General features: G+C 62.9%; 61 protein-coding genes, 1 tRNA gene, 1 pseudogene and 1 riboswitch (2 of these 64 cut by a window edge). Of the genes and pseudogenes, 17 read left to right on the top strand and 46 right to left on the bottom strand.

Annotated elements, in window-relative coordinates; translation table 11 throughout:
- The 5 genes from prfA to AC3WLT_RS13575 all read left to right on the top strand — a co-directional run.
- Window positions 1–959 carry the 3' portion of a peptide chain release factor 1 gene (gene prfA / locus AC3WLT_RS13595; protein ID WP_492592229.1) on the top strand. It extends 124 nt beyond the left edge of the window, so only the last 959 of its 1,083 coding nucleotides appear in the window; its start codon lies beyond the left edge, outside the window; the stop codon is at window positions 957–959.
- A 6-nt stretch (window positions 960–965) separates the two neighbouring features.
- Complete coding sequence (gene prmC, locus AC3WLT_RS13590; protein ID WP_492592228.1) at window positions 966–1,808, top strand: peptide chain release factor N(5)-glutamine methyltransferase; 843 nt, start codon at window positions 966–968, stop codon at window positions 1,806–1,808.
- Between the two features lie 124 nt (window positions 1,809–1,932).
- Entirely contained in the window at window positions 1,933–2,244 is a 312-nt protein-coding gene (grxD, locus tag AC3WLT_RS13585; protein ID WP_175151192.1) for a Grx4 family monothiol glutaredoxin, read from the top strand.
- 58 nt (window positions 2,245–2,302) lie between these two features.
- Window positions 2,303–2,902: a UbiX family flavin prenyltransferase gene (locus AC3WLT_RS13580; RefSeq protein WP_492592227.1), complete on the top strand. Its 600-nt coding sequence runs from the start codon at window positions 2,303–2,305 to the stop codon at window positions 2,900–2,902.
- A 174-nt stretch (window positions 2,903–3,076) separates the two neighbouring features.
- Window positions 3,077–3,862, top strand: coding sequence for a DODA-type extradiol aromatic ring-opening family dioxygenase (locus AC3WLT_RS13575; RefSeq protein ID WP_492592226.1), 786 nt, complete (start codon window positions 3,077–3,079; stop codon window positions 3,860–3,862).
- Window positions 3,863–3,993: 131 nt separating this feature from the next.
- Here the strand turns inward: AC3WLT_RS13575 and AC3WLT_RS13570 are convergent, their stop codons facing one another.
- Window positions 3,994–5,589 (bottom strand): APC family permease, encoded by a 1,596-nt coding sequence (locus AC3WLT_RS13570; RefSeq protein WP_492592225.1) that lies wholly within the window; start codon window positions 5,587–5,589, stop codon window positions 3,994–3,996.
- 469 nt (window positions 5,590–6,058) lie between these two features.
- Between AC3WLT_RS13570 and AC3WLT_RS13565 the strand changes: the two genes are divergently transcribed.
- The gene (locus AC3WLT_RS13565; RefSeq protein WP_007180251.1) at window positions 6,059–6,262 is read left to right on the top strand and encodes a cold-shock protein; all 204 of its coding nucleotides are present in this window, start codon (window positions 6,059–6,061) and stop codon (window positions 6,260–6,262) included.
- Between the two features lie 102 nt (window positions 6,263–6,364).
- On the opposite strand, the gene AC3WLT_RS13560 is transcribed toward AC3WLT_RS13565, so the two are convergent.
- Window positions 6,365–7,615, bottom strand: a complete 1,251-nt coding sequence (locus tag AC3WLT_RS13560) for an Hsp70 family protein (protein ID WP_492592224.1) — start codon at window positions 7,613–7,615, stop codon at window positions 6,365–6,367.
- 188 nt (window positions 7,616–7,803) lie between these two features.
- Between AC3WLT_RS13560 and AC3WLT_RS13555 the strand changes: the two genes are divergently transcribed.
- Window positions 7,804–9,279: an MFS transporter gene (locus tag AC3WLT_RS13555; protein WP_492592223.1), complete on the top strand. Its 1,476-nt coding sequence runs from the start codon at window positions 7,804–7,806 to the stop codon at window positions 9,277–9,279.
- A gap of 52 nt (window positions 9,280–9,331) precedes the next feature.
- On the opposite strand, the gene AC3WLT_RS13550 is transcribed toward AC3WLT_RS13555, so the two are convergent.
- Together AC3WLT_RS13550 and AC3WLT_RS13545 are read right to left on the bottom strand one after the other, a co-directional pair.
- Entirely contained in the window at window positions 9,332–9,925 is a 594-nt protein-coding gene (locus tag AC3WLT_RS13550) for a nitroreductase family protein (protein WP_492592222.1), read from the bottom strand.
- A 177-nt stretch (window positions 9,926–10,102) separates the two neighbouring features.
- Window positions 10,103–11,386 (bottom strand): MFS transporter, encoded by a 1,284-nt coding sequence (locus tag AC3WLT_RS13545; protein ID WP_492592221.1) that lies wholly within the window; start codon window positions 11,384–11,386, stop codon window positions 10,103–10,105.
- Window positions 11,387–11,542: 156 nt separating this feature from the next.
- Between AC3WLT_RS13545 and AC3WLT_RS13540 the strand changes: the two genes are divergently transcribed.
- Both AC3WLT_RS13540 and AC3WLT_RS13535 read left to right on the top strand, forming a co-directional pair.
- Window positions 11,543–12,184: a TetR/AcrR family transcriptional regulator gene (locus AC3WLT_RS13540; protein ID WP_492592220.1), complete on the top strand. Its 642-nt coding sequence runs from the start codon at window positions 11,543–11,545 to the stop codon at window positions 12,182–12,184.
- A 113-nt stretch (window positions 12,185–12,297) separates the two neighbouring features.
- On the top strand, window positions 12,298–12,861 hold the full coding sequence (locus AC3WLT_RS13535; RefSeq protein WP_492592219.1) for a DUF1415 domain-containing protein: 564 nt from the start codon (window positions 12,298–12,300) through the stop codon (window positions 12,859–12,861).
- Window positions 12,862–12,940: 79 nt separating this feature from the next.
- On the opposite strand, the gene AC3WLT_RS13530 is transcribed toward AC3WLT_RS13535, so the two are convergent.
- The gene (locus AC3WLT_RS13530) at window positions 12,941–13,777 is read right to left on the bottom strand and encodes a class I SAM-dependent methyltransferase (RefSeq protein ID WP_492592268.1); all 837 of its coding nucleotides are present in this window, start codon (window positions 13,775–13,777) and stop codon (window positions 12,941–12,943) included.
- A 381-nt stretch (window positions 13,778–14,158) separates the two neighbouring features.
- Between AC3WLT_RS13530 and AC3WLT_RS13525 the strand changes: the two genes are divergently transcribed.
- Window positions 14,159–14,479, top strand: coding sequence for a DNA-binding protein (locus AC3WLT_RS13525; RefSeq protein ID WP_492592218.1), 321 nt, complete (start codon window positions 14,159–14,161; stop codon window positions 14,477–14,479).
- Window positions 14,480–14,573: 94 nt separating this feature from the next.
- Here the strand turns inward: AC3WLT_RS13525 and AC3WLT_RS13520 are convergent, their stop codons facing one another.
- A complete protein-coding gene (locus AC3WLT_RS13520; RefSeq protein WP_492592217.1) occupies window positions 14,574–14,783 on the bottom strand; it encodes a DUF1059 domain-containing protein in 210 nt (69 codons plus the stop codon).
- A gap of 350 nt (window positions 14,784–15,133) precedes the next feature.
- Between AC3WLT_RS13520 and AC3WLT_RS13515 the strand changes: the two genes are divergently transcribed.
- Window positions 15,134–16,417 (top strand): TIGR03862 family flavoprotein, encoded by a 1,284-nt coding sequence (locus tag AC3WLT_RS13515; RefSeq protein WP_492592216.1) that lies wholly within the window; start codon window positions 15,134–15,136, stop codon window positions 16,415–16,417.
- 111 nt (window positions 16,418–16,528) lie between these two features.
- Here AC3WLT_RS13515 and AC3WLT_RS13510 read toward each other — a convergent pair whose 3' ends face one another.
- The 9 genes from AC3WLT_RS13510 to AC3WLT_RS13470 all read right to left on the bottom strand — a co-directional run bounded on the left by AC3WLT_RS13510 (window position 16,529) and on the right by AC3WLT_RS13470 (window position 24,379).
- A complete protein-coding gene (locus AC3WLT_RS13510) occupies window positions 16,529–17,653 on the bottom strand; it encodes a methyltransferase (RefSeq protein WP_492592215.1) in 1,125 nt (374 codons plus the stop codon).
- A gap of 300 nt (window positions 17,654–17,953) precedes the next feature.
- Window positions 17,954–18,523, bottom strand: coding sequence for a TetR/AcrR family transcriptional regulator (locus tag AC3WLT_RS13505; RefSeq protein WP_492592214.1), 570 nt, complete (start codon window positions 18,521–18,523; stop codon window positions 17,954–17,956).
- Window positions 18,524–19,234: 711 nt separating this feature from the next.
- Window positions 19,235–19,310: transfer RNA gene (locus AC3WLT_RS13500), tRNA-Thr, on the bottom strand.
- 19 nt (window positions 19,311–19,329) lie between these two features.
- Window positions 19,330–19,857 carry a ClpXP protease specificity-enhancing factor gene (locus AC3WLT_RS13495; RefSeq protein ID WP_492592213.1) on the bottom strand — a complete coding sequence of 176 codons (528 nt, stop codon included), beginning with the start codon at window positions 19,855–19,857 and terminating at the stop codon, window positions 19,330–19,332.
- Between the two features lie 69 nt (window positions 19,858–19,926).
- On the bottom strand, window positions 19,927–20,538 hold the full coding sequence (locus AC3WLT_RS13490; RefSeq protein WP_006052302.1) for a glutathione S-transferase N-terminal domain-containing protein: 612 nt from the start codon (window positions 20,536–20,538) through the stop codon (window positions 19,927–19,929).
- 94 nt (window positions 20,539–20,632) lie between these two features.
- Complete coding sequence (locus AC3WLT_RS13485) at window positions 20,633–21,388, bottom strand: cytochrome c1 (RefSeq protein ID WP_492592212.1); 756 nt, start codon at window positions 21,386–21,388, stop codon at window positions 20,633–20,635.
- A gap of 22 nt (window positions 21,389–21,410) precedes the next feature.
- Window positions 21,411–22,790: a cytochrome b gene (locus tag AC3WLT_RS13480; RefSeq protein WP_492592211.1), complete on the bottom strand. Its 1,380-nt coding sequence runs from the start codon at window positions 22,788–22,790 to the stop codon at window positions 21,411–21,413.
- Entirely contained in the window at window positions 22,791–23,411 is a 621-nt protein-coding gene (petA, locus tag AC3WLT_RS13475; protein WP_492592267.1) for a ubiquinol-cytochrome c reductase iron-sulfur subunit, read from the bottom strand.
- Between the two features lie 221 nt (window positions 23,412–23,632).
- Window positions 23,633–24,379: a Nif3-like dinuclear metal center hexameric protein gene (locus AC3WLT_RS13470; protein ID WP_492592210.1), complete on the bottom strand. Its 747-nt coding sequence runs from the start codon at window positions 24,377–24,379 to the stop codon at window positions 23,633–23,635.
- Window positions 24,380–24,398: 19 nt separating this feature from the next.
- Here AC3WLT_RS13470 and AC3WLT_RS13465 point away from each other — a divergent pair, with 19 nt between their 5' ends.
- Window positions 24,399–25,619: a Do family serine endopeptidase gene (locus AC3WLT_RS13465; RefSeq protein WP_492592209.1), complete on the top strand. Its 1,221-nt coding sequence runs from the start codon at window positions 24,399–24,401 to the stop codon at window positions 25,617–25,619.
- A gap of 170 nt (window positions 25,620–25,789) precedes the next feature.
- Here the strand turns inward: AC3WLT_RS13465 and tatC are convergent, their stop codons facing one another.
- The 29 genes from tatC to AC3WLT_RS13320 form a co-directional block, all read right to left on the bottom strand.
- Entirely contained in the window at window positions 25,790–26,569 is a 780-nt protein-coding gene (gene tatC, locus AC3WLT_RS13460) for a twin-arginine translocase subunit TatC (RefSeq protein WP_492592208.1), read from the bottom strand.
- 34 nt (window positions 26,570–26,603) lie between these two features.
- Window positions 26,604–27,125: a Sec-independent protein translocase protein TatB gene (tatB, locus tag AC3WLT_RS13455; protein ID WP_492592207.1), complete on the bottom strand. Its 522-nt coding sequence runs from the start codon at window positions 27,123–27,125 to the stop codon at window positions 26,604–26,606.
- A 39-nt stretch (window positions 27,126–27,164) separates the two neighbouring features.
- Complete coding sequence (gene tatA / locus AC3WLT_RS13450) at window positions 27,165–27,404, bottom strand: Sec-independent protein translocase subunit TatA (protein ID WP_341314152.1); 240 nt, start codon at window positions 27,402–27,404, stop codon at window positions 27,165–27,167.
- A gap of 245 nt (window positions 27,405–27,649) precedes the next feature.
- Window positions 27,650–28,015 (bottom strand): histidine triad nucleotide-binding protein, encoded by a 366-nt coding sequence (locus AC3WLT_RS13445; RefSeq protein ID WP_115106621.1) that lies wholly within the window; start codon window positions 28,013–28,015, stop codon window positions 27,650–27,652.
- Window positions 28,016–28,104: 89 nt separating this feature from the next.
- On the bottom strand, window positions 28,105–28,500 hold the full coding sequence (locus tag AC3WLT_RS13440) for a DUF4870 family protein (protein ID WP_492592206.1): 396 nt from the start codon (window positions 28,498–28,500) through the stop codon (window positions 28,105–28,107).
- A 97-nt stretch (window positions 28,501–28,597) separates the two neighbouring features.
- Window positions 28,598–28,972 (bottom strand): phosphoribosyl-ATP diphosphatase, encoded by a 375-nt coding sequence (locus AC3WLT_RS13435; protein ID WP_492592205.1) that lies wholly within the window; start codon window positions 28,970–28,972, stop codon window positions 28,598–28,600.
- Window positions 28,969–29,379 carry a phosphoribosyl-AMP cyclohydrolase gene (hisI, locus tag AC3WLT_RS13430; protein ID WP_492592204.1) on the bottom strand — a complete coding sequence of 137 codons (411 nt, stop codon included), beginning with the start codon at window positions 29,377–29,379 and terminating at the stop codon, window positions 28,969–28,971. Before hisI ends, AC3WLT_RS13435 begins: the two co-directional genes overlap by 4 nt.
- Window position 29,380: 1 nt before the next feature.
- Window positions 29,381–30,154 carry an imidazole glycerol phosphate synthase subunit HisF gene (gene hisF / locus AC3WLT_RS13425; RefSeq protein WP_492592203.1) on the bottom strand — a complete coding sequence of 258 codons (774 nt, stop codon included), beginning with the start codon at window positions 30,152–30,154 and terminating at the stop codon, window positions 29,381–29,383.
- 169 nt (window positions 30,155–30,323) lie between these two features.
- The gene (gene hisA, locus AC3WLT_RS13420) at window positions 30,324–31,076 is read right to left on the bottom strand and encodes a 1-(5-phosphoribosyl)-5-[(5-phosphoribosylamino)methylideneamino]imidazole-4-carboxamide isomerase (RefSeq protein WP_042329166.1); all 753 of its coding nucleotides are present in this window, start codon (window positions 31,074–31,076) and stop codon (window positions 30,324–30,326) included.
- A 214-nt stretch (window positions 31,077–31,290) separates the two neighbouring features.
- Complete coding sequence (hisH, locus tag AC3WLT_RS13415) at window positions 31,291–31,932, bottom strand: imidazole glycerol phosphate synthase subunit HisH (protein WP_492592202.1); 642 nt, start codon at window positions 31,930–31,932, stop codon at window positions 31,291–31,293.
- A complete protein-coding gene (locus tag AC3WLT_RS13410) occupies window positions 31,929–32,549 on the bottom strand; it encodes a MarC family protein (RefSeq protein ID WP_492592201.1) in 621 nt (206 codons plus the stop codon). Before AC3WLT_RS13410 ends, hisH begins: the two co-directional genes overlap by 4 nt.
- Window positions 32,550–32,608: 59 nt before the next feature.
- Window positions 32,609–33,196: an imidazoleglycerol-phosphate dehydratase HisB gene (hisB, locus tag AC3WLT_RS13405; RefSeq protein WP_115106637.1), complete on the bottom strand. Its 588-nt coding sequence runs from the start codon at window positions 33,194–33,196 to the stop codon at window positions 32,609–32,611.
- A 103-nt stretch (window positions 33,197–33,299) separates the two neighbouring features.
- Complete coding sequence (gene hisC, locus AC3WLT_RS13400) at window positions 33,300–34,370, bottom strand: histidinol-phosphate transaminase (protein ID WP_492592200.1); 1,071 nt, start codon at window positions 34,368–34,370, stop codon at window positions 33,300–33,302.
- Window positions 34,371–34,564: 194 nt separating this feature from the next.
- Window positions 34,565–35,887: a histidinol dehydrogenase gene (hisD, locus tag AC3WLT_RS13395; protein ID WP_492592199.1), complete on the bottom strand. Its 1,323-nt coding sequence runs from the start codon at window positions 35,885–35,887 to the stop codon at window positions 34,565–34,567.
- 48 nt (window positions 35,888–35,935) lie between these two features.
- The gene (gene hisG / locus AC3WLT_RS13390) at window positions 35,936–36,631 is read right to left on the bottom strand and encodes an ATP phosphoribosyltransferase (RefSeq protein ID WP_492592198.1); all 696 of its coding nucleotides are present in this window, start codon (window positions 36,629–36,631) and stop codon (window positions 35,936–35,938) included.
- A complete protein-coding gene (gene murA / locus AC3WLT_RS13385) occupies window positions 36,628–37,890 on the bottom strand; it encodes a UDP-N-acetylglucosamine 1-carboxyvinyltransferase (RefSeq protein WP_492592197.1) in 1,263 nt (420 codons plus the stop codon). The genes hisG and murA overlap by 4 nt, the downstream gene beginning before the upstream one ends.
- A 111-nt stretch (window positions 37,891–38,001) precedes the next feature.
- Entirely contained in the window at window positions 38,002–38,241 is a 240-nt protein-coding gene (locus AC3WLT_RS13380; RefSeq protein ID WP_028199637.1) for a BolA family protein, read from the bottom strand.
- 15 nt (window positions 38,242–38,256) lie between these two features.
- Window positions 38,257–39,021, bottom strand: coding sequence for an ABC transporter permease (locus tag AC3WLT_RS13375; protein ID WP_492592196.1), 765 nt, complete (start codon window positions 39,019–39,021; stop codon window positions 38,257–38,259).
- Entirely contained in the window at window positions 39,018–39,950 is a 933-nt protein-coding gene (locus tag AC3WLT_RS13370; protein ID WP_492592195.1) for an ABC transporter ATP-binding protein, read from the bottom strand. Before AC3WLT_RS13370 ends, AC3WLT_RS13375 begins: the two co-directional genes overlap by 4 nt.
- Window positions 39,951–40,201: 251 nt before the next feature.
- Window positions 40,202–40,504, bottom strand: a complete 303-nt coding sequence (locus AC3WLT_RS13365; protein ID WP_492592194.1) for an STAS domain-containing protein — start codon at window positions 40,502–40,504, stop codon at window positions 40,202–40,204.
- A complete protein-coding gene (locus tag AC3WLT_RS13360) occupies window positions 40,501–41,133 on the bottom strand; it encodes an MlaC/ttg2D family ABC transporter substrate-binding protein (protein ID WP_492592193.1) in 633 nt (210 codons plus the stop codon). The genes AC3WLT_RS13365 and AC3WLT_RS13360 overlap by 4 nt, the downstream gene beginning before the upstream one ends.
- Window positions 41,134–41,246: 113 nt before the next feature.
- Window positions 41,247–42,266: an MlaA family lipoprotein gene (locus AC3WLT_RS13355; RefSeq protein ID WP_492592192.1), complete on the bottom strand. Its 1,020-nt coding sequence runs from the start codon at window positions 42,264–42,266 to the stop codon at window positions 41,247–41,249.
- A gap of 14 nt (window positions 42,267–42,280) precedes the next feature.
- Window positions 42,281–42,835, bottom strand: a complete 555-nt coding sequence (gene mlaD / locus AC3WLT_RS13350) for an outer membrane lipid asymmetry maintenance protein MlaD (RefSeq protein ID WP_492592191.1) — start codon at window positions 42,833–42,835, stop codon at window positions 42,281–42,283.
- Between the two features lie 91 nt (window positions 42,836–42,926).
- A complete protein-coding gene (mlaE, locus tag AC3WLT_RS13345; RefSeq protein ID WP_492592190.1) occupies window positions 42,927–43,694 on the bottom strand; it encodes a lipid asymmetry maintenance ABC transporter permease subunit MlaE in 768 nt (255 codons plus the stop codon).
- Window positions 43,691–44,512 (bottom strand): ABC transporter ATP-binding protein, encoded by an 822-nt coding sequence (locus AC3WLT_RS13340; protein ID WP_492592189.1) that lies wholly within the window; start codon window positions 44,510–44,512, stop codon window positions 43,691–43,693. Before AC3WLT_RS13340 ends, mlaE begins: the two co-directional genes overlap by 4 nt.
- Window positions 44,513–44,606: 94 nt before the next feature.
- Window positions 44,607–45,710: a thiamine phosphate synthase gene (gene thiE, locus AC3WLT_RS13335; protein WP_492592188.1), complete on the bottom strand. Its 1,104-nt coding sequence runs from the start codon at window positions 45,708–45,710 to the stop codon at window positions 44,607–44,609.
- Window positions 45,707–46,522 carry a thiazole synthase gene (locus tag AC3WLT_RS13330; protein WP_492592187.1) on the bottom strand — a complete coding sequence of 272 codons (816 nt, stop codon included), beginning with the start codon at window positions 46,520–46,522 and terminating at the stop codon, window positions 45,707–45,709. Before AC3WLT_RS13330 ends, thiE begins: the two co-directional genes overlap by 4 nt.
- 37 nt (window positions 46,523–46,559) lie before the next feature.
- Window positions 46,560–46,757, bottom strand: a complete 198-nt coding sequence (gene thiS, locus AC3WLT_RS13325) for a sulfur carrier protein ThiS (protein WP_492592186.1) — start codon at window positions 46,755–46,757, stop codon at window positions 46,560–46,562.
- 69 nt (window positions 46,758–46,826) lie between these two features.
- Window positions 46,827–47,957, bottom strand: a complete 1,131-nt coding sequence (locus AC3WLT_RS13320) for an FAD-dependent oxidoreductase (RefSeq protein ID WP_492592185.1) — start codon at window positions 47,955–47,957, stop codon at window positions 46,827–46,829.
- 223 nt (window positions 47,958–48,180) lie between these two features.
- A riboswitch (TPP riboswitch) is annotated at window positions 48,181–48,305 on the bottom strand.
- Between the two features lie 466 nt (window positions 48,306–48,771).
- Here AC3WLT_RS13320 and AC3WLT_RS13315 point away from each other — a divergent pair.
- The 5 genes and pseudogenes from AC3WLT_RS13315 (at window position 48,772) to AC3WLT_RS13295 (ending at window position 53,012) form a co-directional block, all read left to right on the top strand.
- A complete protein-coding gene (locus tag AC3WLT_RS13315) occupies window positions 48,772–50,523 on the top strand; it encodes an ABC transporter ATP-binding protein/permease (RefSeq protein WP_492592184.1) in 1,752 nt (583 codons plus the stop codon).
- Window positions 50,520–50,849 (top strand): annotated as a pseudogene (locus AC3WLT_RS13310) (SDR family NAD(P)-dependent oxidoreductase); the annotation flags it as partial. The gene AC3WLT_RS13315 and the pseudogene AC3WLT_RS13310, both read left to right, overlap by 4 nt.
- Window positions 50,850–51,007: 158 nt before the next feature.
- Window positions 51,008–51,469, top strand: a complete 462-nt coding sequence (locus tag AC3WLT_RS13305; RefSeq protein WP_492592183.1) for a hypothetical protein — start codon at window positions 51,008–51,010, stop codon at window positions 51,467–51,469.
- A 59-nt stretch (window positions 51,470–51,528) separates the two neighbouring features.
- Window positions 51,529–52,170 (top strand): hypothetical protein, encoded by a 642-nt coding sequence (locus tag AC3WLT_RS13300; RefSeq protein ID WP_492592266.1) that lies wholly within the window; start codon window positions 51,529–51,531, stop codon window positions 52,168–52,170.
- 101 nt (window positions 52,171–52,271) lie between these two features.
- Window positions 52,272–53,012, top strand: coding sequence for a response regulator (locus tag AC3WLT_RS13295; protein ID WP_492592182.1), 741 nt, complete (start codon window positions 52,272–52,274; stop codon window positions 53,010–53,012).
- Between the two features lie 51 nt (window positions 53,013–53,063).
- Here the strand turns inward: AC3WLT_RS13295 and AC3WLT_RS13290 are convergent, their stop codons facing one another.
- A complete protein-coding gene (locus AC3WLT_RS13290) occupies window positions 53,064–53,735 on the bottom strand; it encodes a flagellar basal body L-ring protein FlgH (protein ID WP_492592181.1) in 672 nt (223 codons plus the stop codon).
- Window positions 53,736–53,853: 118 nt separating this feature from the next.
- A protein-coding gene (locus AC3WLT_RS13285) for a hypothetical protein (protein ID WP_492592180.1) crosses the window boundary here: on the bottom strand, window positions 53,854–54,097 show its 3' portion. The gene runs 467 nt beyond the window's last position; only the last 244 of its 711 coding nucleotides appear in the window; its start codon lies off the right edge, out of view; it ends in the stop codon at window positions 53,854–53,856.

The following is a 54,097-nucleotide window of genomic DNA, read 5'->3' as shown; positions in this document are numbered from 1 at the left end:
ACGCTGAGCTCGGGCCGGTCGTCGAACACTACGCGCTGTGGCGCCAGGCAATGAACGACGCGGCGACCGCGCAGGACCTGCTGGCGGACACGTCGATGCGCGACTTCGCCGAAGATGAAATCCGCGCGGCGCGCGAGCGGATGGACAGGCTCGGCGCGGAATTGCAAAAAATGCTGCTGCCGAAAGACCCGAACGACGACCGCAACATCTTCCTCGAAATCCGCGCCGGCACCGGCGGCGACGAATCCGCGCTGTTCGCGGGCGACTTGCTGCGCATGTATCTGCGCTTTGCCGAACGCAATCGCTGGCAGGTGGAGCTGATGTCGGCGAGCGAATCGGATCTCGGCGGCTATAAGGAAGTGATCGTGCGGATCGCCGGCGAAGCGGCCTATTCGAAACTCAAGTTCGAGTCCGGCGGCCATCGCGTGCAACGCGTACCGGCGACCGAAACGCAGGGCCGCATTCATACCTCGGCGTGCACCGTCGCGGTGATGCCGGAAGCGGACGAAATCGGCGAAGTCGAGATCAATCCGGCTGATCTGCGGATCGACACATTCCGCGCGTCCGGCGCGGGCGGGCAGCACATCAACAAGACCGATTCGGCCGTGCGCGTCACGCACTTGCCGACCGGGATCGTCGTCGAATGTCAGGACGACCGTTCGCAGCACAAGAACAAGGATCGCGCGCTGAAGGTGCTGGCCGCGCGCATCAAGGACAAGCAGGCGCATGAGCAGCAGGCGAAGGAAGCGGCCACGCGCAAGAACCTGATCGGCTCGGGCGATCGCTCGGAACGGATTCGCACGTACAACTTCCCGCAAGGGCGTCTGACGGATCACCGGATCAACCTCACGCTGTATCGGCTCGACGCGATCATGGACGGCGATCTCGACGAATTGATCGCGGCGCTCGTCAGCGAACATCAGGCGGAGTTGCTGGCTTCGCTGGGCGACGCGGACTAAGCGCGGATGAGTCCGGATACGCCCGCCGCGCTGTTGCGCGCCTCGCCCCTGCCGCCGCTCGAAGCGCGCATTCTGCTGACGCACGTGCTTGGCTGGCGGCGCACCGAATTGATTACGCGCAGCGACGATGCACTGGACGCGGCTGCGGTCGCCCTCTACCAGGCGCTGGAAGCGCGGCGCGTAGCCGGCGAGCCGGTGGCGCAACTGGTCGGAGCGCGGGAGTTTTTCGGGCTCGACTTCGACGTCACGCCGGACGTGCTGATACCGCGCCCCGAAACCGAACTGCTGGTCGAAACCGCATTGGCGGCGATGGAAGGGATCTCGCGGCCGCGTGTGCTCGATCTCGGCACCGGTACCGGCGCGATCGCAGTGGCGATTGCGTCGACGCGGCCGGACGCGCGGGTCTGGGCACTGGACCGTTCCGCCGAAGCGCTAGGGGTCGCCACACGCAATGCCGCGCGTCTGCTCGACGCCCGGCGCCCGGGCAGCGCTTTGGTGCTCACGCAAAGCAATTGGTACGAGGCGCTCGACGCCACGCTGCGCTTCGAAGTCATCGTCAGTAATCCGCCTTATATAGCGAGCGGCGACCCGCACTTGTCCGAAGGCGATCTGCGCTTCGAACCGCGCGGCGCGCTCACCGACGAAGCCGACGGTCTCAGCGCGATCCGCGCGATCGTAGCCGGCGCGCCAACACGTTTGAGCGCCGGCGGCGTATTGTGGATCGAACACGGTTACGATCAGGCAGAAGCCGTCCGCGCGCTGCTTTCGGCACAAGGATTCGCAGAAGTACGCTCGGAGCAGGATCTCGCCGGCATCGAACGGATCAGCGGCGGGCGGTTGCCCGGTTGAGCTTGCCGGCCTCATAGACACGAAGACGAAGGCCGTGAAGCCAACGCAGCCCTCGGCCGGTCTTACCGAAATCCGCTATCATTTCAGCCTATCCCCTACACATACCGGAACCGCAAGGTCAGTCATGGATACGCAACAACGCATCAAGCAAATCGTCGACGAAAACAATGTCGTGCTCTTCATGAAGGGCACCGCCCAGTTCCCGATGTGCGGCTTTTCCGGCCGCGCCATCCAGATCCTGAAGGCGTGCGGCGTCGGTGAAATCAAAACCGTCAACGTTCTCGAAGACGACGAAGTCCGCCAGGGCATCAAGCAGTTCTCGAACTGGCCGACCATTCCGCAGCTCTACGTGAAGGGCGAGTTCATCGGCGGTTCGGACATCATGATGGAGATGTACGAATCGGGCGAACTGCAGCAGCTGTTTGCCGCGGCCTGAACGGCCGCCGTCCGAACGTCTGCTTCACGCACCTCCACGCGATAAGGCGCCGCAAGCCATGGAAACACACGCTGCGGCGCCACGTCGGCTGATCGTCGCGATCACCGGCGCGACCGGCGCCATCTACGGCATCCGGTTGCTCGAGACGTTGCGCAAACTGGGCGGCGTCGAGAGCCACCTGCTGATTTCGAGCGCCGGCTGGCTCAATATCCAGCACGAACTCCAGCTGAGCAAAGAAGACGTGCATCCGCTCGCGGATGTCGTCCATTCGGTCCGCGACGTCGGCGCGAGCATCGCGTCCGGTTCGTTTGCGACCGACGGCATGGTGGTCGCCCCTTGCTCGATGAAAACGCTGGCCAGCGTCGCGCACGGCCTTTCCGACAATCTGATCACCCGCGCTGCCGATGTCACGCTGAAAGAACGCCGCCGCCTCGTACTTCTGGTACGCGAAACGCCGTTCAACCTTGCGCATCTGCGTAACATGACTGCGGTCACCGAAATGGGCGGCGTGATCTTTCCGCCGTTGCCTGCCTTCTACAACCAGCCGGCTTCGATCGACGAAATGGTCGATCACACAGTGGCTCGCGTGCTGGATCTGTTCGCGCTCGGCCCGGCGCTGTCGCCGGCGTGGCGGGGATTGCGCGGCGCTCAGGAATAGTTGCCGCCTCCCATGCGCTGGCGCCATACGGTGTCGCGTCATGCCGCGTTGCGTCGATTAATAACAGTCACGACGCAATCAATTCTCTTTTCACCCGTTTATCAAACGCCGGTGCGGACCTATATTGGTAGCAATCCAACCTCTGCGCCGCGCTCACGCGGCGGCGTTGCTGCTATGAACCGATTACCGTCGCTTTTCCTCTCCCACGGCGCGCCCACGCTGCCGATCGACCCGTCGCTGCCGTCCGCCGAATTCGGCGCGCTGTCGGCGCAATTGCCGCGTCCGGAGGCCGTACTCATGCTGTCGGCCCACTGGGGGACGGCGCAGCCGGTGGCGAGCACGTCCACCGCGCCTGAGACCATCCACGATTTCTACGGTTTTCCGCGTCAGCTGTACGAGATCCAGTACCCGGCTCCGGGCGCGCCCGACGTGGCGCGCCGCGCCGCTGTGCTGCTCGGCGAGCACGGCATTCTCGCCGGTGCCGAGCCGCACGGACTCGACCACGGCGCATGGGTGCCGATGCTGCTAATGTTTCCGCACGCCGACGTGCCGGTCGCGCAGTTGTCGATCCAGCCGCACATGGACGCCGCGCACCATTTCCGCGTCGGGCGAGCGCTACGCTCGCTGACGGACGACGGCGTGATGGTGATCGGCTCGGGCCAGATCACGCACAACCTGCGCGCCGCCGATTTTTCCGCGCGGCCGGAAGACGCCGATCCGCGCGTCGCCGAATTCACCGATTGGTTCGAGGCCAGGCTCGCCGCGCACGACGTCGACGCATTGCTCGACTACCGCCGCCAGGCGCCGCACGCGGTGCTGATGCATCCGACCGACGAGCATCTGCTGCCGGTATTCGCGGCGCTCGGCGCGGCCGACGACGATTATTCGCTGGCAATCCAGTCGCTCGGGACCTACCAGCGATCGTTGGCCATGACGAACTATGTGTTCGGCACCGCCTGACTGAAATAAAGGCGCAACAACAACGCACCAACGACGCACCAACGAAAAAGCCCGCCTGAGCAACTCAGGCGGGCTTTTTTTCGTCACGCCCTGCCGGACCGCGATCCGGCGGGCAGGATCAGCGCGGCAACTTAATGCACGCTCATGCTTTCGAGCACTTCGTCGTGCTCCTCACGCTCGTCCAGATACTCCGAGCGATAGCCGGTATTCACGCCCCAGTAGTAGAACACCAGCGAGAATGCGATCACCACCAGCATGTCCCAGCCGTACGGCAGGATGCCGTGGCCGCCGAACTCCTTGCTGCCGATCAGCGACAGGAGCGCCATCACCGGCAGATAGGCCACCAGCCACCAGGCTGCCATCAGATCGCGGTTCCAGCCGCTGAAGCCGGATTTCGCCTGGAAGTAGAAGTACACCGGCAGCGCAACGACCATCAGCAAAATGATTTCGCCGGTCAGCGGCCACTTCGCCCAGTACAGGATCAGCGACGCGCAGACGAACGCGAACGGCGCGATCACCTTCATGCCCGGAATGTGCAGCGGACGCTCCAGATCCGTAGCCGAGCGGCGCAGCGCCATCAGGCTGATCGGGCCGGTCAGGTACGAAATCACGGTCGCGACCGAAATCACCGCCGCCAGCGAACTCCAGCCGCGGAAGAAGAACAGGAAAATGAACGACACCAGCAGGTTGAACCACATCGCCTGACGCGGCACGCCGTAGAACGGGTGCACGTTGCCGAACATCTTCGGCATCGTATTGTTGCGCTCCATCGCGTAGATCATGCGCGAGGTGGTCGCCATATAGGTCGTGCCGGTGCCGCTCGGACTCACGAACGCGTCGACGTACAGCAGGATCGCCAGCCAGTTCAGGTTCAGCGCGATCGCCAGTTCGGCAAACGGCGATGCGAAGTTGAAGTGGCCCCAGCCTTTCAGCACGTCGCTCGGGTTCACCGCGCCGATGTACGCAACCTGCAGCAGCACGTAGATCACCAACGCCAGCAGGATCGAACCGATCACCGCGAACGGCACGCTTTTGGCCGGATTGCGCGCTTCACCGGCGAGGTTGATCGGGCTCTGGAAACCGTTGAACGCGAACACAATGCCGCTCGTCGCCACCGCCGTCAGCACAGCCGACCAGCCGTACGGCGCGAACGTGCTCACTTCGCCGAAGTTTTCCTTGTGGAAGCCCGTCAGCATCAGGCCGGCGATCGTCGCACCCGGAATGAGGAACTTGAAGATCGTGATCGCCGAATTGGCGCGCGCGAACAGCTTGACGCCCCAATAGTTCAGCAGGAAGTAAATGATCACCAATGCGGCGGACAGCAAGAGCCCATTGGTTGTTAGCTCTCCGTTCACGAATAGCGCGTGCGCCCAGGGATACGGCCACGTGCTCATATATTGAATGGATGCTTCTGCCTCGATCGGAATCACCGAAACAATGGCGATCCAGTTGGCCCACGCGCTGATGAAGCCAACCAGCGCGCCGTGCGAATAGCGCGCATAGCGCACCATGCCGCCGGACTCCGGGAACATCGCGCCGAGTTCGGCATAGGTCAACGCAATCGCGAGAATCACGACCGCACCGATTACCCATGCACAAATGGCAGCCGGCCCAGCAATTTTTGCAGCCTTCCACGCGCCGAACAGCCAGCCCGAGCCGATAATCGAACCCAGGCCGGTCAGCAGCAGCGCGAACGGCCCGATGTTCCGTTGTATAGAACTTTTCACGTCTTCTCCTATGTCGACCGGAGTTAGTGCTTTAGCGCTTACTCCGGTCCCATGCAAGTTGCAGCCAGAACCATGTCGGCACCGCGTGACATCGCTTGTGGCGCTGGATACGAGGTGACGCTCATGCATGCGCGACCGGTGCAACCGGTGCGCGGCGCGTAGTTTAACGGTTGCACCCTGCCGCTGCAGCAGAACTAAGGGTTCTCCCTAGCAAAATTTTGAGATGAATAGCAAGGTTTGTAAGCGACTTTTGCTCTCATCTGCCAAAATTTTGTAAAGATGTGGGGAGACTGTTGACCTTCTCTCGAAATCGCCGTATAACGTTCGGGCAGGATTTCAAGCGGCGAGTGAATTGGTCTTTCGTAGTTCGCCCATCAACGGTACTCCGGTTGGTCCCATTACCCCCTTCCTTGATTTTCATGCACCCATTGGGCTTCGGCCTTATTCACCATCTTTAGGAACAAGTAATATGGAAACCGGTACCGTCAAGTGGTTCAATGACGCAAAGGGCTTTGGCTTCATCACGCCGGACGGCGGCGGCGAAGATCTGTTCGCGCATTTCTCGGAAATCCGTACGGAAGGCTTCAAGACGCTGCAAGAAAACCAAAAGGTCACGTTTGAAGTGAAGACGGGCCCGAAGGGCAAGCAAGCTGCTAACATCAAGCCGGTGTAAGCAAGCACGCTTCCTTCTGGACGCAAAAAACCCCGCCTCGGCGGGGTTTTTTTATATCTGTTTCTATTAGGTAGACAGATTATCTTCGCGATATGCGACTGGTTATCCGAACACTCGCCGTGCGTGAATCCCAAGGCCTGTTGCAACGCTGGCGAGACGATCGCCGAATACCGCTTTCGCATCCGGAAAAGCCGCCGCCAATGCGCCGGACAGAAACGCCAGACCGGTCGAGCCGCCCGTGAAGTAAATCGCACTGACGTCGCGCGTGGCTACGCCGGCTGCCTGCACGGTGTCGCGCGCCGCCTGCACGATGCGCTGCGTCTCGTCCTGACCGGCCTTGATGAGCTGAGCTTCGTCGAACGCGAGGCGCAAGTCGTCTTCCACCTGATCGAGATCGATCACGGTCTCGCCGCCCGCCGCCACGCCGATCTTCGCCTCTTCCGCGTGCGCCGCCAGCGCATGCCCCAGGCGACGCTCCACGACCCGCATCAGCCGGTCGTGATGCTTGACCTCGGTGAACAGATGCCGCATCAGCGCGAGTTCGCTGATGCGCTTCGGCGCGTAGACGGTATTGATCAGGTGCCAGGTCGCCAGATCGAAGTAGATCCGGTTCGGAATCTCGCGGCCTTCCGGATCGAGCGCCTGATAACCGAGTTCGCGCAGGATCGTCACGAGCTCGACGCGGCGGTCGAAGTCGGTGCCAGCGACATGCACGCCGTGATGGGCCAGCACGTCGTCTTTACGCTCAACGCGCTTCGTCCGCTCCGGCCCGACCCGCACCAGCGAAAAGTCCGACGTACCGCCGCCGATGTCGGCCACCAGCACGAGGCCCTCTTCCGTCAGATGCGATTCGTAGTCGAACGCCGCGGCGATCGGCTCATACTGGAAGTGAATTTCGCGCAGGCCGACCGAGCGCGCCGCCGCTTCCAGCTGCTGCTGCGCCAGTTGGTCGGCGCGCGGATCGTCGTCGACGAAAAACACCGGGCGGCCCAGCACGGCGCGGTTGATCGGACCGCCCGCGCTGGCTTCAGCCGAGCGCTTCAGATGGTCGACGAAAATCGCGATCACGTCGGTGTACTTGATCGCCGAGCCGTCGCCCAGATCGGTCGAATTCTCGGCGAGCGGCGAGCCGAGAATGCTTTTCATCGAGCGCATCAGGCGGCCGTCGAAACCGTCGATGTAGGCCTCCAGCGCCGCGCGCCCGAATTCGCGGGTGTTTTCGTCGGTGTTGAAAAAGACCGCGGTCGGCAGCGTCGTGTAGGCGCCTTCGACCGGCGCAAGCCGCAGCGCAGCGCCGTCAGGCACGGCGACGGCCGAATTGGAAGTACCGAAGTCAATCGCGCAATAGTTCATGGCAGGAATCGCCGCTCACGGCTGGCGCGGACAGAAAGGAGAGCGGCTTTGTATCACGAAAGCCCAATTAGCATCAACCGACGCAGCGGGAACGGCCGCAATCACGACCAGGACCGCTCTGCGGAACGAAAATTGCTCGTTCGGACAGGATACGCCGCCAATTTTCGAGAATCAGGAGACTTATAGCAATGAGCGCGCCGCCTTCCGCCTCGGTCCACGAAAAAACCTCTGCTGTCATCGAAACCGATCTCCCGTCGCGGCTCGACCGCTTGCCGTGGGGACGCTTCCATTCGCTGATCGTCGTGGCGCTGGGCGTGACCTGGCTGCTCGACGGCCTTGAAGTGACGTTGGCGGGCGCCGTGGCAAGTGCGTTGAAGTCTAGTCCGTCGTTGCACTTCACCAACGCCGAAGTGGGCCTCGCCGGCAGCGCGTACATTGCCGGCGCGGTGCTCGGCGCGCTCGGCTTCGGCTGGCTGACCGACCGCCTCGGCCGGCGCAAGCTGTTCTTCATCACGCTGACGCTTTATCTGGCCGCTACCGCGGTCACCGCGCTGTCGTGGAATCTCGCCAGCTTTCTGCTGTTTCGCTTTCTGACCGGGGCGGGCATCGGCGGCGAATACACGGCGATCAATTCGACGATCCAGGAATTCACCCCGGCGCGTGTGCGCGGCTGGACCGATCTGGGCATCAACGGCACGTTCTGGATCGGCGCGGGACTGGGCGCGGCGGGTTCGCTGGTACTGCTCGATCCGCATCTGCTGCCTGCCGACTGGGGCTGGCGCGCCTGCTTCTTTATCGGCGCGGTGCTGGCGCTGGCGATCCTGCCGATGCGCATGTGGGTGCCGGAAAGCCCGCGCTGGCTGCTCACGCACGGTGGCGAACACCACGCGCGCTCGATCGTCGAGGGCATCGAAACGCGTTTTCGCGACGGCGGCCACCAACTCGTGGACGACGGATTGACGGGGCTGCGCCTGCGCACGCGCGGGCATACGCCGCTACGCGAGGTGTTCGACACGCTGTTCAACCGGCATCGGCGCCGCGCGCTGGTCGGACTGTCGCTGATGACCGCGCAGGCGTTCTTCTACAACGCGATATTTTTCACCTACGCGCTGGTGCTCACCGATTTCTATCAGGTGCCGGGCGAGCGCATCGGCTGGTATCTGTTGCCGTTCGCGCTCGGCAACTTCCTCGGGCCGCTGGTGCTGGGCCGGCTCTTCGACGTGATCGGGCGGCGCAAGATGATCGCGGCCACCTACGCACTCTCCGCGATCCTGCTGACGCTGAGCGGCTATCTATTCGAACAGCAGTTACTGACCGTCGTCACGCAGACAATCGCGTGGATGGTGATCTTCTTTTTCGCGTCGGCCGCGGCCAGTTCTGCGTATCTGACGGTCAGCGAGTCCTTTCCGCTCGAAATCCGCGCCCTCGCGATCGCGGTGTTCTACGCGTTCGGCACGGCGCTCGGCGGCATCGCCGGCCCCGCATTCTTTGGCCGGCTGATCGACACGCATCAGCGCAGCGAGGTGTTTTCGGGCTATCTGGTCGGCTCGGGGCTGATGCTGGCGGCAGCGGTGATCGCCGCGATCTGGGGCGTCGATGCCGAGCGCAAATCGCTGGAGCATGTCGCCACACCGCTTTCGGCCGTCACGGACGACATCGAATAAAAAAACGCGCGGTAAGCGCCGCGCGTTTCTCGATACTGCGGTTGCGGGACGCTCAGAACGCCTTCTTCCAGCCGCCGCTATAAGCGATGTCGGCGAGCGGCAGACGCTGACGCACCGACTTCTCGCGTTCGCGCAACACCGGATCGAGTTTGTCGACGTCGCCATAATGGCCGAGCGAAATGATCGCAATCACCTCGACGTCGTCCGGCAACTTGAATGCCGCGCGAAACGCCTTCGCATCGAAGCCGCTCATCTGATGCGCGGCAAGGCCGAGTGCGTGCGCCTGCAATACCAGCGACATCGCCGCCGCACCCGCATCGTACGACGCGCTACGGTTCACTTCTCCCTTGCTGGTCAGCGTATGCGTGGTCACGGCGATCAGCACCGGCGCCGGCGCATTCCAACCCTGGTTGAACGGCACCAGCGTGGCGAACGCCTGCTTGAACGCCACTTCATCGGCACTGCGGTCGAATACGAGGAAACGCCACGGTTGCACGTTATACGAAGACGGCGCCCAGCGTGCCGCTTCGAGAACCGCTTGCAGATGCTCGCGGCTCACCAGCTCGCTCGAATACGCACGCGGGCTCCAGCGGCCTGCAATCAGCTCGTGAATGGCAACTGCGGTAGGGGCGGGTTTCTTGGTCATGCGCTTCTCTCAGTCGAAATTCATGATCGACGGGCGGCTTGCCCGGGCCACATAGCATAACCGGGCTTCGCCGCGCGCGCTCCATCAAGTGCGCAGTTAGATTTCACGTAGAGCGCGATGAAAAACGGCCCCGTACGGGGCCGTTGGCGTTCCAGCGATTTGCTTTGCTGCGCGGCGTCAGATCGCCTGCGGCTCCGGCACCCGCGCTGGCCGGTTGATGCGCAGCACGATCACGGCGGCGACCAGACACAAGCCGCCCGAAATCATCGACGCCACCGTATAGGTGCCGAGACTCGCGCGCAGCATGCCCGCGCCGAGCGCCGCGAACGCCGCGCCCAGCTGGTGACCGGCGACCACCCAGCCGAACACGACCGGGGCTGAATCCTTACCGTAGACGTCGGTGGCGAGACGCACGGTAGGCGGCACGGTAGCGATCCAGTCGAGCCCGTAGAACACCGCGAACAGCGGCAGACCGAAAAAGTCGATGCCGAACGCGTGCGGCAGATACATCAACGACAAGCCGCGCAGACCGTAGTAGCAGAACAGCAGCACACGGCTATTGAAGCGGTCCGACAGCCAGCCCGACAGCGTCGTGCCGAACAGGTCGAAGATGCCCATCGCGGCGAGCAGCGATGCGCCCTGCACTTCGGTCATCCCGTAGTCGCCGCACATGGCGATCAGATGCGTGCCGACGTAGCCGTTGGTGCTCGCGCCGCAAATGAAGAAGCTGAAAAACAGCAGCCAGAAATCGCGCGTCTTGCTGGCCATGGCGAGCGTGCCGAACGCAATGGCCAACGGATTCTGCTTCGTGACGGTGGCGGCAACCGGCGCGTCATGCGGTTCGCCATACGGACGCAGCTTCATGTCGGCTGGGCGCTCCGGCAGCAGAAACACGACGAGCGGCAGCACGACAGCCGCCGCGAGGGCGACGACCCAGACGACCTGGCGCCAGCCGTAGTGCTGGGCGATGGCCGCAAGCATTGGCAGGAACACCAGTTGGCCGGTCGCCGAACTGGCCGTGAGAATGCCCATGACAAGACCACGGCGCGTGGTGAACCAGCGCGTGACGACCGTCGCCGACAGCGACAACGCCGCCACACCCGTCGAGCCGCCGACCATCACGCCCCAGATCAGCACCATCTGCCACGGATGCGTCATCAGCGACGACAGCGCGATACCCGCCGCCATCGTGCCGAGCGCGGCGAGCAGCGTCGGACGCACGCCGAAGCGCTGCATGGCCGCGGCCGCGAACGGCCCCATCAGGCCGTAAAGTGCGATGTTCACGGAAATCGCGAGCGAAATCGTCGCGCGGCTCCAGCCGAATTGATGCTCGAGCGGTACCATCATCACGCTCGGCGTCGCGCGCGTGCCGGCCGCCGCGAGCAACACCAGAAACACCACCGCCACGGTCAACCAGCCGTAGTGGAAACGCCCGCCAATCAGTCTCGCTGCCCAGTTCATTGGTTCTCCAATCGACGCGTATCCCGCAGGCCGCGCCGTTTCGCATTGTTACGATTTCGGTAAAGGACTTGTGACAGACCGGTCACAATGGGTGTTGCGATATTAGTTACTGGTCGGTAACATGTCAAGGCGTCAATTCAATTCAGGTGGCACTCCATGTCCGACAGCGAAACCCCCAAGCCAGTTGGTGCACGGCGTGCGCGCGGCACGCAAACCGCCGGGCCGCAGGCACAGCAGCACTTGCTGCGCGCCGCGGACGAGCTGTTCTATCGCGAGGGCGTGCGAACGGTGGGCGTCGACGCTGTGGTCGAGCGAGCGGGCGTGAACAAGATGAGTTTGTACCGCCAGTTTTCGTCGAAGGATGAACTGGTGCTGGCTTATCTGGAACGCAAGGACCAGCAGTTTTTCGGTTACGTCGAGAAGAGCTTTGCGAAGCATCCCGGCGAGCCGGCAAAGCAGATCCAGCAGTATTTCGACGACCTGGCGGTGCGCGCGTCGCTGGACGACTACCGGGGCTGCCCGTTCGTGAATGTGTCGGTGGAGTTTCCTGACGCCTCGCATCCGGCACGCCAGTTCGTGTTTCGTAATAAGGAGCGGCTGATGGCGCGGCTCACGGAGTTGACGGCGGCTGCGGGCGCGGATGATCCGGTGGCCTTGGCGAACGCGCTCGGTTTGATGATCGAAGGCGTGTATGCCGCCAGCCAGACTTACGGGCCGGGCTGCGGGCCGATTCTCGCCGCGCCGAAGGTGGCGGCGCAGTTGATCGCCGCTTCATGCGGTTCGGCGCCTGCAGCTTGAACTTTTGAGCCACGGTGGGCCCGCTTTGGCCCGGCATTGGCCCGGCATTGGCCAGGTAATGACCACGTAATGACCCGGTAAGATAACGTTTTCTCTTCCGTTTCCGCCCTGCCATGCCGCTGTCTACCGAATCTCGCGATGCTGTTGTTGCTGCTACTCGTCATTGGCTGACACGGGCGGTGATTGGGCTCAATTTGTGCCCTTTTGCCAAGGCCGTGCATGTGAAGGGGCAGATTCGCTATGCCGTTAGTGAAGCTGTAGATATGGAAGAGGTTTTGATCGACCTCGAAAGCGAGCTTCAGGCGCTGGTGGCGGCCGATCCCGAGGCAGTGGACACCACTTTATTGATTTTTCCGCAGGCGCTCGGGGACTTTCTCGAATATAACGATTGCCTGTTTTTTGCTGACAGGATGCTCAAGCAGCTTCGACTTGAAGGGGTTTTGCAGATCGCAAGTTTTCACCCTCATTATCAGTTTGAAGGCAGTGAGCCGAACGATATTGAAAATTATACTAATCGGGCGCCGTATCCTATTTTGCATCTGCTTCGGGAAGATAGCATTGAACGGGCTGTCCGAGCTTTTCCTGATGCCGAAGATATTTATGAGCGGAATCAGGAGACCCTCAGAAAACTTGGCCTTGCAGGCTGGAATGAATTGATGGAACGCGGTGGGGAGTGATTGGTTTTCCCCCACATCAACTCAAGGAAAGGCGAACGCCGAAGGGGCACAATAAATAGCTCCTGCCGGGAAATAATCCTTATACAAAAAACCTTTCCTTCAACTCCCCAATCCCAAGCGTCTCCATCACTTCATTAAGCCGTTCAGCAGGCCGCCGCCTCGGTAAATCCTTATACTGAGCAATAATGAGTTCATTCTTCATGGAATGCTCCCACCCGACGAGCTCGGTAACACTCACCTGATACCCATGAGCTTCCAGCTGTAAGCACCGCAAAACATTAGTAATCTGGCTCCCAAACTCCCGGGTATGCAAGGGATGCCGCCAGATCTCCGTCAAGGCATTCCCAAGCGATTTACTCTTGTTCTGCCGTAAAACGCCAGCCACTTCAGCCTGGCAACAAGGCACCACAACAATAAATTTGGCGCGCTTTTCCAAAGCAAACCGAATCGCGTCGTCAGTAGCTGTATTACACGCATGCAGCGCCGTCACGATATCGATCTCAGCGGGCAACCGCTCCGAAGTAATCGAATCAGCTACCGACAGGTTCAGGAACGACATCCCCGTGAAGCCAAGCCGGGCGGCCAGCTCCTCGGATCTCGTCACCAGATCCTCGCGCGTCTCAATGCCGTATATGTGCGAAGCCCCACCAGCGGCGCCCTGAAACTCCTTGAAGAAAAGGTCATACAGGATAAAACCTAGATAGGACTTGCCCGCGCCGTGGTCGACGAGCGTCACGGCGCCCTGCTTGTCTTTGATCTCTTTGAGCAGCGGCTCGATGAACTGGAACAGGTGGTAGACCTGCTTCAGCTTGCGGCGGCTGTCCTGATTCATCTTGCCGTCGCGCGTCAGGATATGAAGCTCCTTCAACAGTTCGACGGATTGGTTCGGACGGATTTCGTGGGTTTTGCTGGACATCGTGGGAACCGCCATCGATTGCAACGCGAACGTGCGACAGATGACGGAAAAAGAGAAAAGTTGCTGCCAGTTTACCCAAAGCGCGGCCCGCTCACTATGTCGCCGCGTAGACCGTACGAAAAACACCGCAACCTGGAACACTTCCTGCTCAACAGATGGTATGCGGAACGTCTCCAAAGCGGCGCAACACACCATGCGTGCCGGCTCGCCTGGCGGCCCAGGCCGGAACACGCATAACAACAGGCTGCCGGGCGTGGCGTCGCTCACGCGAACCGAATGCATGGGGGGAGGACGGACCCGGAACACGGGCCGAACGTTACGTAACCGGCAGCGCGCCGCGATCTCAAACGGAAGCGCGCTCGGATAATAGAAGAGGCGGCAATGGATACGATACCCAACGGAAACGCCGAGCAGAAGTTTCAGGAAATGCTGGCCAAGCTCACCGCCACGCCCGCGTGGTCGGAGAAACAGCAACTCGAACTGGAGATGGCGCGCGATATCTCCACCGAAATGCTGCGTCTCGCCGAAGTCATGCGCGACGGCAGCGTCGACATGGAAACCTGCCTGACGATGCTCAAATACGCGAAAGTGCTCGACTTCGTCATGACGACGCTCGCTTCGCGCCGCGACATCAAACCGCAAACGCTGCGGGTCATTTTCAAGCTGGCCGGCCTCAAAGTGGACGAGGCTTACCCCGGCTGAATCCGCCACGCCGCGACGAAGGCGGGCGCTGCGCTGCCCGCTTTCGCCAGCCTGCATCCGGGTCCGGTTCTATCTGTGCTCGCAGAAAAACGGATCACCTTTGCGGCGCGTCGACCGGTGGCGTGCCTTCATGAAACAACGTCTTGAGCTGGGCGCGCAGTTCCGGCGAATCCGTATGTTTGTGAACCGTGACGGCGTGTTGCACAGCTGCGTCGAGCAATTCGTTGTCGGTGTCGGCGGACATGGCAACCGTACAATTCGTTTCGCTCGGGAATTCACGGCAGTCGATGTATTTGCGGGTCATGACAGTCTCCTTCATCTAAACAATAGCCCGCACGCAAACCATGTCGCGAGGCCACGACGCGGCAGCGGCAGCGTGGAGCGGCATGCAGGCATTGGGCAGATCTGGCGTGGGAAAGACGCGAACGGCGTCCGATAGAAGGTGTTTGAAAAGTATAGTTCGTGCATGCGAATTGGATAGAAACGCGCGCGAGTCCGGCGAATGCCGAAACGCCCGAATTCAGACATTTTCAGCCAGCCTGGCAGGCCGCCCGTTTGCCCGGACGTGCCAGCGGTGTGAAAATAGCGCCCTTCGCGCCGCCGGATCACCGCATCCGGCAAACGCGCAGCCTCTCCGCTCATCTGCAGGACCGCATGTCACCCTCCTTCGATTCCGCTCGCGTCGCCGTGATTGGCGGCGGCCCCGCCGGTCTGATGGCCGCCGAGGCACTGGCACAGCATGGCGTGCAAGTTGACGTCTACGACGCGATGCCGTCGGTTGGCCGCAAGTTCCTGATGGCGGGCAAAGGCGGCATGAACATCACGCACTCCGAGGCGCTCGAGCCGTTTCTCGACCGTTACGGCGCGCGCCGCCCGCAGATCGCGCCGCTACTCGAGGCCTTCGGGCCCGACGCGTTGCGTGCCTGGTTGCACAGGCTCGGCGTCGAGACCTTTGTCGGCAGTTCAGGCCGGGTTTTTCCGACCGATATGAAAGCAGCGCCGATGCTGCGTGCATGGCTGCATCGGTTGAGAGAAACCGGGGTGCGCTTTCATATGCGCCACAAGTGGCTCGGCTGGAGCGAACAGAGCAATCAGGCAGGCAGCCACGCCGCCCGCCACATCCTGCGCTTCGCGACGCCCGAAGGCGAACAAACTCTGGCTTGCGATGCCGTTGTCTTCGCGCTCGGCGGCGCAAGCTGGCCACGGCTCGGATCGGACGCCGCCTGGGTGCCGCTGATGAGTGCGCGCGAGGTGCCGGTGGCGCCCTTGCGCCCCGCGAACTGCGGCTTCGATGCCGGCTGGAGCCCCTATCTGCGCGAGCGCTTCGCGGGCCAGCCGCTGAAGCCGGTGGCCATCACGGTCACGGATATAGACAAAAAAGTCCACAATCGACAAGGTGAAATACTTCTGACCGAAACAGGCCTCGAAGGGAGCCTGATTTACGCATTGTCGGCAGCAATCCGGGAGCGGATTCTGGCCGACGGCGATGTCACGATCGCGCTGGATCTGGCGCCAGGCTTGACTTTGGAGCGTGTCATCGCGGAAGTCACGCGGCCGCGCGGCTCGCGCTCGATGTCGAGTCATCTGCACGGCAGAATCGGCATTGGAGGCGTAAAACTCGCCTTGCTGCACGAGATTCTGTCGAAGGAAGCCTTCGCTGATACGAACCAGCTGGCTCATGCAATCAAGGCGCTGCCGGTGCGGCTCACGCGCGCGCGGCCGATCGAAGAAGCGATCAGCAGCGCCGGCGGGATTCCGTTCGAAGCGCTCGACGCGCATCTGATGATCGAGCGTCTGCCCGGCGCGTTCTGCGCGGGCGAGATGCTCGACTGGGAGGCGCCGACCGGCGGCTATCTGCTGACGGCCTGCTTCGCTAGCGGCCTGGTGGCGGGGCGCGGCGCACTGGCGTATCTCGAAGCACGCGGGGGGTCCGTGTAACACGCCGCGTTGTTTGCGGTTTGCGGTTTGCGGTTTGCGGTTTGCGGTTTGCGGTTTGCGGTTTGCGGTTTGCGGTTTGCGGCGGCGCGGACGCCGCTCCGCGCCCGTCGTCTAGCGTGCTTTCAGCCGCCACAACGATGTCACTTCAGCCGCACGTGCGGTGTGCAGCGCATCGGTTTCATCGGTCGATTTCGGATGCCGCGGACGAATATCCTCGCGGCCGGCCACCGTCAGCCCCGCCTTGTCGATCGCGGCGAGCAGCCATTCGCGTGTGCGCAGACCCAGATGCTCCGCGAAATCCGACATGATCAGCCAGCCTTCGCCGCCGGGCGACAGATGCTCCGCCAGACCGTTCAGGAAACCCAGCAACATGCGGCTGTCCGGATCGTAGACTGCATATTCGATCGGCGACGCGGGCCGCGCCGGCACCCACGGCGGATTGCAGATCACGAGCGGCGCGCGGCCTTCCGGAAACAGATTTGCCTGCACGACATCGACCTGCTGGTCGTAACCGAGACGCGCCAGGTTTTCGCGCGCACAAGCGAGGGCTCGCGGATCCTGATCCGTCGCGATGATTTTCTTCATGCCGCGTTTGGCGAGCAACGCGGCCAGCACGCCGGTGCCGGTGCCGATATCGAACGCCTTGTTCAGCGACGGCAACGGCGTGCCTGCGACCAGATCAACATATTCACCGCGCACCGGTGAAAACACGCCGTAGTGCGGATGAATGCGCTCGCCCAGCGCGGGAATGTCGACCCCCTTCTTGCGCCACTCGTGCGCGCCAATCAACCCGAGCAATTCGCGCAGCGACACGACCGACGGTTCATCGGCCGGTGGCCCATAGGTTTCGATACAGGCCTGCTGCACTTCCGGCGCGCGGCGCAGCGGAATCGCGTACGCGGCGTCGAGCGGGATCAGGATCATGCCGAGCGTGCGGGCGCGTTGCGACTGCGCCTGACGATGCAGGTTGAACGCGTCGATCGGCGTTTCGCCCTGCTTGCGCGACTTGCGTTCCAGCCGGCGCGTCACCGCTTGCAGCAGTTGGCGGGCGTTCTGAAAGTCGCCGTTCCAGAGCAGCGCGGTGCCTTCGCACGCGAGGCGGTAGGCGGAGTCGGCGGTGGTGCGGTCATCGGCAAGGACGACGCGCTTGGGCGGCGGCACCGCGGCCTCGGAGCGCCAACGCGCGGTGCGGGGGCCGTCGGCTTCGGGCCAGGTGATGGTTGCGGGGCTGGTCATGATGAGGTGGGAAGTGTTTTGCGGGAGTGACGCAGTGAAACGTCGCGTCGTCGGGGGCGTTGCCCGCCGGAGTGATCTTCTTGCGATGCCGACTGACGCCCGAATAGTACCTCTGTCGCCAAGGTTCGCGCTGCGGTATTCGTTCGTGGATGCCGCTGGAGACGCCGATGCTATTGGCCTTTCCGGCGTTCAAAGGGCTCTTTGTAGACTAAAACGTCCAATATCGACAAGGTGAAAGAGATCTGAGCAAAACCGGCGGTTTTTGCTTCGGCGGAGCCTGGCCGGCGGCCCTGTCCCGAACTACGCTGCGGCCGTGGAGTGCATGGCCAGCAAGTCGCGCGCGGCGTTCCAAGCATCCGTTGCGGCGGTTTCCCGGCCGGAGATTTGCACCGCGAGCGTGGCGCCGTCGAGCAGCATCACTATCACCGGCGCCAATACTTTTGCCTGCTCGGCAGACACGATGTCGGCGGCCAGTTCCTCGATGAACTGCGTCAGCTCAGCCTTTTGTTCGACGGTAATGCCGTGGATGCAACTGCCTTTGTCAGCGAATTCTGAAGCGGCGTGCACGAACATGCAGCCGGTGAACATCGCGCTTCTGAACCAGTCCTGATGCCATTCGAAGACACGTTCGAGACGGCCCAGCGGCGTATCCGCCTCGGCGACGAATGCCTTGAGCGACACCGCGCATTGCTCCTGACGCTGCCGCAGCACTGCAATGACGAGATCGGTTTTGGACGGGAAATGCCGGTACATGGTCATTTTCGCGACGCCTGATTCGGCAATGATCCAGTCCACGCCGACGGCATGGTAACCATGCTTGCTGAACAGAATCGTTGCGGTATCGAGAATCTGCTGACGCTTGTCGGACACGGCGGCCTTGTTTGTTGAATATCTGGAAAACGATTATACAAGCGCGCCAATTCGCTAATTGCAACAAGCGGTTTCAGTGGTAAGCGCTGTACAGGCAGGATGTTCTATATGGGTGTGGCGGCGTGTGACTGGACTCGCAGCGTCGACGGAGGGCACGGCTGGGCTCTTGATTGCGAACCAGCTCGCCTCCTGTCTCTCGTCTACTACCTCGCGCACGCGGCCGAATAGCACGCTAGATCTATTCGACTGAGTCTCGGACACGAATCCCGTTCAATGCAAACAATTGCACTGCAGTATAGGAATTCGTGTCTTTATTAGTAATCGATGCCGCTTGCCAGAACAAAAGCACGTTCGTTCACGCAAATCGCACAGTTACTTTCCAGCAAGACAATAGACAGACCCGTATAGCTCCGGTATAGTCGCTTCAGCTACGGGGATACACCGTTGCATGAAAGAACCTGAGAGAGTGGCACCGGCGCAATCACAGCTTCTAAAGCGTCAATTCAAAAAACCAACATTTCAGTTGCGGACGTATATCGCGTCCGCAACTCGTATTTTCCAGAATCGGCTCGTAGTTAGCTCGAGTTAGTCAGCCGCATCCCAATCAAAACTATTAGCACCGCATTATTGCTCGTGCGCTGAAGGCGTCTAAACGCCGCTCAAAATAAAAAACGGGTTTCTGAAAATCTTCAGAAACCCGTTTCGTACTACTGGTGCCGGCTGCAGGACTCGAACCCGCCACCTCATGATTACAAGTCAAGCGCTCTACCTGATGAGCTAAGCCGGCATGAGGCCGTGATTTTACTTCATTTCACTATCTTAAGGCGAGCCCTTCCGCCACCTTTTGAACCATCGTCGTCAGGTTGCGGTCCGTCGGCGGCGCTATCCGCTTTGGCGGACGCCGTATCCGCCGCCGGCGACACAACGACCGCGCGCGGCGCAGCCCCGCTCGGCGCGGCCGGCGACTCGATTTCGTCCGCCAGTTCCGCATCGGCGCCCGAATCCTGCGCCTCGCCGCCTGCCGACTCGACCGGGAACGCCATACCTTGCCCGTTTTCGCGCGCGTAGATCGCAAGAATATTGGCGACCGGCACTTCGATCTTGTGCGACTTGCCGGAGAAACGCGCGCTGAACTCGATCCATTCGTTGCCCATCTGCAACTGGCTGGTCGCCTCGAAGCTGATGTTCAACACGATTTCGTTGTCGCGCACGAACTGGCGCGGCACTCGCGTCTGATTGTCGACCCGCACCGCGATGTGCGGCGTGTAGCCGTTATCCGTACACCACTCGTAGAGCGCGCGCAACAGATAAGGCTTGGTGGAAGTCTCTTGCATCAACAGTCCTCTTACTGGGTGCGGGCGCGCGCAAAATCATGCGCGCGCCGGCTCACCCCAAAGCCAAACTCAACGACGCATCACCTTTTCCGAAGGCGTCAGCGCTTCGATATAAGCCGGGCGGCTGAAAATGCGCTCGGCGTACTTCATCAGCGGTGCAGCGTTCTTCGACAGCTCGATGCCGTAGTGATCCAGACGCCACAGCAGCGGCGCGATCGCCACGTCGAGCATCGAGAACTCTTCGCCGAGCATGTACTTGTTCTTCAGGAAGATCGGCGCGAGTTGCGTCAGGCGATCACGGATCGCGAGGCGTGCCTTTTCGTGATTCTTCTCTGCGGCCTTGCCCTTTTCGTTTTCAAGCGTGCCGACGTGGACGAACAGTTCCTTTTCGAAGTTGAGCAGGAACAGGCGGGCGCGGGCGCGCTGAACCGGATCGGCCGGCATCAGTTGCGGGTGCGGGAAGCGCTCGTCGATGTACTCGTTGATGATGTTCGATTCGTACAGAATCAGGTCCCGTTCGACGAGAATCGGCACTTGACCATACGGATTCATCACTGCGATGTCTTCCGGCTTGTTAAACAGGTCGACGTCGCGGATCTCGAAGTCCATGCCCTTTTCGAACAACACCAGCCGGCAACGCTGGGAGAACGGGCAAGTTGTGCCGGAATACAGAACCATCATGTTTACGTTTCCTCAAAAAGCTGAAGGGCCAGCGCGCGGAAAAACCGTTCAGCAGGTTTTTCCTGACGCCGGCCCCACGCCGATGACGGCGTGATTATTTGATATGTTTCCAGTACGCGGCGTTCAATCGCCAGGCGAAAAAGCTCAGAATGCCGAGGAACAGCAGCACCCACACGCCAAGCTGTTTGCGGGTTTTCTGCGTCGGTTCGGACATCCATGACAGGTACGACACAAGGTCGGCCACAGCAGAATCATAATCTACCGGCGACATCGTCCCCGGCGTGACCTGTTGGTAGCCCACAAATTTGTGCACCGTTTCGCCTGTTTTTTCGTCGGTTGCGTCACCGAACTTCGCGGTACGTTGCCCCTGAAGCTGCCACAGCACGTGAGGCATGCTCACGTTTTCGTACACCAGATTGTTCCAGCCGGTCGGCCGCGTATCGTCGCGATAAAAGCTGCGCAGATACGTGTACAGCCAGTCTTTGCCGCGCGCTCGCGCTTCCACCGACAAATCCGGCGGACTCGCGCCAAACCACGCTTTCGCGTCTTCCGGGCGCATCGCCACGGTCATGGTGTTGCCGACCTTGTCGGTGGTGAACAGCAGGTTCGACTGGATTGCGCCCGGCGTAATGCCGAGATCGGTCAGCCGGTTGTAGCGCATCAGGTTCGCGCTGTGGCAATTCAGGCAGTAGTTTACAAACAATTGCGCGCCGTGCTGCAAAGAAGCGAAATTCTCCGCGTTATCGGGCGCGCGGTCGAGAGGGAAATTCTCGTCCGCGCGCGCCGGGCCTGCGGCCAGCGCGAGCAGTGTCGCGCCGATCAGCGCACACGTCGAAAGCAGTTTTTTCATTTCGTGTTCTCCTGGCACGCGATTAGTGAGGCTTGAACCGCACCCGTTCGGGTGGCTGCTTGAACGTGCCAAGCCGCGTCCAGAACGGCATACCGAGGAAAAACGCGAAGTAGATCAACGCGCACACCTGCGCAATCAACGTCGAAGCCGGCGACGGCGGTTTAGTGCCGAGGAAGCCCAACGTCAGGAAAGCGAGCACGAAGATTCCGTAGAACACCTTGTGAAAAAACGGCCGGTAGCGAATCGACTTCACCGGCGAGCGATCGAGCCACGGCAGGAAGAACAGCGAGATCACCGCGCCGCCCATCACCACCACGCCCCAGAACTTCGATTCGGTGAACGCCATCGCCAGAAGGACCAGCACCACGAGCACCGGCAAGCCGAGCTTCCACTTGCCCCGGGCGCGCACCAGCGCGACCAGGCCGAGCAGCGCGATGATGATCATCAGGACGATCTTGAACGGATCGGTGGTGGCGCGCAACATCGCATAAAATGCCGTGAAATACCACACTGGCGCAATTTCTTGCGGCGTTTGCAGCGGATTGGCGGGAATGAAGTTGTTCGCTTCGAGGAAATACCCGCCCATCTCCGGCGCGAAAAAGATGATTACGGCGAAGACCAGCAAGAACACGCTGACGCCCATGAAATCGTGCACGGAGTAGTACGGATGAAACGGAATGCCGTCGATCGGAATGCCGTTCGCGTCCTTCTTCGCCTTGATCTCGATGCCGTCCGGATTGTTCGACCCCACCTCATGCAGCGCCACCACGTGAGCGATCACCAGCCCGATCAGCACCAGCGGAATCGCGATCACGTGAAACGCGAAGAAGCGGTTCAGCGTGACGTCCGAAACGACGTAATCGCCGCGAATCCACAGCGACAGATCCGGGCCGATGAACGGAATTGCCGAGAACAGGTTCACGATCACCTGCGCGCCCCAGAACGACATCTGGCCCCACGGCAGCAGGTAGCCGAAGAACGCCTCGGCCATCAGGCACAAAAAGATCGCGCAGCCGAAAATCCACACCAGTTCGCGCGGCTTGCGATACGAGCCGTACATCAGCCCGCGGAACATGTGCAGATACACGACCACGAAAAACATCGACGCGCCCGTGGAATGCATATAGCGAATCAGCCAGCCCCACGGCACCTCGCGCATGATGTACTCGACCGACGAGAACGCGAGCGTCGCGTCGGGCTTGTAGTCCATCGTGAGGAAGATGCCGGTGACGATCTGGTTGACCAGCACCAGCAGCGCCAGCGAGCCGAAGAAGTACCAGAAGTTGAAGTTCTTCGGCGCGTAGTACTCGGAGACGTGCTTCTTCCACGTCGACGTCATCGGAAAGCGCCGATCGATCCAGCCGGCCAGTCCGGTCGTCTCCACTTCGTGTTCGATCGCCATTTACGCTTCTCCTTTCTCGTCCTTGCCGATCACGAGGGTATTCGCCGAGGTGAACATGTAAGGCGGGACGTCCAGATTCTGCGGCGCAGGTTTGTTCTTGAAGACGCGGCCTGCCATATCGTAGGTCGAGCCGTGGCACGGGCACAGAAAGCCGCCAGGCCAGTCGTCGGGAAGATTGGGCTGCGCGCCCTCCTGGAAGCGCGGCGTTGGCGTACAGCCCAGATGGGTGCACACGGCGACGGCGACGAAAAGGTTCTTGTGATCGGTCCGCGAACGGAATTCGTTGTCGCAGTACTCCGGCAACGGCATCGAAAAAGCATTCTTGGTGTGGGGATCCGCTACTTCGTTATCGGCTTTCTGGACATCGGCGAGCATCTTGTCGGTGCGGTTGATGATCCATACCGGCTTGCCGCGCCAGGCGACGGTCATCATGTCGCCGGGCTTGAGGTTACTGATGTCGACTTCGACCGGGGCGCCTGCCGCCTTGGCCTTTTCAGATGGTGCAAACGAACTAACAAAGGGTACGACAGTGGCAACGCCTCCAATGCCACCTGCTACGGTCGTCGCTATCAGCCAGGTACGGCGGCTGCCGTCGACGCGTTCATCTTCCTTGTCTCGCATCACACGCCCCACTTCTGAGTTGGATTTTTCCTTCACGTCGCTTCTACCGCCGCTAGTTTGCGCGAATGGAGTCGCCATTTACAAGGGCCGATTGCCAAAAACCGTGCGAAGCCCTTGATATCTCAGGGTTTCTCCGTACGGATCGCAAACTTTTTTGCACCTCCTTTTAAGTGCTCCCTTCGTTATTCGTACCTTTTTCTTCTCTAATGCGGATTTTCAATTCAAACGGGATTAGGGATATCGATAAACAGGTGTTCGATATCGAACGACTCGGACAGATGCTTGCCGACCGCCTGCACGCCGAAACGCTCGGTGGCGTGATGGCCGGCCGCGAGGAACGCGACGCCGCTTTCCGCCGACGTGTGCATGACCGACTCCGACACTTCGCCGGTCAGATAGACGTCGGCGCCCGCGTCGATGGCGGCGTCGAACATGCCTTGCGCGGCGCCGGTGCACCAGCCGACGCGGCGCAGTTCGCGATCGGCGTCGCCGAACACGAGCGGCGTGCGGCCGAGCGTGTGCTCCACTTGCGCGGTGAAGTGCGCGAGCGTGATCGGCATCGGAAACGTGGCGAGCCAGCCGAGGTCGTTCTCGCCGAAGCGCGCGTCGCTGATCCAGCCCATCTTCGCGCCGATCTGCGCGTTATTGCCGAACTCGGGATGGTCGTCGAGGGGCAGGTGGTAGGCGAACAGGTTCAGGTCGTTGGCGAGCAGCAGCTTCAGGCGCGTGTATTTGCGGCCGGTGATCTGCGGCGCCTCGTTGCGCCAGAAGTAGCCGTGATGGACCAGCACGGCGTCCGCGCCCCAGTCCAGCGCGGCCTCCAGGAAGGCCACCGAAGCGGTCACGCCGGTCGCGAGCTTGTTGATCTTGCGCCGCCCTTCGACCTGCAGTCCATTGGGGCAATAGTCCTTGAAGCGCGCGGTTTCAAGGAGATTGTTCAAGTACAATTCAAGTTCGATCCGATCCATATAAACCTCTAGTCTTCAGATGCTTAGACGCTTTTGGCTGTTCTTTGCCCAAGCGGTGACCGTGCTGTTGGCGCTGATGTTCATCATCGCGACCCTCAAACCGCAGTGGCTCCAGCGTCAAGGGCAATTCGGCAAGCAACTTGCCGAACCGATCGTCGCGCTGCGGGAAGTGGCGCCGGGCATCGGCAGCGGCCCTGCACAGGCGTCTTATGCAGACGCCGCGCAAAAGGCCATGCCCGCCGTCGTCAACGTGTTCTCCAGCAAGGATGGCTCCCTGCCGCCGGATCCGCGCGCGAAAGATCCGCTGTTCCGCTACTTCTTCGGCGACAAGAACAAAGGCAAGCAGCAGGAGCAACCCGCAGCGAATCTCGGCTCGGGTGTGATAGTGAGTTCGGAAGGTTACATTCTAACGAACCAGCACGTCGTGGACGGCGCGGATCAGATCGAAATCGCCCTGGCCGATGGTCGCACCACCAATGCGAAGGTGATCGGCGTCGATCCGGAAACGGATCTGGCCGTGCTCAAGGTCAACATGACCAATCTGCCCACCATCACGCTCGGCCGCATGGACCAGACGCGCGTGGGCGACGTGGTGCTGGCGATCGGCAATCCGTTCGGCGTCGGCCAGACGGTGACGATGGGCATCGTCAGCGCGCTCGGGCGCAATCACCTCGGCATCAACACCTTCGAAAACTTCATTCAGACCGATGCGGCCATCAACCCGGGCAACTCGGGCGGCGCATTGGTCGACGTGAACGGCAATCTGCTCGGCATCAATACGGCGATCTATTCGCGCTCGGGCGGCTCGCTCGGCATCGGCTTCGCGATCCCCGTGTCGACGGCGCGCAGCGTGCTGGAGAGCATCATCACCACCGGTTCGGTGACGCGCGGCTGGATCGGCGTCGAGCCGCAGGACGTGACGCCGGAGATCGCCGAATCGTTCGGGCTGGAGCAGAAATCGGGGGCGATCGTCGCGGGCGTATTGAAGAACGGCCCCGCCGACCGCGCCGGCATCAGGCCCGGCGACATCCTGATGAGCGTGAATGGCCAGGACATCACCGACACTACACGTCTGTTGAATGTCATCGCGCAGATCAAGCCGGGCACGGCCGCGAAGGTTCATCTGGTGCGCAAGAGCCGTGAAATGGATCTGGACGTGACGATCGGCAAGCGCCCGCCGCCGCCGAAGCAACCGGCGGACAACAGCGGCGGCGATCAGCAGGACGACGACGGCGGTTAACACACGAGCGGGCAGCACGAGCCGCAAGCGCAGGCCGCACCGGCAAACCCGCAGGCGGACATGGCAGCACTGCGGCCGTAAGACAAAAAAGGGCGGTCCATTGCGGACTGCCCTTTTGTTTGCAAAAACTGCGGTTTGCCGTGCTTCCGGCCATCGCGTGAAACGCTACGTCAATTCGGCGGACTCGCGTCTTCGGCCGCCACCGGCTGCTTGCCGACAATCAACCGCGCCGCGATGATGCCCGCCTCGTACAGCACGATCAGCGGAATCGCCAGAATCAGCTGTGAGAACACATCTGGCGGCGTCACCACAGCCGACACCACAAACGCGCCGACGATCACATACGGACGAATTTCCTTGAGCTTCTTGATGGTCAGCAAGTTCATGCGAACCAGCAGCACGACCACGATCGGTACCTCGAAGGTCACGCCGAACGCAATGAACATGGTCAGCACGAAACTCAGGTAATTGTTGATATCGGTGGTCATCTCCGCGCCGAGCGGCGCATTGTAGTGCGCCATCACTCGAAAGATGGTCGGAAACACCACGAAGTACGCGAACGCCATGCCGCACAGGAACAGCGTGTAGCTGCTGCCCACCAGCGGCCCGACCAGCTTCTTCTCATGCTGATAAAGACCCGGCGCGACGAACGCCCAGATCTGGTACAGCACGATCGGCAGCGCGATCACGAAGGCGACCAGCATGGTCACCTTCATCGGCACGAAGAACGAACCGGTGACATCGGTGACGATCATCTTGCCGTCCTTCGGCAGGTTCATCATCAACGGTCGCGCGAGTAGCCGGAAGATGTCCGGCGCCCAGTACACGAGTCCGACAAACACCACGATGACGGCGAGGCCCGCTCGGATGATGCGGTCGCGTAGTTCAACGAGGTGGGAAATGAAGGTCTCTTCAGTGCCTTCGTCCTGGGTATGCTGGGGGTCGCTCACACCGGCCCTCGGTTAGAGATTGTCGTTCTGATCATCAGAAGAACCGCGTCGGACGACGCAACGTGGCCGGCGTATGACGGGCCACGCGCGCCGCGCCCGATTGCACGCGCGTGCGGCGCGTCGTGGCGCGCTTGTACCAGGTGGGCATGGCGGTCTGCTTGACGCGCCAGTTCTTGCGTTTGGGCGCTGCGGCCGGCGTGCTGGTTTGCCACGACGACGTGCCCACGTCACCTTCGAGCGCGCCGCCGGCAATGCTCGGTGTCACCGACGTGCCTGAATTCCAGGCATCGTTCAGCTCGGTTTCGTGCTTGCGCAGATTGTCGTGAACGGCGGTTTCGACATTGCTAGCCGCCGATTCGAACTCGCTCTTCATCCGGCGCAGTTCGTCGAGTTCGATTTCGCGCGTGACTTCGGCCTTGACGTCGTTGATATACCGCTGCGCGCGGCCAAACAGCGCGCCGGCCGTGCGAGCGACGCGTGGCAGGCGCTCAGGCCCGAGGACGACTAGCGCGACGACGCCGATCAGCGCCATCTTGGTTAGACCGAGGTCCAGCATGAAGTGGAATGTCCGTCAGTAACGCGGTTGGGCCGCGGCTTAGCGGTAATCGCCGGAACGCGGCGTCTTTTCCTTCGCGTCCACATCCACGGCGCCGTTGCGTGGCAGTTCGCGCTGCTGTTGCGCGTCAGCCGGCGTTTCGGCTTCCTTCATGCCTTCCTTGAAGCCCTTCACTGCGCCACCCAGATCGGTACCGATATTGCGCAGCTTCTTCGTGCCGAACACCAGAGCGACGATCAACAACACGATCAGCCAATGCCAAATACTCAACGAACCCATGACTACTCTCCTTAACCCCGACGCCGCCTATGGATGCGGCACAACTCTTATGCCTTGCGGCGTGAATCGAAGCGCGCACGCTTCATCTATACATTACTGCAGACCCTTCCGATTCAACCAGCGGCACAGTGAATGTAATTGTGACCAGACGATCGCGTCGGCGTCGTTACAGTGCGGCAAAAACAACGCTGCGCTATTGTCCATGGCCAAAACTCGCCGTGCAGCCGGCAGCCATGTGTTATTCGTCAGCCCATCCGATGCCACGGACGCGGTCCCGCCAGAATGTGCGCGTGCAGGTGATACACCTCTTGCCCGCCGCCGGGACCGGTATTGATCACCGTGCGAAAACCGGTGTCGCCACCGGTATAAGCCACGCCCAACTGGTCGGCCAAACGCGCCACTAAGACAAGCATTCTACCAAGCAGCGATGCGTCGCTTTCGGCGCAGTTCGACAGCGTCGCGATGTGCTTGCGCGGAATCACCAGCACATGCGTTTCGGCCGCCGGACGGATGTCGCGGAAGGCAACAAACTCTTCGTCTTCGTGGACTTTGGTCGACGGAATCTCGCCGGCGGCGATCTTGCAGAAAAGGCAATTAGGGTCGTGACTCATCGTGTTCCTGACGCGGTATGGCTAAAGCGCGAAGCGTACGGCGCGGTTCCGCGGTTTCCATTGCCGGCTCAGCAGCAGCCAGCCGAAACTCAGAACCAGCCGCGCGGATTCGTGAGCGGCTTGTTATCGTACAGATACAGCCAGCCCTTGATAATACGGTACAACAACCAGATGCTGACGGCCCACAGAACCGGAATGCCGATCACGACGAAGAGCAGCACGCCGCCGATCGCATAACCCAGCAGACCGAACCAGAACGAGCGGATCTGCCACTCGAAGTGCGCTTCGTACGGTGTGCCGGCCACATCGGGCCGCTTCACGTAGTTGACGATGATCGCGATCAGTATCGTCAGGCCGCCCGTTAGCCAGTGGACCGCATACAGTGCGTACAGCACATGAGTGAGCGTGCGCAGACTGCGTTCGCGGTCGGGTTCGATGGCGTTGCGGTAGGCCGGCGGCGGGTAATTTTCGTGCGACTGTTCCATGCTTGCGTCCTCCTGATGGTGCGATCAGATGCTACCGGTGCAATGCTGGCATGAGTGCCGGCGCGTCAATACGACGTCCGCTCGCAACGCCGCCAGATCAGTCGCCGTTCTGCTCGCGTTCGCGGCTCTTGCGCAGCGCCTTTTCCTCGATGCCCGAGGTGCCTTCGCGACGCTCAAGTTCGGCGAGCACGTCCGCCGGGCTCAGATCGAAATGCGACAGCATCACGAGGCAGTGAAACCACAAGTCGGCCACTTCGCCGACCAGCGCGTTCGGCGCGCCGCCGTGGCGCGCGTCCTTGGCCGCCAGCACGACTTCGGTGGCTTCCTCGCCGATCTTCTTCAGCACCGCGTCATCGCCCTTGTGGAACAGGCGCGACACGTACGAGATATCAGGATCGCCGCCCTTGCGGCTGTCGATGATCGAGGCGAGCCGCAGCAGCGTGTCGCTAGTAGGTTGCGTGGATTGCGTCATTTGTAGATATGTTCGGGGTCTTTCAACACGGGCTCGACGGCGACCCAGTCGCCATCGTCGGCCGTGCCTTCGAATTTCTGGAAAAAGCATGAGTGGCGGCCGGTGTGGCACGCGATGCCCGACACCTGCTCGACCTTCAGCAGCACGACGTCTTCATCGCAATCGAGCCGCACTTCGTGCACATGCTGCACGTGGCCGGACTCCTCGCCCTTGAACCAAAGACGCTGGCGCGAGCGCGAGAAATACACCGCGCGGCCGGTTTCGACGGTTTTCGCCAATGCCTCGCGGTTCATCCACGCGAACATCAGCACGTCGTTCGTCGACGCTTCCTGCGCGATCACCGGCACGAGGCCGTTCGCGTCCCATTTGACCTTGTCGAGCCAGTCCACTTCCGAGGGATTCAGCACGTCACAACCTCACCGAAATGCCTTGATCGGCCATGAAGCGCTTGGCCTCGCCCACGGTGTGTTCGCCGTAGTGGAAGATGCTGGCGGCCAGCACCGCGTCCGCGTGGCCGTTCTTGATGCCGTCGGCCAGATGCTGCAATGAACCGACGCCGCCCGAAGCGATCACCGGAATCGGCACCGCGTCCGACACCGCGCGCGTGAGCGCCAGATCGAAACCGCTCTTGGTGCCGTCGCGGTCCATGCTGGTCAGCAGGATTTCGCCGGCGCCGAGTTCGGCCATCTTGCGCGCCCATTCGACGGCGTCCAGCCCGGTCGCCTTGCGCCCGCCATGCGTGAAGACTTCCCAGCGCGGCGGCTCGCCGTCCGCGGACACGCGCTTCGCGTCGATCGCGACAACGATGCATTGCGAGCCGTATTTGTCGGTGGCGTCCCTCACGAGCTGCGGATTCGCGACCGCCGACGAGTTCATGCTGATCTTGTCCGCGCCCGCATTCAGCAGGCGCCGCACGTCTTCGACGGCGCGCACGCCGCCGCCGACCGTCAGCGGAATGAACACCTGCGAGGCGACCGCTTCGATGATCGGCAGGATCAGATCGCGCTGGTCGGAAGTGGCGGTGATGTCGAGAAAGGTGAGCTCGTCGGCGCCCTGATCGTCGTAGCGGCGCGCGATTTCGACGGGGTCGCCCGCATCGCGCAGCTCGACGAAGTTGACGCCCTTGACCACGCGTCCAGCCGTGACGTCGAGACAGGGGATGATGCGTTTAGCTAGAGCCATGATCTTGCAATTCTGCCAATACCGCTGATGAGGCCGCTCGTTCGGGAGCGGCACAGTGCCGGCGCGGCTCGCCGCGTCGGGCCGCCAGTGTGTCGAACACGCACGGCATGACGCGCTTTCAGGACGCGCCGCTATGTCCGATCGAGTCCGCTTGAGCGGATTGCGCCGTTCAGGCGTCGTCCGATTCGCGCAGCCGGTCCGCGAGGGTCTGCGCAGCCGCGAAGTCCAGATCACCCGAGTAAATTGCCCGGCCGCAGATCACGCCTTCGATGCCTTCGTCCTCGACCTCGCACAACGATTCGATGTCCGCGAGGTTCGACAGACCGCCGCTCGCGATCACCGGAATCTTCACCGCGCGCGCGAGGCGTACCGTCGCTTCGATGTTGATGCCCTGCAGCATGCCATCGCGGCCGATGTCGGTGTAGATGATCGATTCGCAGCCGTAATCCTCGAACTTGCGCGCCAGATCGGCCACTTCATGGCCGGTCAGCTTGCTCCAGCCGTCGGTGGCGACTTTGCCGTCTTTCGCATCCAGCCCGACGATGATATGGCCGCCGAACGCCGTGCACGCATCCTGCAAAAAGCCCGGATTCTTTACCGCCGCCGTGCCGATGATCACGTACGACAAACCGTCGTCGAGATAGCGCTCGATCGTGTTCAGGTCGCGGATACCGCCGCCCAGCTGGACGGGAATCTCGCCCCCCACTTCCTCGATGATCGCGCGGATCGCGTCTTCGTTCTTCGGCTTGCCGGCGAATGCGCCATTCAGGTCGACGAGGTGCAGACGCCGGGCGCCGCGGTCGACCCAATGCCGGGCCATCGCCGCCGGTTCCTCGGAGAATATCGTCGCCTGGTCCATATCGCCTTGTTTGAGGCGTACACACTGACCATCTTTCAGGTCGATGGCGGGAATCAGCAGCATAGCAATCGGGTGTTGTCAGGGAGGTGGTTGAAGGTCGGCGGCAGCGGCTGGTGAGCCAGCTCACCGCAACGCCGTTCCGCTAGTTTAGTACAACTCTTTCGGCATCCTTGCTGGGCGCGATGGAGCTGAGAAATCGTCTTGCCGAGGCTGTGGCGCGCGGCAGCCGCCCCGCTCGTAGCGGAACGGCGCACGGCAACAGGATGAGGAAAGGCGCTCACGGGTTCCAGTGCACGAAGTTGCGATACACGCGCAGGCCCGCTTCGGCGCTCTTTTCCGGGTGAAATTGGGTCGCGAAGATGTTATCCCGCGCCACCGCCGAGGTAAAGGGCACACCGTACACCGTTTCGCCCGCAGTATGGGCGGCGTTGTCCGGCACCACGTAATAGCTGTGCACGAAATAGAAGAACGCGTTGTCCGCGACGCCGTCCCACAGCGGATGCGGCTGCGTCTGACGCACGCGGTTCCAGCCCATCTGCGGAACCTTGAAGCGCGAGCCGTCGTCCTGCAGCTGGCCTTCGAGGTCGAAGCGCAGCACCTTGCCGGGCAGAAGGCCCAAGCCAGGCGTGCCGCCCTCGGCGCTCCAGTCGAACAGCATCTGCTCGCCGACGCACACACCCATCAGCGGCTTGCTGCGCGACGCCTCGAGCACCGCGTCCTGCAGGCCGGATTCGGCGAGGCTGCGCATGCAGTCGGGCATCGCGCCCTGACCGGGCAGCACCACGCGGTCGGCCGCGCGGATCGCCTCAGGCCGATCGACGATCGCCACGTCCGCTTCCGGCGCAGCCTTGCGCAGCGCCTGAGCCACCGAACGCAGGTTGCCCATTCCGTAATCCACAATCGCTATCGAAGTTTTCATTTCAAGTTAGGCAGCAATGCCTTCAATCCATCGACGATGAATTCCACCGCCAGCGCCGATAACATCAAACCCATGAGTCGCGTGCCGATGTTGATACCCGTGCGACCCACCCAGCGGGCAATCGGCTCGGCAAGACGCAGCGAAAAAAAGCAGATCGCCGCCAGCACCGCGCCGATCGCGATCAGGCTGAGCCGGTTATACCAATGCGCCGAGCCGGCCGCATAGATGATCGTCGTGCTGATCGCGCCCGGGCCGGTCAGGAGCGGAATCGCCAGCGGCACGACCGCGACGTTGTCCTTCTGCTCGGCTTCGTGGCGCTCTTCCGGCGTCGAACGGCTGTTGCCGATCTGCGCGTTCAGCATGTTGATCGCCATCAGCAGCATGATGATGCCGCCGCCCACTTCGAGCGAGCCGACCGAAATGCCGAAGAAGCTGATGATCTGCTGCCCGAGCAGCGTGGTCACCGCGATCACGCAGAACACCGAAATCGCCGCGATGCGGATGGTCCTGCGCCGCTCGAACTCGCCCTGCTGCGCCGTCAGGCTCATGAAGAACGGGATGGCGCCGATCGGATTGATCAGCGCCAGCAGCGAAATAAACGACTTCAGAATGTCCATCGCATACCGGGCGCGCGCGAGCGCAGCCGGTCCAGGTTCCGAGGCGGGTAAATGAGCGCTTAAAGGCTGCCCTTGGTCGACGGAATCTGCCCCGCCGCGCGTTCGTCCAGTTCGACGGCCATGCGCAACGCACGTCCGAACGCCTTGAACACCGTTTCCATCTGGTGATGGGCGTTCAGGCCGCGCAGATTGTCGATATGCAGCGTCACGCCGGCGTGATTCACGAAACCGCGGAAAAATTCGATGGAGAGATCGACGTCGAACGTGCCGATGCGCGCGCGCGTGAACGGCACGTGGAATTCGAGGCCCGGACGGCCGGAGAAGTCGATCACGACGCGCGACAGCGCTTCGTCGAGCGGCACGTAGGAATGACCGTAGCGGCGAATCCCCTTGCGGTCGCCGATGGCTTTCGCGACTGCCTGCCCGAGCGTGATGCCGGTGTCTTCGACCGTGTGGTGGTCGTCGATATGCAGGTCGCCATGCGCTTCGATGTCGAGATCGATCAAGCCATGCCGCGCGATCTGGTCGAGCATGTGGTCGAGGAACGGCACGCCGGTGGCCAGCTTCTGCTGACCGGTGCCGTCCAGATTGATCTTCACACGGATCTGCGTTTCGCTGGTGTTGCGAACGACTTCCGCAAGGCGCATGGTAATTCCTCGAATCTAGCTAGAAAGCGATAGTAGTGTGGGATGGGAAAACGGCGGGCCGCGCGCGCCATGCCGAAGCGCTCACGCAGCCCTTTAACGCCGTTCAATGCAGCACGAGTTTCAGTGCGGCGACCAACTGGGCGTTTTCGTCAGGGGAGCCGACGGTCAAACGCACGCAATTGGCCAGCAATGGATGCATTTTACTCACGTTTTTGATCAGAACCCGCGCTGCCAGCAGCGTTTCGAACATAACGGACGCGTCGGGCACCCGCACCAGCAGGAAGTTGCCGGCGCTCGGGAACACTTCGGCGCCCGGCAATTGGGCCACGGCCTGCGCGAGTTTCGTGCGTTCTTCGCGCAGTTGCGCGGCCTGGGTGTCGAGCACGTCGACGTGGTCGAGCAGGAAATCGGCGGCGGCCTGCGTCAGCACGTTGGTGTTGTACGGCGGGCGCACCTTGTCGAATTCGGTCAGCCACGCGGGCTTGCCGACCAGGTAACCGAGGCGGATTCCGGCCAGACCGAGCTTGGATACCGTGCGCATCACGACGATGTTGTCGAACGCGTCGGCGCGCGGCAGCCAGCTTTGCTGCGCGAACGGCTGATAAGCCTCGTCGATCACCACGAGGCTCTTGCTCGCCGCGGCGATGATGCGCTCCATGTCGGCGTCGTCGTAGAGCGTGCCGGTCGGATTGTTCGGATAGGCCAGGTAGACGATGGCCGGCTCATGCTCGGCGATCGCAGCGAGCATGGCCTCGGTGTCGAGCGTGAAGTCGGCCTTCAGCGGCACGCCGATGAATTCCAGATTCGCCAGCTTCGCCGACATCTGGTACATCACGAAACCCGGCATCGGCGCGAGCACCTTGGCGCCCGGCTTCGCGCACGCAATCGACACCATGCTGATGATCTCGTCCGAGCCGTTGCCGAGCAGCACGTCGCAGCCGGCCGGCACGCCCATCACGCGCTTGATCTTCTCGATCAGCGCTTCCGGACGCGGCGCCGGATAACGGTTCAGCGCGACGCCGGCCAGATGCTCGCCCAGGTGAGCGGCCAGCACCGGCGGCAGCGGAAACGGATTTTCCATCGCGTCGAGCTTGATATAGCCCGTCGCGTCCGGAACCGGGTAGCTCGTCATCGCGAGCACGTCGCGGCGGATGATGTCTTGAGGTGTCGTCATAAGTCAGCGGACCGGGCCGCAAGGGAGAAGCCGGCCTGGCATCGGCGGCGCGCCGGCCGCTCCAGGTTGGTCTGTATTGTCGTTATTCAACGGAAAACCGCGCGAAATCCGTCGGCGACGTTCGCGGGCATAGGCCCGATGCCCGCCTGCTCCATCATCGAATTGTCCGCATTCGGCCGCTTTCAGGCCCGCCTTCAGCCGTTTTGCCGCATCCGGTATTCGGCGCTGCGGGCATGCGCCTGCAGGCCTTCGCCGTAAGCGAGTTCGGCGGCGATCTCACCGAGCGTCTGCGCGCCTTCCGCACTGACTTCGATCACGCTCGAGCGCTTGAAGAAATCATAGACACCCAACGGCGATGAAAACCGTGCGGTACGCGACGTAGGCAGCACGTGATTCGGCCCCGCGCAGTAGTCGCCGAGGCTTTCGCTGGTGTAGCGGCCGAGGAAGATCGCGCCGGCGTGGCGGATCAGCTTGCCCCATTGATGCGGCTCCAGCGCGGAGATTTCGAGGTGCTCCGGCGCGATGTCGTTGGCGATCGCGCAGGCTTCGGCCATGTCGCGCACCTTGATCAGCGCGCCGCGGCCTTCGAGCGACGCGCGGATCACGTCCCGGCGCGGCATGGTGGGCAGCAGTTCGTCGATCGCATCCTGCACGCGGCCGATGAACGCATCGTCCGGGCACAGCAGGATGGATTGCGCGAGTTCGTCGTGCTCGGCTTGCGAGAACAGGTCCATCGCGACCCAGCGCGGATCGGTGGTGCCGTCGCACAACACGAGAATTTCCGACGGCCCGGCGATCATGTCGATGCCGACCGTGCCGAACACGCGGCGCTTGGCCGACGCGACGTACGCGTTGCCGGGGCCGCAGATCTTGTCGACGGGCGGTATGGTTTCAGTGCCGTACGCGAGAGCGCCCACCGCCTGCGCACCGCCGATCGTGAACACGCGATCCACGCCGCCCAGCAAGGCAGCCGCCAGCACCAGCGGATTCTTCACGCCGTCCGGCGTGGGCACGACCATGATGATTTCGCGCACGCCGGCCACCCGCGCCGGAATCGCGTTCATCAGCACCGACGACGGATACGCCGCCTTGCCGCCCGGCACGTAAATACCCGCGCGATCCAGCGGCGTAACCTTCTGGCCGAGCACGGTGCCGTCGGCTTCCGTGTACTGCCAGCTATGGCTGCCACACTCGATCTTCTGCTTCTCGTGATAACCGCGCACGCGCGCCGCCGCCGCTTCGAGCGCCGCGCGACGCTTCGGCTCCAGGCCTTCGAGCGCCGCTTCGAGTTCCGACATCGGCAGCTCGAGCGCCGCGACGCTCGTCGCGCCGACGCGGTCGAAGCGGTTCGTGTACTCGAGCACCGCGGCATCGCCGCGCGCCTTCACGTCGTTCAGAATCTGCGCGACCGAGCGCTCGATTGCTTCGTCCTCGCTCGCCTCGAACGCGAGCACCGCATGCAGCGACTTCTGGAAGCCGGAAGCAGTGGAATCGAGTTTGCGAATCTTGATAGACATACGGGTATCCGTTTCGGTAAGGCGCGCTTGACAGCGTGGTCAAACTGCTCAGGCCGCCGCAGCGCCGGGCTTCGACGCGCGTTCGAACGCGTCGAGGATCGGCCGCAGCGCGGCGCGCTTGAGCTTCAGCGCCGCCTGGTTCACAACGAGGCGCGACGAAATCTGCATGATCTCCTCCACCTCGACAAGATTGTTGGCGCGCAAGGTATTGCCCGAGCTCACCAGGTCGACGATCGCATCGGCGAGGCCGACCAGCGGCGCCAGCTCCATCGAGCCGTACAGCTTGATCAGGTCGACGTGAACGCCCTTGGCGGCGAAATGCTCGCGTGCGGTTTCGACGTATTTGGTGGCCACCCGCAGCCGGGCGCCCTGACGCACGGCGCTCGCATAGTCAAACCCCGCCGCCACCGCGACCGACATCCGGCAACGCGCGATATCCAGATCGACCGGCTGATACAACCCGCTGCCGCCGTGTTCGAGCAGCACGTCCTTGCCGGCCACGCCGAAATCGGCTGCGCCGTACTCGACGTAAGTCGGGACGTCAGTGGCGCGCACGATGATCACGCGCAGGTTCGCGTCCGTGGTGGGCAGAATCAGCTTGCGCGAGGTTTCCGGGTCTTCAGCCACTTCGATGCCGGCTGCGGCGAGCAGCGGCAGCGTCTCTTCGAAGATACGCCCTTTCGACAAAGCCAACGTGAGCGGCACGCTCACCGCGGGCGACGACGTTTGCGGCATCGAGCTCATGCCTCGCTCCCGGAAATGCGGCGCACTTTCGCGCCGATTGCGGTGAGCTTGGTTTCCATCCGGTCATAACCGCGATCCAGGTGATAGATGCGGTCGATCAGCGTTTCGCCTTCGGCACGCAGCGCGGCGATCACGAGACTCGCCGACGCGCGCAGATCGGTGGCCATCACCTTCGCGCCCGAGAGTTTGTCGACGCCGGTTACGAGCGCGGTGTTGCCGTCGACCGTGATGTTGGCGCCGAGGCGGTTCAACTCCTGCACGTGCATGAAGCGGTTTTCGAAAATCGTTTCCACCACCTGCGACGTACCTTCGGCGAGCGTGTTCAGCGCCATGAACTGCGCCTGCATGTCGGTCGGGAACGCCGGGTACTCGGAGGTGCGGAACGTGACCGCGCTCGGACGCTTGTCCATGCGCACGCGCATCCAGTCCTCGCCTTCCTCGATCGTCACGCCCGCTTCGCGCAGCTTGTCCGTCACGGCTTCGAGAATCAGCGGACGCACTTTGCGCAACGTCACGTCGCCACCGGCGGCGGCCACCGCGCACAGGAACGTGCCGGCTTCGATACGATCCGGAATCACCGTGTGCTTTGCACCATGCAGCTTGTCGACGCCCTGGATCACCAGACGGTCCGTGCCGATGCCCTCGATCTTCGCGCCCATTTCGACCAGCAGATGCGCGAGGTCGCCGACTTCCGGTTCGCGCGCGGCGTTCTCGATCACCGTTTCGCCTTCGGCCAGCACGGCGGCCATCAGCAGGTTTTCGGTGCCGGTCACCGTGATCATGTCGGTCACGATGCGCGCGCCCTTCAGACGCTTCGCGCGCGCTTCGATGAAGCCGTGTTCGATCGTGATTTCGGCGCCCATCGCCTGCAGACCCTTGATGTGCTGATCGACCGGACGCGCGCCGATTGCGCAGCCGCCCGGCAGCGACACCCTGGCGTGGCCGAAGCGCGCGACCAGCGGGCCGAGCACCAGGATCGACGCACGCATCGTCTTCACCAGTTCGTACGGCGCGACGAGGTTATCGACCTTCGACGCGTCCAGCGCCACGCGCCCCGCGCCGCTCTCGATACGCACGCCCATCTGGCCGAGCAGCTTGAGCATCGTGCGCACGTCCTGCAAGTCGGGCACGTTTTCCAGATGCACCGGTTCCGCGCTGAGCAGACCCGCGCAAAGGATCGGCAACGCCGCGTTCTTCGCACCTGAGACGACGACTTCACCCGAAAGCGGGTAGCCACCTTCAATGACGAGTTTATCCATGCCTGTCAGTTCCTGATGGACCCGGACTTCAGCCGGGCCTGCTTTGCTTGTGTTCGGCGCGCCGCTACCGGCCTCGCGCCCTTCTTGAGTAATTCGCACTAAATTTCCAGATTACGCGTTCTGCCATTCGGCGGGCGTCAGCGTCTTCATGCTGAGCGCGTGGATTTCTTCGCGCATGCGGTCGCCGAGCGCCGCATACACGAGTTGATGGCGCGCGATCAGACGCTTGCCTTCGAAGCTCGGCGAAACGATGGTCGCAAAGAAATGCTGGCCGTCGCCTTCGACTTCGAGATGCTGGCAAGCGAGCCCAGCCGCGATGTATTGCTTGACCTGTTCGGGAGTCGGCAACATGAGAGAAGCTCCTGATCAGTGGCGCAGTTTGTAGCCGGACGCGAGCATGCGCATCGCGATCACAGCCAGCACCACGAAGAAACCGGCGACGATCGCGAGGCTCGTGAGCGGATCGACATCCGACATCCCGAAGAAACCGTAGCGAAAGCCGTCGATCATGTAGAAAAAGGGATTGAGCCGCGACACTTCGCGCCACACCGGCGGCAGCGTATGCGTGGAGTAGAACACGCCCGAAAGGAACGTGAGCGGCATGATCAGAAAGTTTTGAAACGCGGCGAGCTGGTCGAACTTTTCGGCCCAGATGCCGGCGATCAACCCGAGTGTGCCGAGGATCGCCGCGCCGAAAATCGCGAACAGAATGATGTAGAGCGGCGCGCTGAAGCTGACCGGCACGAACCAGATCGTCACGATGAACACGCCGAAGCCCACCGCCAAACCGCGCGCGACGGCCGCCAGCACATACGCGCCGAACATCTCGTAGTGCGACAGCGGCGGCAGCAGCACGAACACGAGATTGCCGGTGATCTTCGACTGGATCAGCGACGACGAGCTATTCGCAAACGCATTCTGCAACACGCTCATCATCACGAGGCCCGGAATCAGGAAGCTCGTGTATTCGACGCCCGGATAGACATGCACATGATCGCGCAGCGCGTGGCCGAAAATCGTCAGATACAGCAGCGCCGTGATGATCGGCGCCAGTACGGTCTGGAACGACACCTTCCAGAAACGCAGGATTTCCTTGTAAAACAGCGTGCCGAATCCACTATAGCCGCTCATGCAAGCCCCTCGATCACTTCCGGACCGTTCATCACCTGAACGAACACATCTTCAAGGTCGGCCTTGCGGACCTCGATTTCCTCGAATGTACAGCCCGCCGCCCGGCACTGCGCGAGAATCCGCTCGACGTCGTCGTAGCTCGCCAGACGCAGCAGATGCTGACGGCCATTGCCGTTGCCCGCGCCGCTCTCCACTTCGAGCGGGCGCAGCTCGGCGGGCAGCACGCCTTGCGCGAAGCGCACGAACAGTTGCATGCCGGCAAAGCGTTGCAGCAGCGCGCTGGTGCGCTCGAGCGCCACCACTTCGCCGCGCCGCAGCATCGCGATACGGTCGCACAGCGATTCAGCCTCTTCCAGATAGTGCGTGGTCAGCACGATCGTGTGACCTTCGCGATTCAGGCGCGAGATGAATTTCCACAGCGTTTGACGCAATTCGACGTCGACGCCCGCGGTCGGCTCGTCGAGCACGATCACCGGCGGCCGGTGCACCAGCGCCTGCGCGACCAGCACGCGGCGCTTCATGCCGCCCGACAGCGCGCGCATGTTGGCGTCGGCTTTTTCGGTGAGGTCGAGATTGGCCATGATCTCGTCGATCCACGCGTCGTTGTTGCGCAGCCCGTAATAGCCGGACTGAATGCGCAAGGTTTCCCGCACGGTGAAGAACGGATCGAACACGAGTTCCTGCGGCACCACGCCGAGCGCGCGGCGCGCCAGGCGAAAATCGTCGACCACGTCGTGGCCGCGCACCGCGATGCTGCCTTCGTCGGCGCGCGCAAGACCGGCGAGGATGCTGATGAGCGTCGTTTTGCCCGCGCCGTTCGGACCGAGCAGTCCGAAAAACTCGCCTTCTTCCACCGTGAGGCTGACGCCCTTGAGCGCCTGCAAGTCCTTGTAGCGCTTCTTGACGTTACGAATTTCTATGGCTGACATGACTGTGGGCCGCGTGCATCGCGGCGCCTAAAGGAGCCCTGACGGGGGCGCAAAGGGCTGGAGGGAACGAAATTGGGGCCGGTTATATGCCCCGAAAAACGTTTGATTATAGGGCAAAAATCGACAGCCCCGGCTCAGCCCGGGGCATTGGGAGTGACGCTATTGACGTGTCAATGAGGAGTCAACGCGGCGTTAATGCAGCGTCAACGTCGCGCCGACAGCAACCATCTTGCATGGGACCAGAGTAAGCGCTAAAGCGCTAACTCCGGTCGACACAGCAGGGTATCGACGCCGTAGGCTTGCGCGAGGCTGGCGAGACCAGCCGGCAGATTGACGATCTCGAACCTGGCGCCACGTGCCTGAGCGGCACGCTGCCATGCGAGCAGGACAGCCAGCGCGGACGAATCGAACTGCGCGAGCGGCGCGCAATCGACACCGTTCGCGCCAGCCGCGATCCGCTGCAAACCCGCCGCGAGCGCAGCGGGCGCACTCGCGTGGGTCAGCGTCGCGCCGCTGTCGAAACAGTTGGCGACGGGGCTCAGCACCTCGCTCACGACTGCTTGCCCGCGGCCAGTTGCTGATTGCGCTGCGTGAGGAACTGGATCAGTCCGTCCACGCCCTTCTGCTGGATCTGCTCGTTGAACTGTTGCTGATACGCCTGGATCAGCCACGCGCCGAGCACGTTGATGTCATACACGCGCCAGCCGTTCGGCGTCTTGTACAGACGGTAGTCGAGTTCGATCGGCGAGCCGTTGTTCATCACCACCGAGCGCACCACCGTATCGGTGTCGTCCGGGTTCATGCGGAACGGCTTGTACTGGATCTGCTGGTCGCGCACTTGTGCCAGCGCGCCCGAGTACGTACGGATCAGCAGCATCTTGAACTGCTCGACCACGGCGTTCTGCTGCTCCGGCGTAGCGGTGCGCCAGTTGCGGCCCATCGCCAGTTGCGTGGTGCGGCGGAAGTCGGTGTACGGCAGGATCTTTTCGTTGACGAGGTGCGTGATGTGCGTAATGTCGCCTTGCTGGATCGATTTGTCGGCGTGTATCGCGTCGATCACCTGCTGGGTGACGGTCTTGACCAGCGTATCGGGCGAATTCGAGTCGACGGTTTGTGCCGATGCACCGGCACTTCCGAACGAGAACAACGCAACGAAGAACGGAATCAGGAAGAATTTTTTCATTTCGAGCCTTGCCTTAAAAATAGTGCAACCGTTTGAACCGACATTAACACGCGAGTTCAGCAACAATCCATGCGCAAACTGCGAGAGTCGTATCGAGGTGTTACGGCTGCCAATTAACGCAATTTGAATGACGGAAAGGTGAAACGCGTCGGCGGGACCAGTTGGCCGGCCGGAATCTGCGTTGTTTCCGGGCCGCCGTTCAAATCGAGCGGCGGCGTTTCCGCAGTGCCGGACGCGGCTTCCGGCGCGGCCGCATTACCGGTTGCGCCCGTGGCCGCACCGGCTGCCGAAGCCGCTTGCGGCGCCGTGGCCGCGGCCGGGCCGGACGCCGCCTTCGCTGCGCCGGCCGGGGCCGCAGCCGCGCCGCCGTCGACGTCTTCATACTTCGGCAGCGCCGCTTCATCGCCGTAGTTCGGCAGCGCCTGCGATTGCTTGCCGTCCGTCAGCAAATACTGACGGCGTTGCAGATACGCGTTACGCACGAACGAGTACTTGTCGAGCGCGGCGCCTTCCAGCACCTCGCCCGCGTTGAGCAGGTTCGCGCGCGTATTGATCACGTTCAGGCCATACAGCGCCCAGCTCAAACCCGGCGGATCGATGTAGCTGAGCGGGTTCACATAATAATTGCCGATCGAGCCGACCGCGTCGCGCACCGTGCTCGGCCCGAACAGCGGCAGCACGAGGTATGGCCCCGCCGGCACGCCGTAGTGGCCGAGCGTCAGACCGAGGTCGTTGTCGTGCTTGGGCAGCTTGGCGAGCGTCGCCACGTCGAACAGGCCGCCGACACCGAACACGGTGTTGATCACGATCCGCATGATGTCTTCGACGCCATCGGTGATCTTCAATTGCAGCAGGTTGTTGGCCGCGATGTAGACGTCGCCGATGTTCGAGAAGAAGTTGGTGACGCTGTCGCGCACCGGCTGCGGCGTGATAAACACGTAGCCCTTCGCGACCGGCTTCAGCGCATACTGGTCGAGCTTGTCGTTGACGGTGAAGATCGTGCGGTTCAAGCCTTCCAGCGGGTCGCCCTTGGTCGGCGTCTGCACGGTCGTGCAGCCGGCGAGCGTGGCGGCCGCCACCGCCAGCGTCGCGACCTGGAAGGCGCGCACGCCTTTGCTGCGTAGGGTCTGCATTCTTCTTGTTCTCCTTATTGACCGGCCGCACCGGAGGCGGCGGGCAGGGTCGGTGCCGGAGCCGCCGGCGCTGCGGCAGGTGCAGCAGCGGATGCGCCGGATTTGGACGCGCCCGAATCTGCCGCCTTGCTGTACAAAAACTGTCCGATCAGGTTTTCCAGCACGATCGCCGATTGCGTCATGGAGATCGTGTCGCCCGCTTTGAGCATCTCGCTGTCGCCGCCGGGTTCGAGCCCGATGTATTGCTCGCCGAGCAGTCCCGACGTCAGGATCTTCGCCGACGTATCTTTCGGAAACTGATATTGCTTGTCGACATCGATCGTGACGAGGGCCTGATACGCATTGCTGTCAAAGCCGATCGACGCCACCCGGCCAACCGTCACGCCCGCGCTTTTCACCGGCGCGCGCGCCTTCAGCCCGCCGATATTGTCGAACTTGAGCTTGACCGGGTACGTTGCCTGAAACGACAACGAGCTCATGTTGCCGGCCTTCAGCGCGAGAAACAGCAACGCCACGAAACCCAACACCACGAACAGGCCGACCCAGAAGTCGAGAACAGTCTTTTTCATCGTCATCCCAAAGTGAATCCGCTACGCCACCCACACTCCCGCCGCGCGCAACCAGTGACGCGCCCGCCGACGGCAAACGTACGGCGCAGTCTTAACTGAACATCAATGCAGTCAGCAGAAAATCGAGGCCGAGTACCGCAAGCGACGCGTACACGACAGTCTTGGTCGTGGCACGCGACACGCCTTCCGGCGTCGGCTTGGCTTCGTAGCCTTGAAACAGCGCCACGAACGTCACCGCGAGGCCGAACACCACGCTCTTGACGACCCCGGCGCCGACATCGCGCCAGACATCGACGCCGCCTTGCATCTGCGACCAGAACGCGCCGGCATCGACGCCGATCAGCAGCACGCCCACCACATAACCGCCCAGCACGCCGACCGCGCTGAAAATCGCGGCCAGAACCGGCATTGAAATAATGCCCGCCCACATGCGCGGCGCGACCACGACCTTGACCGGGTCCACCGCCATCATTTCCATCGCGGTGAGCTGCTCGCCCGCCTTCATCAAGCCGATCTCGGCGGTGAGCGACGTGCCGGCGCGTCCCGCGAACAGCAGCGCGGTCACCACCGGCCCGAGTTCGCGCACCAGCGACAGCGCGACCAGCAGCCCGAGCGCCTGTTCGGAGCCGTAGCGGTTCAGCGTGTAATAGCCCTGCAAGCCGAGCACGAAGCCGACGAACAGGCCCGACACCGCGATGATCACCAGCGAATAATTGCCGACGAAGTGGATCTGCTTTGTGACAAGGCGCGGACGGCGCAGCAAGGGGAAAAACTCGAGCACCAGCCGGAAGAAAAAGCGCGTGGCGTAGCCGGCCGTTCCCAGCCCGTCGAGCACCGAGCGGCCGAGTGAGCTGATCATGACTGGCCTCCGCCGATGCCGAAATCCGCCGCGAGCGGCGTCTGGCTGGGATAGTGGAATTTGAACGGGCCATCCGGCGCGCCGTCGATGAACTGGCGCACCGTAGGATCGGTCGACGCACGCAGTTCAGCCGGCGTGCCTTCGGCGAGAACGCCGCCGTTGGCGAGGAAATACACGTAATCGGCGATCGCAAACGACTCGGGCACGTCGTGCGTGACCAGGATCGACGTTGCGCCAAGTGCCTGATTCAGCGTGCGAATCAGATTCGCGGTGATGCCGAGCGAGATCGGATCGAGGCCGGCGAACGGCTCGTCGTACATCATCAGTTCGGGATCGAGGGCAATCGCGCGAGCCAACGCCACGCGCCGCGCCATACCGCCGGAAATCTCCGACGGCAGCAGATCGCGCGCGCCGCGCAAGCCTACTGCGTTGAGCTTCATCAACACGAGGTCGCGGATCAGTTCTTCGGGGATCTCGGTATGCTCACGCAGCGCGAAAGCAACGTTGCCGAACACCGACATGTCGGTAAACAGCGCGCCGAACTGGAACAGCATGCCCATCTTGCGGCGCAGCGCGTAGAGACCTTCCCGCGTTTGCTGGCCGACGTCCTGGCCGTGAAACAGCACCTGGCCGCGCTGGGCGCGCACCAGACCGCCGATCAGGCGCAGCACCGTGGTCTTGCCGCAACCCGAGCCGCCCATGACCGCGACCACCTGGCCGCGCTTGAAGCGCAGATTCAGGTTCGACAGGACGAGCCGGTCGCCATAGCCGAAGTCGACGTGGCGCAGCTCGAGTAAGGTCTCGGGGGAGGAAGACACGAAACTGACAGTCCTTTTACACGGAAGGCCGAATTATAGGGCCATCATGCAAAAGCTGCCGTGAGGTGCCCTGTCCCTTTACTCAAGTTGACGATTATTGCGTAAACGCGTGTTGCAGCGCAGAAACGGCGGCAGCGGGATCCGCCGCTTCCGTCACCGCCCGCACCACCGCTGCGCAGCCCACGCCGGTTGCCAGCACGTCCGGCAGCACTTGCAGATCGATTCCGCCGATTGCCACCAGCGGCACGACGCCGTCGAGCAGCCGCACGTAACGCGCGAGGCGCCGCAGGCCCTGCGGCGCGGTAGGCATGACCTTGGTGGTGGTGGGGAACACCGCGCCCAGTGCAATATAGCTTGGCCGGAAATGCAGCGCGGTCAGAATCTCGTAGAAACCGTGAGTGGACAAACCGAGCCGGACGCCTGCGGCGGCCAGCGCCTCGAGATCAGCCGTATGCACATCTTCCTGGCCAAGGTGGACGCCATAGGCGCCCGCTTCCAGCGCGGCTTGCCAGTGATCGTTGATGAAAACCTGGGCGTCGTGCTCGCGGCCGACGGCGACGCAACGGGCGATTTCGCGCTTCAGCTCATCGGCGGGTTCGGCCGATTTGCGGCGCAGCTGAACGGTTTTCACGCCGAAGCCCACCACCCGTTCGACCCATTCCGCGGTCGGCAGCACCGGATACAGACCCAGCCGGTCCGGGCAGCGCGCGAAGGCTTGCGCCGGCGCGTCCGGCAAACCGGCGATACGCGGAAAGCGCGCGAGGTCGGCCGGAAAGGCTTCGGCGGCGCGGGTTTCGTCGCCGTCGCGCCAGGCCAGAGCCAGCACCAGCGCGTCGTGCGGATCGAAACCGCAGTCCAGGAACGCGGCCAGCGCGGCGATCCAGTCTTCCGCCAGATGGCCCTCCAGCCGGTATTTCTCGCCGCCCAGATGCAGCGTCGCGCGGTTCTCGGCGGCTTCGATCACGCCCGCCCCCTGCACCAGCCAGCGCGCCACCTGTTCGCCATGCTGCTGCGCGTCGGCGACGATGATCAGATCGCCGCCGTTCGGCTCGTCCGGCGCGGTCAGGCAGATGCGCCACGGCGCATGCGTCGGCGGCCAGTCGCCCAGACGGGCGCGGATGCGCTCGGCGGCTTCGGTGAGTTCGTCGGCGGGCGGCCAGAAGAGGTCGCGGTCTTGCAAAGCCAAAGTCTGCGTCATGCGGCGCTCCCGTCTTGATGCCAGAACGGCATGCCGACCACCGGCGTGCTCGCGTGCGCGCTTTCGCGCTCGGCCATCGGCCCTGCCAGAAAGGCCTGGCGGCCCGCTTCGACGCCCAGTGCGAAGGCGCGCGCCATCGCGTCAGGATGCGTTGCCTGCGATACCGCGGTATTCAGCAGCACACCGTCGAAACCCCACTCCATCACCTGCGCGGCATGCGACGGCACGCCGAGCCCCGCGTCGACGATCAGCGGCACATCCGGCAGCCGCTCGCGCAGCACGCGCAGGCCGTACGGGTTGATCACGCCCTTGCCGGTGCCGATCGGCGCGCCCCACGGCATCAGCGCTTCGCAGCCCGCATCCAGCAGACGGCGGCCGATCACCAGATCCTCGGTGCAATACGGCAGGACCTTGAAGCCGTCCTTGACGAGCTGCGCGGCCGCTTCGATCAGGCCGACCGGATCGGGCTGCAACGTGTAGTCGTCGCCGATCAGTTCGAGCTTGATCCACTCGGTTTCGAAAATTTCGCGCGCCATGTGCGCAGTCGTCACCGCCTCGCCGACGGTCAGGCAGCCGGCCGTATTCGGCAGCAGCGGCACGCCGTGGCGCTTGAGCAGATCGAAGAAGCCGGCTTCGGCGCCGCCCTCGTTCATCTGCCGGCGCAGCGCGACGGTCACCATGCCGGGGTGCGCGGCGTCGATCGAATCGGACAGCGATTGCAGCGACGGATAGCGCGAGGTGCCGAGCAGCACGCGGCTCGCGAAGGTTTCGCCGTACAGCGTGAGCGCGTCGGCGGACTGGGGGGAGGTCATTTGCATAATCCTTGTCTCCGGCCATGCGCGGCGGCGCTCAGCCGCCTGCCACGGGTTGCACGACATCGAGCTTGTCGCCGGGCTGCAGCGCGCGCGCCACATGCTGGGTGCGCGCGACGAAATCGCCGTTCAGCGCGACCGCGAACGGCGGACGCGCGCCGTACGCGGCGAGCGCATCGGCGACGGTCGCGCCTTCGGGCAGCGACAACGGCTTCTGGTTGATATGAATGTCCATGGTGTGCGATTACGGTTCAATCGATGGCGGCAGCGGTCTCGCGTGCGCGTGCAAGAAAACACGCAACGCTCATGCTGGCTCCCGCGTGGAATCCAGTTGAAACAGCTCGCTCCAGCGCGCCGCGCGTTGCCAGTCGGCGAAGGCCTCGGCATCGCCGATGCGGCCGTCGAGCAGCGCCGCGGCGAAGCGCACCGCTTCGTCGGCGACTTCGGGCACGATCATGTAGCCGTGCCGGTACAGGCCGTTCACGCGCAAGGTCTGCGCGCCGTCCCACAGCAAGGCCGGACGGTGGTCCGGCAAAGTCGGGCGGCACTGCGAATTCAGTTCGAGGATGCGTGCCTCGCCGAAGCCGGGATGCACGGAAAATGCCGCGCTCAGCAGTTCGAGCGCCGAGCGCACGCTGACCGGCGACATGTCCTCGCCTTCCACCTCGGTCGCGCCGATCACGTAGAGATCGTCCTGCTTCGGCGCGATATAGAGCGGATAGCGCGGATGCAGCAGGCGCACCGGCCGCGTCAGGTTGATACCGGGCGCATGCACGCGCGCGACTTCACCGCGAATGCCGCGCAATGTGGGCAGAACCGCCTTCGCGCCGAGACCGCGGCAATCGATCGTGACGCGCGCGGGCGGCAGCGCATGATCGTCGACGGGCGTGTTCCAGTGCGTTTCGACGCCGCGCCCGGCGAGACCCGCTGCCAACGCGGACAACACCTGACGGTTATCCAGCTGCCCCTCGCGCGGCAGCAGCCAGCCCTGATTGAAGCGGCCCGCCAACGCCGGTTCAGCGGCGCCGACCTGTGCGCCGGCGAGCGTCACGAAGCCGCCGTCGAGCAGCTCGGCGGGCGCATTCGCGCGCACCCGGCGTTCGAACAGGGGCGCTTCGGTGCGGTCGGCGTGATGCCATACGACCAGCGTGCCGTTGCGCTGGAAAAAAACTGGTTCGGGCAACTCGGCCAGCACGCGCGGCCAGGTTTCGAGCGAACTCGCGCCGAGCCGCGTAATCAGCGACTCGGCGCTGGCGGCCTCGGCAAGCGGCGCGAGCATCGCAGCGGCGACCCACGCGGCGGCCTGCGAACCGGTGGCGTCGCCACGCTCATAGAGCGCCACGCGATGCCCCTCGCCGGCCAGGCGCCACGCAACGAGGCGCCCGCACAGGCCGCCGCCGAGTACCGCGAAGTCGGGTTGTGCAGGACGGTTCATCGTGCGCACTCCCGATTACAGCGACGGCAAGCAAGGCTAAAGCAGAACGGCACGCAGACAGCAGCGTGGCGAAGAGCAAAACTCATGTCTGAAGAATAGGCGGTCATCGAGTCCTTTCCGTACGGCAACAAGCGCACGTACCCAGGACGAAACCGGCGGGTAAGGCCGGCCGGACAACACGCGCGTCTCAATGACGGACGCCGCCCGGCGGGGAATGGAAGACTGGCTGCTTCCGGAAACTTCCCGCGCCGGTATTACCCGGATCGGGTGCAAAGGGTCTCTCTCAGCCTCGCCGCCGCTGCATGGACATCCATGCAACTCGTGCGCGAAGCACCCCTGTTTCGTCGAAGGTCATTAGACCATAAAAGGCGCAGCGCCCGCAAACCAGCGGGACGTGCGATCGCCCGCGGTTGATTCGGCACCATCTATCGATTCATCAATACGACCGCACACGCCGCTCTGGCACAATGCCGGGATCGGATGCCGCAGGAGCCTGGCGTCGGCGGCACGCCCTGGCAGACCGCTCAGTCAGGCGGTCAGCCAGCCGCTGTCGGCCGCTCAGATGGCAGCTCAATCAGTTGCCTGGTCGGCCGCGCGAAGGCGGCATCGAGGCGGCTCCCCAAGGCGGAAATTAATTTCCGCTTAAGGGGGTCGAGCCAGAATCGAACGCTCACCCGGGCGTGCGTTCGTCGAGCACGACGCCCGGGCATGCACCGCAAACCCGCCGTGGGTCAGCCCGATACGGGTCCGCTCCACATGGGCCGGCCTGAGATGGGCCAGCCCGCAATGGGCCAGCACTACCATCAGGATGCTCATGACAATGAATACCTCTGCCAGCCCCGCGCTGCCGCCGGACGAAAAAGTCTCCGCCTGGAGCCTGATCAAGCCTTACTGGGTCTCCGAAGAACGAAAAACGGCGTGGGGGCTGCTCGTCGCAATCATCGTGATGAATCTGCTCGTCGTGTGGATCAACGTGCGCCTGAATCGCTGGAGCGCCGACTTCTACAACGCGCTGCAAACCAAGAACGTGCACGATTTCCCGCACCTGCTGATGGTGTTTTCGGGGCTCGCGTTCGGCTTCATCATCCTCGCGGTGTACGGCCGCTATCTGCGCCAGATGCTCGGCTTCCGCTGGCGCCAGTGGCTGACCACGCGCTATCTGAACGAATGGCTGCATGACAGCGCCTTCTACCGGATCGAACGCGACCGTCTTGCCGACAACCCCGACCAGCGGATCAGCGACGACCTGCAATCGTTCGCCACCAGCACGCTGACGCTGACGCTCGATCTGCTGTCCACCGTCGTCACGCTGGTGTCGTTCATCACGATCCTGTGGTCGCTGGCCGGCGCGCTGACCGTCTCGCTCGGCGGCATGCCGATTCAGATTCCGGGCTACATGGTGTGGGCCGCGGCGCTCTACGCGGTGGCCGGTTCGCTGATCATCCAGAAGGTCGGCCATCCGCTCGTGTCGATCAATTACCAGGCGCAGAAGGTCGAGGCGGATTTCCGCTTCGGCCTGATCCGTCTGCGTGAAAACGCCGAGCAGATCGCTTTCTACAACGGCATGGAAACCGAGAAGACGAACGCGAACACGCTGTTCGGCCGCATCCGCGGCAACTGGTGGCAGGTGATGAAGTACACCAAGCGGCTCACCTTCGTGCTGAGCTTCTATGGCCAGATCGCGATCATCTTTCCGTTGGTGGTCGCCGCGCCGCGCTACTTCGCGGGAGCCTTCACGTTCGGCGTGCTGATGCAGATTTCGAGCGCATTCGGCACCGTCAGCGATTCGTTTTCGTGGTTCATCAACAGTTACGGCACCCTGGTCGAATGGCGCGCTACCGTGAACCGGTTGCGTGAATTCAAGCGCGTCGTGCACGCGCCGCGCCTGAAGGAATCAGTGTCGCCGGCTACCGCGCATGGCGGCATCAACCTGCATTTCGTCGACGACGACAAGCTCTCCACCGACGGCCTCAAACTCGCGCTGCCGAACGGCAACCCGCTGTCGCGCATTCGCGATATCGCGATTCAGCCGGGCTCGCGCTGGCTGGTGCGCGGTCCGTCCGGCTCGGGCAAGAGCACGCTGATGCGCGCGCTCGCGGGCCTCTGGCCGTTCGGCGACGGCTCGATCGACGCGCCGGTCAACGCGCGCATGATGTTCATCCCGCAAGTCAGCTACATGCCGATCGGCACGCTGAAAGCGGCGCTCACCTACCCTTCCCCCGCCGATACCTATACCGACGACGAATGCCGCGAAGCGCTGCGCGTCTGTCATCTGTCGGAGTACGCAGACCGCTTGCAGGAATCGGGACACTGGACGCGGATTCTGTCGCCGGGCGAGCAACAACGTTTGGCCGCCGCGCGCGTGCTGCTGCACAAGCCCGACTACCTGTTCCTCGACGAAGCGACCAGTGCGCTCGACGCAGAAAACGAAGCGCGTCTTTATCACCTGTTCACCGAGCGGCTGCCGAAGGCGGCGATCGTCAGCGTCGCGCATCGCGAATCGCTGGCGGCTTACCACGGGGAAACGCTCGACGTCGAGCGTTCTGACGAACCCGTCGCGGCATGAGCGGCGCTGAATTCGAACGCGTCGTGCTGATCACCGGAGCCGGCTCGGGCATCGGTGCGGCACTGGCCCGACGCATTGCCGCGCCGCGCACGGCGTTGATGCTGCATGCACGCGGCGCCGACAACGAAGCGCGCCAACGGCTCGCCCAGGTCGCCGCCGATTGCAGCGCGAACGGCGCAAACTGCGCGACGGTGTTCGACGATCTGGTCGAACGTGGCGCCGCGGAGCACGTCATTCACCAGACGCTCGCGAGCTTCGGCGCCCTCGATCAACTGGTCGCCAACGCGGGCCACGCGCGCGGCCATCGCATGTCGCAAAGCAACCCGCCGCAAGATCCGGAAACACGCGAGAAGAGTTAGAAAGCATTTACGAAGCGGGCAAGCTGTTCCCCGCTTTGAAAATGCCCTGTAGCAGCGACGATTGTCGTGCGGGCCGAACCACGTCCAGCCCGCCACGCCATTCACTGCTACCGGACTCCCCGCACATGTCACTCGATCGCCGCGCCCATCCTCTGATCCTGCGCCTCGCGCTCGCTCCCGGCGCAGCACTGCTGCTCTCGAGCGCCGCTTACGCTGCGCAAGCCTCCCAGCCGAGCGAGCCGGCAGACGTTTGCCCGGCGCTCAAACACATCGTCGACGCACCCGATTTCAAGCAATTGCACACGCAGCCCGCCGCGCAATTGCCGGGGCTGTCGAACGCGGACGACTGCCGCGCGGACAGCCACTCGTACGATTGCCACTGGCGCGCGCATTGGCAGGCCGACGGCGTCGTCAACGATCCGCTCGAAGAATTCGGCGCCGATATCGCCGCCTGCTTTCCGAACGTCGTGCACGACGCCAACACGCCGACGCGGCAGCATTTCATCGTGACCACCGCCGAGCGGCGCGTCAGCATCACTGCCAGCGTGCAAGGGCAAAACGAATTGCGCCTGCGCGTCACGCGCTGAGCGTGAGCTCGATCGCCGTTGTCCGCCGCCTTGTTCACCGTTGCGAGACGCCCCGCGCCATGACCTTCACGCCGAGCTTGCGCGCTTTCGCTTCAACGCCTGCCCCACTGGCTGGATGGGCCATGTTGCGGCGGCCTGGCGCCCGGCTTGCCGCCGCCGCCCTGCTCGCCTTCGGCCTGAACGGTTGCGCGTGGACGCTGATCTCGGCGGCCGATGCCACCGGTTCGGTGATTCAGGCAGGCTACGCGATCGCGGCGAACTATTCGTCGCCGACCTTCGTCAACGGGCAGCCGGCGTCAGTGCATAACGTCTGCATCGAAGTGAATCAGGCGGTATCGGTCGGCGATTTCGTGCCGGCGCTGCAACTCGCGCTCGAGCGGCGCGGCATTCGTTCGGACGTCTACAATCCGGGCACCTCGCCGGCCGGCTGCGAAGCGCGGCTCGTCTATAACGCCGCGATCGACTACGGCCGCCGCTCGTTCAGCGACGAGTCGATTCAGTACCTGTCGATCATCGATCTGACGCTGATCCAGCACGGCCGCATTCTGGTCACCGCGCGTTATCAGACCGGCGGCCTCAACACCGATCGCTTCTCCAGCGCGTCGACCAAGCTCAACGGTTTGATCGAGCGGATGGTGGTCGATCAGACCGCGTTCAGTCCGCAACCGATGCAGACCATTCAAACTTCCCAGGTGAACTGAGCAAGCAAGTTGAGCAGCCCGCTTGCTTTCTCTTACACGGGAAAGGATTCGAAAGCGTTGCGCGCTTTGCGCCGCTCGCACGGATCACTAAGATGATCCGGATGAACCAATCCATTCTGGTCGTCGACGACGACCCCGTCGTACGCGAGCTCGTCAGCGGATATCTGCAAGGGCGCGGTTTCAAGGTTTCCGTGCTCGAACACGGTATGGCGTTGCAGCGTAAATTGCAGGACGACCGTCCGGCGCTGGTCGTGCTCGACATCATGATGCCGGAGCTCGACGGCATCAGTGCGCTGCGCGCGCTGCGCGTCGCCGGCGACGATATTCCCGTGATTCTGCTGACCGCGCGCGCCGATGTGATCGACCGCGTGATCGGCCTCGAACTCGGCGCCGACGACTATCTCGGCAAGCCGTTCGAGCCGAGCGAGCTGGTCGCGCGGATCCGCACGGTGCTGCGCCGCCGCGGCGCGATTGCGCCGAGCGCGCCGGAGCATCGTGCGCCGTATCGCTTCGGCCGCTTCGAGGTGAATTTCCCGGCGCGCGAGTTGCGCCGCGACGGCGAACGCATCACGCTGCGTTCCAGCGAATTCGCCATGCTCAAGGTGTTCGTCACGCATGCGATGACCGTGCTGACGCGCGCGCAGTTGCTCGAGAAACTGCACGGCAATAGCGAGCTGCATCGCAATCGCAGCCTGGACGTGTCGATCTGGCGTTTGCGGCGGCTGATCGAAGTCGATCCGTCCGAGCCGCGCTATGTGCAAACCGTGTGGGGACGTGGCTATGTATTCGTGCCGGACGGCGAAATCGGCGCGGCGGAACGCAGCGCGCCGCCGCTCGCTTAGCGTAGCGTTGGAGTGTGAAACGAAGTACGCCTCGCGTTCGAGGCGTCGGCGCTAGAACGTCAGCACGCTCAGGAACATGCGCTGCAGCCAACCCATCGTCGTTGCGTCGGACACCATCCCCACGCCGGCCTGTTCGATGCGCGCGTTCGCGACCTTGCCCGAAGCGACATAATTGCCCGCTTCGATATCCTTCGGATTGACGATGCCGGACAGGCGCAAGCGGTCGCGGTTGCCGCTCATCGAGATGACCTTCTCGCCCGACACCACCAGATTGCCGGTAGACATGGTGCCGATCACGGTGACCGCCAATGTGCCGGTCATGCCGCTGACATCGGTGAGACTGCCCTGCCCTTTGAAGTCGGTGTTGGCCGAGCCGACATTGAAGAGTTTCGCGAGCCGCGCGGCGGCGTTGCTCGAATGATCGGCGGCGTCGGCGGTGATGCTGCTCGATCGGCTCGCCGCCGCGGTCGAGCTATTGTTGCCGCTATACGATTCCGCGAGGCGAATCGTCAGCACGTCGCCGATATGCTGCGCGCGCGGCGTTTCATAGAGCAGCAGCGGCGTGCCCGCCTGATAGATCGCGCCCTGCGTGTTGACGTTCAGCGGCGCCGACGCGAGCGGCGGCAACATCGGCGTGTCGACGATCGAGTTCTGGCTGCTGCTGGCGCAAGCCGCGAGGCAGGCCGCCGCGCCTAGCGCGACAGTGAGACGTAGCGCAGTCATGCGTGCTCCTTGGCCGGATCGGCCGGAATGAAAAAAGCGGACCTTGCGGCCAGCGTGCCGGAATGGTCACAGGCGCGGTCACACGCGTGGTCGCCTGCGCGGCAGCCGAAGCGACATATCAACCCGCCTCCGCGCCGCTCGCCTGCCATTGCCGCACGACCGATTTCACCCATGCGTCCGAACCCTTCAGCAGATAGGTGAGCGTGCCATTGCGGGTGCCCGGCAGAAAACACAAGGTGATCGAGCTCACCGCGTTTTCCCAGACGTACATCGGCATCGCGCCGGACGTCGATGCCTGTTGCGCGACGCGGCGCGGCGCGCCGTAACGGTCGGCGAGCGCCTCGCGCAGGTCTTCGGCGGTG

The organism is Paraburkholderia sp. FW306-2-2C-D06C (assembly GCF_058781505.1).
This window is presented reverse-complemented; position numbering and strand designations above follow the sequence as displayed.

What these genes read in the sequence shown, in the direction of transcription:
- AC3WLT_RS13545 (WP_492592221.1), bottom strand. Translation starts at nt 11,386, where the DNA reads ATGAACTGGGCAGCGAGACTGATTGGCGGGCGTTTCCACTACGGCTGG.
- AC3WLT_RS13490 (WP_006052302.1), bottom strand. Translation starts at nt 20,538, where the DNA reads ATGATGGTTCTGTATTCCGGCACAACTTGCCCGTTCTCCCAGCGTTGC.
- hisA (WP_042329166.1), bottom strand. Translation starts at nt 31,076, where the DNA reads ATGCTGCTGATTCCCGCCATCGACCTGAAAGATGGTCAGTGTGTACGC.
- AC3WLT_RS13530 (WP_492592268.1), bottom strand. Translation starts at nt 13,777, where the DNA reads ATGTCCAGCAAAACCCACGAAATCCGTCCGAACCAATCCGTCGAACTG.
- prmC (WP_492592228.1), top strand. Translation starts at nt 966, where the DNA reads ATGAGTCCGGATACGCCCGCCGCGCTGTTGCGCGCCTCGCCCCTGCCG.
- AC3WLT_RS13470 (WP_492592210.1), bottom strand. Translation starts at nt 24,379, where the DNA reads ATGGATCGGATCGAACTTGAATTGTACTTGAACAATCTCCTTGAAACC.
- AC3WLT_RS13520 (WP_492592217.1), bottom strand. Translation starts at nt 14,783, where the DNA reads ATGACCCGCAAATACATCGACTGCCGTGAATTCCCGAGCGAAACGAAT.
- hisG (WP_492592198.1), bottom strand. Translation starts at nt 36,631, where the DNA reads ATGAGCTCGATGCCGCAAACGTCGTCGCCCGCGGTGAGCGTGCCGCTC.
- hisD (WP_492592199.1), bottom strand. Translation starts at nt 35,887, where the DNA reads ATGTCTATCAAGATTCGCAAACTCGATTCCACTGCTTCCGGCTTCCAG.
- AC3WLT_RS13360 (WP_492592193.1), bottom strand. Translation starts at nt 41,133, where the DNA reads ATGAAAAAATTCTTCCTGATTCCGTTCTTCGTTGCGTTGTTCTCGTTC.
- AC3WLT_RS13330 (WP_492592187.1), bottom strand. Translation starts at nt 46,522, where the DNA reads ATGACCTCCCCCCAGTCCGCCGACGCGCTCACGCTGTACGGCGAAACC.
- grxD (WP_175151192.1), top strand. Translation starts at nt 1,933, where the DNA reads ATGGATACGCAACAACGCATCAAGCAAATCGTCGACGAAAACAATGTC.
- AC3WLT_RS13540 (WP_492592220.1), top strand. Translation starts at nt 11,543, where the DNA reads ATGTCCGACAGCGAAACCCCCAAGCCAGTTGGTGCACGGCGTGCGCGC.
- AC3WLT_RS13440 (WP_492592206.1), bottom strand. Translation starts at nt 28,500, where the DNA reads ATGGAACAGTCGCACGAAAATTACCCGCCGCCGGCCTACCGCAACGCC.
- AC3WLT_RS13535 (WP_492592219.1), top strand. Translation starts at nt 12,298, where the DNA reads ATGCCGCTGTCTACCGAATCTCGCGATGCTGTTGTTGCTGCTACTCGT.
- AC3WLT_RS13565 (WP_007180251.1), top strand. Translation starts at nt 6,059, where the DNA reads ATGGAAACCGGTACCGTCAAGTGGTTCAATGACGCAAAGGGCTTTGGC.
- hisB (WP_115106637.1), bottom strand. Translation starts at nt 33,196, where the DNA reads ATGCGCCTTGCGGAAGTCGTTCGCAACACCAGCGAAACGCAGATCCGT.
- AC3WLT_RS13580 (WP_492592227.1), top strand. Translation starts at nt 2,303, where the DNA reads ATGGAAACACACGCTGCGGCGCCACGTCGGCTGATCGTCGCGATCACC.
- AC3WLT_RS13465 (WP_492592209.1), top strand. Translation starts at nt 24,399, where the DNA reads ATGCTTAGACGCTTTTGGCTGTTCTTTGCCCAAGCGGTGACCGTGCTG.
- AC3WLT_RS13320 (WP_492592185.1), bottom strand. Translation starts at nt 47,957, where the DNA reads ATGAACCGTCCTGCACAACCCGACTTCGCGGTACTCGGCGGCGGCCTG.
- AC3WLT_RS13445 (WP_115106621.1), bottom strand. Translation starts at nt 28,015, where the DNA reads ATGAGTCACGACCCTAATTGCCTTTTCTGCAAGATCGCCGCCGGCGAG.
- AC3WLT_RS13480 (WP_492592211.1), bottom strand. Translation starts at nt 22,790, where the DNA reads ATGGCGATCGAACACGAAGTGGAGACGACCGGACTGGCCGGCTGGATC.
- hisC (WP_492592200.1), bottom strand. Translation starts at nt 34,370, where the DNA reads ATGACGACACCTCAAGACATCATCCGCCGCGACGTGCTCGCGATGACG.
- AC3WLT_RS13550 (WP_492592222.1), bottom strand. Translation starts at nt 9,925, where the DNA reads ATGACCAAGAAACCCGCCCCTACCGCAGTTGCCATTCACGAGCTGATT.
- AC3WLT_RS13410 (WP_492592201.1), bottom strand. Translation starts at nt 32,549, where the DNA reads ATGGACATTCTGAAGTCGTTTATTTCGCTGCTGGCGCTGATCAATCCG.
- murA (WP_492592197.1), bottom strand. Translation starts at nt 37,890, where the DNA reads ATGGATAAACTCGTCATTGAAGGTGGCTACCCGCTTTCGGGTGAAGTC.
- mlaE (WP_492592190.1), bottom strand. Translation starts at nt 43,694, where the DNA reads ATGATCAGCTCACTCGGCCGCTCGGTGCTCGACGGGCTGGGAACGGCC.
- AC3WLT_RS13380 (WP_028199637.1), bottom strand. Translation starts at nt 38,241, where the DNA reads ATGTTGCCGACTCCCGAACAGGTCAAGCAATACATCGCGGCTGGGCTC.
- thiE (WP_492592188.1), bottom strand. Translation starts at nt 45,710, where the DNA reads ATGACGCAGACTTTGGCTTTGCAAGACCGCGACCTCTTCTGGCCGCCC.
- AC3WLT_RS13575 (WP_492592226.1), top strand. Translation starts at nt 3,077, where the DNA reads ATGAACCGATTACCGTCGCTTTTCCTCTCCCACGGCGCGCCCACGCTG.
- AC3WLT_RS13435 (WP_492592205.1), bottom strand. Translation starts at nt 28,972, where the DNA reads ATGACGCAATCCACGCAACCTACTAGCGACACGCTGCTGCGGCTCGCC.
- AC3WLT_RS13290 (WP_492592181.1), bottom strand. Translation starts at nt 53,735, where the DNA reads ATGACTGCGCTACGTCTCACTGTCGCGCTAGGCGCGGCGGCCTGCCTC.
- AC3WLT_RS13295 (WP_492592182.1), top strand. Translation starts at nt 52,272, where the DNA reads ATGAACCAATCCATTCTGGTCGTCGACGACGACCCCGTCGTACGCGAG.
- AC3WLT_RS13370 (WP_492592195.1), bottom strand. Translation starts at nt 39,950, where the DNA reads ATGTCAGCCATAGAAATTCGTAACGTCAAGAAGCGCTACAAGGACTTG.
- AC3WLT_RS13315 (WP_492592184.1), top strand. Translation starts at nt 48,772, where the DNA reads ATGACAATGAATACCTCTGCCAGCCCCGCGCTGCCGCCGGACGAAAAA.
- AC3WLT_RS13485 (WP_492592212.1), bottom strand. Translation starts at nt 21,388, where the DNA reads ATGAAAAAACTGCTTTCGACGTGTGCGCTGATCGGCGCGACACTGCTC.
- AC3WLT_RS13300 (WP_492592266.1), top strand. Translation starts at nt 51,529, where the DNA reads ATGACCTTCACGCCGAGCTTGCGCGCTTTCGCTTCAACGCCTGCCCCA.
- hisH (WP_492592202.1), bottom strand. Translation starts at nt 31,932, where the DNA reads ATGAAAACTTCGATAGCGATTGTGGATTACGGAATGGGCAACCTGCGT.
- tatB (WP_492592207.1), bottom strand. Translation starts at nt 27,125, where the DNA reads ATGCTGGACCTCGGTCTAACCAAGATGGCGCTGATCGGCGTCGTCGCG.
- AC3WLT_RS13495 (WP_492592213.1), bottom strand. Translation starts at nt 19,857, where the DNA reads ATGCAAGAGACTTCCACCAAGCCTTATCTGTTGCGCGCGCTCTACGAG.
- AC3WLT_RS13555 (WP_492592223.1), top strand. Translation starts at nt 7,804, where the DNA reads ATGAGCGCGCCGCCTTCCGCCTCGGTCCACGAAAAAACCTCTGCTGTC.
- AC3WLT_RS13305 (WP_492592183.1), top strand. Translation starts at nt 51,008, where the DNA reads ATGTCACTCGATCGCCGCGCCCATCCTCTGATCCTGCGCCTCGCGCTC.
- AC3WLT_RS13510 (WP_492592215.1), bottom strand. Translation starts at nt 17,653, where the DNA reads ATGACCAGCCCCGCAACCATCACCTGGCCCGAAGCCGACGGCCCCCGC.
- AC3WLT_RS13560 (WP_492592224.1), bottom strand. Translation starts at nt 7,615, where the DNA reads ATGAACTATTGCGCGATTGACTTCGGTACTTCCAATTCGGCCGTCGCC.
- mlaD (WP_492592191.1), bottom strand. Translation starts at nt 42,835, where the DNA reads ATGAAAAAGACTGTTCTCGACTTCTGGGTCGGCCTGTTCGTGGTGTTG.
- AC3WLT_RS13525 (WP_492592218.1), top strand. Translation starts at nt 14,159, where the DNA reads ATGGATACGATACCCAACGGAAACGCCGAGCAGAAGTTTCAGGAAATG.
- AC3WLT_RS13375 (WP_492592196.1), bottom strand. Translation starts at nt 39,021, where the DNA reads ATGAGCGGCTATAGTGGATTCGGCACGCTGTTTTACAAGGAAATCCTG.
- AC3WLT_RS13515 (WP_492592216.1), top strand. Translation starts at nt 15,134, where the DNA reads ATGTCACCCTCCTTCGATTCCGCTCGCGTCGCCGTGATTGGCGGCGGC.
- petA (WP_492592267.1), bottom strand. Translation starts at nt 23,411, where the DNA reads ATGCGAGACAAGGAAGATGAACGCGTCGACGGCAGCCGCCGTACCTGG.
- hisF (WP_492592203.1), bottom strand. Translation starts at nt 30,154, where the DNA reads ATGGCTCTAGCTAAACGCATCATCCCCTGTCTCGACGTCACGGCTGGA.
- tatA (WP_341314152.1), bottom strand. Translation starts at nt 27,404, where the DNA reads ATGGGTTCGTTGAGTATTTGGCATTGGCTGATCGTGTTGTTGATCGTC.
- thiS (WP_492592186.1), bottom strand. Translation starts at nt 46,757, where the DNA reads ATGGACATTCATATCAACCAGAAGCCGTTGTCGCTGCCCGAAGGCGCG.
- AC3WLT_RS13355 (WP_492592192.1), bottom strand. Translation starts at nt 42,266, where the DNA reads ATGCAGACCCTACGCAGCAAAGGCGTGCGCGCCTTCCAGGTCGCGACG.